The 56,490-nt window shown below is 70.6% G+C and carries 50 protein-coding genes (2 of these 50 only partly in view); 24 read left to right on the forward strand and 26 right to left on the reverse strand.

Translation table 11 applies throughout. The features are described 5' to 3' along the window. Positions 1-456, forward strand: the 3' end of a protein-coding gene (locus ABUW04_RS15230) for an MBL fold metallo-hydrolase (RefSeq protein ID WP_380565120.1). Its footprint begins 711 nt before the window's first position; 456 of the gene's 1,167 nt are visible here — the last part of the coding sequence; its start codon lies beyond the left edge, outside the window; it ends in the stop codon at positions 454-456. 48 nt (positions 457-504) lie between these two features. After that, entirely contained in the window at positions 505-996 is a 492-nt protein-coding gene (locus tag ABUW04_RS15235) for an SRPBCC family protein (protein WP_380565121.1), read from the forward strand. On the opposite strand, the gene ABUW04_RS15240 is transcribed toward ABUW04_RS15235, so the two are convergent. Beyond that, positions 993-2,234 (reverse strand): acyl-CoA dehydrogenase family protein, encoded by a 1,242-nt coding sequence (locus ABUW04_RS15240; RefSeq protein ID WP_030259559.1) that lies wholly within the window; start codon positions 2,232-2,234, stop codon positions 993-995. The two genes, ABUW04_RS15235 and ABUW04_RS15240, sit on opposite strands and share 4 nt — an antisense overlap. A 115-nt stretch (positions 2,235-2,349) precedes the next feature. Here ABUW04_RS15240 and ABUW04_RS15245 point away from each other — a divergent pair, with 115 nt between their 5' ends. Next, positions 2,350-2,952, forward strand: a complete 603-nt coding sequence (locus ABUW04_RS15245) for a TetR family transcriptional regulator (RefSeq protein WP_030259557.1) — start codon at positions 2,350-2,352, stop codon at positions 2,950-2,952. A 67-nt stretch (positions 2,953-3,019) separates the two neighbouring features. On the opposite strand, the gene def is transcribed toward ABUW04_RS15245, so the two are convergent. Next, positions 3,020-3,571 (reverse strand): peptide deformylase, encoded by a 552-nt coding sequence (gene def, locus ABUW04_RS15250; protein ID WP_380565123.1) that lies wholly within the window; start codon positions 3,569-3,571, stop codon positions 3,020-3,022. Positions 3,572-3,662: 91 nt separating this feature from the next. On the opposite strand from def, the gene ABUW04_RS15255 reads away from it, so the two are divergent. The 5 genes from ABUW04_RS15255 (at position 3,663) to ABUW04_RS15275 (ending at position 9,170) form a co-directional block, all read left to right on the forward strand. After that, on the forward strand, positions 3,663-4,919 hold the full coding sequence (locus tag ABUW04_RS15255) for a MurT ligase domain-containing protein (protein WP_030259553.1): 1,257 nt from the start codon (positions 3,663-3,665) through the stop codon (positions 4,917-4,919). Between the two features lie 19 nt (positions 4,920-4,938). Next, positions 4,939-5,670 carry a type 1 glutamine amidotransferase gene (locus tag ABUW04_RS15260; protein ID WP_030259550.1) on the forward strand — a complete coding sequence of 244 codons (732 nt, stop codon included), beginning with the start codon at positions 4,939-4,941 and terminating at the stop codon, positions 5,668-5,670. 336 nt (positions 5,671-6,006) lie between these two features. Further along, positions 6,007-7,032 (forward strand): 6-phosphofructokinase, encoded by a 1,026-nt coding sequence (locus ABUW04_RS15265; protein WP_030259547.1) that lies wholly within the window; start codon positions 6,007-6,009, stop codon positions 7,030-7,032. Between the two features lie 71 nt (positions 7,033-7,103). Continuing rightward, the gene (locus ABUW04_RS15270; protein ID WP_380565125.1) at positions 7,104-8,105 is read left to right on the forward strand and encodes a 2-hydroxyacid dehydrogenase; all 1,002 of its coding nucleotides are present in this window, start codon (positions 7,104-7,106) and stop codon (positions 8,103-8,105) included. A gap of 105 nt (positions 8,106-8,210) precedes the next feature. Beyond that, positions 8,211-9,170 (forward strand): cytochrome c oxidase assembly protein, encoded by a 960-nt coding sequence (locus ABUW04_RS15275; RefSeq protein WP_380565126.1) that lies wholly within the window; start codon positions 8,211-8,213, stop codon positions 9,168-9,170. Here ABUW04_RS15275 and ABUW04_RS15280 read toward each other — a convergent pair. Next, positions 9,137-9,883, reverse strand: coding sequence for a TetR/AcrR family transcriptional regulator (locus ABUW04_RS15280; protein ID WP_051726003.1), 747 nt, complete (start codon positions 9,881-9,883; stop codon positions 9,137-9,139). The two genes, ABUW04_RS15275 and ABUW04_RS15280, sit on opposite strands and share 34 nt — an antisense overlap. Positions 9,884-10,034: 151 nt before the next feature. Between ABUW04_RS15280 and ABUW04_RS15285 the strand changes: the two genes are divergently transcribed. Continuing rightward, positions 10,035-11,519: an MFS transporter gene (locus ABUW04_RS15285; protein WP_380565127.1), complete on the forward strand. Its 1,485-nt coding sequence runs from the start codon at positions 10,035-10,037 to the stop codon at positions 11,517-11,519. 94 nt (positions 11,520-11,613) lie between these two features. Here the strand turns inward: ABUW04_RS15285 and ABUW04_RS15290 are convergent, their stop codons facing one another. Next, positions 11,614-12,420, reverse strand: a complete 807-nt coding sequence (locus ABUW04_RS15290) for an HAD family acid phosphatase (RefSeq protein WP_380565128.1) — start codon at positions 12,418-12,420, stop codon at positions 11,614-11,616. Between the two features lie 303 nt (positions 12,421-12,723). On the opposite strand from ABUW04_RS15290, the gene ABUW04_RS15295 reads away from it, so the two are divergent. Next, positions 12,724-14,091: a histidine-type phosphatase gene (locus ABUW04_RS15295; RefSeq protein ID WP_380565130.1), complete on the forward strand. Its 1,368-nt coding sequence runs from the start codon at positions 12,724-12,726 to the stop codon at positions 14,089-14,091. A gap of 34 nt (positions 14,092-14,125) precedes the next feature. Next, the gene (locus tag ABUW04_RS15300; RefSeq protein ID WP_380565132.1) at positions 14,126-15,310 is read left to right on the forward strand and encodes a LacI family DNA-binding transcriptional regulator; all 1,185 of its coding nucleotides are present in this window, start codon (positions 14,126-14,128) and stop codon (positions 15,308-15,310) included. Positions 15,311-15,353: 43 nt separating this feature from the next. Here the strand turns inward: ABUW04_RS15300 and ABUW04_RS15305 are convergent, their stop codons facing one another. Together ABUW04_RS15305 and ABUW04_RS15310 are read right to left on the reverse strand one after the other, a co-directional pair. Next, positions 15,354-16,853: a carbohydrate-binding protein gene (locus tag ABUW04_RS15305; RefSeq protein ID WP_380565133.1), complete on the reverse strand. Its 1,500-nt coding sequence runs from the start codon at positions 16,851-16,853 to the stop codon at positions 15,354-15,356. A 195-nt stretch (positions 16,854-17,048) separates the two neighbouring features. Further along, positions 17,049-17,378 (reverse strand): STAS domain-containing protein, encoded by a 330-nt coding sequence (locus tag ABUW04_RS15310; protein ID WP_051726002.1) that lies wholly within the window; start codon positions 17,376-17,378, stop codon positions 17,049-17,051. Between the two features lie 322 nt (positions 17,379-17,700). Between ABUW04_RS15310 and ABUW04_RS15315 the strand changes: the two genes are divergently transcribed. The 3 genes from ABUW04_RS15315 to ABUW04_RS15325 all read left to right on the forward strand — a co-directional run bounded on the left by ABUW04_RS15315 (position 17,701) and on the right by ABUW04_RS15325 (position 20,231). Further along, entirely contained in the window at positions 17,701-18,342 is a 642-nt protein-coding gene (locus ABUW04_RS15315; RefSeq protein ID WP_380565135.1) for a VanZ family protein, read from the forward strand. A gap of 37 nt (positions 18,343-18,379) precedes the next feature. Beyond that, entirely contained in the window at positions 18,380-19,321 is a 942-nt protein-coding gene (locus ABUW04_RS15320; RefSeq protein ID WP_380565136.1) for a S66 peptidase family protein, read from the forward strand. A 61-nt stretch (positions 19,322-19,382) separates the two neighbouring features. Then, complete coding sequence (locus tag ABUW04_RS15325) at positions 19,383-20,231, forward strand: TIGR02452 family protein (protein ID WP_380565138.1); 849 nt, start codon at positions 19,383-19,385, stop codon at positions 20,229-20,231. On the opposite strand, the gene ABUW04_RS15330 is transcribed toward ABUW04_RS15325, so the two are convergent. Further along, entirely contained in the window at positions 20,215-20,664 is a 450-nt protein-coding gene (locus tag ABUW04_RS15330) for a DUF5994 family protein (protein WP_380565140.1), read from the reverse strand. The genes ABUW04_RS15325 and ABUW04_RS15330 overlap by 17 nt on opposite strands. A gap of 222 nt (positions 20,665-20,886) precedes the next feature. Between ABUW04_RS15330 and ABUW04_RS15335 the strand changes: the two genes are divergently transcribed. Together ABUW04_RS15335 and ABUW04_RS15340 are read left to right on the forward strand one after the other, a co-directional pair. Then, positions 20,887-22,440, forward strand: coding sequence for a carboxylesterase/lipase family protein (locus ABUW04_RS15335; protein WP_380565142.1), 1,554 nt, complete (start codon positions 20,887-20,889; stop codon positions 22,438-22,440). A gap of 68 nt (positions 22,441-22,508) precedes the next feature. After that, a complete protein-coding gene (locus ABUW04_RS15340; RefSeq protein WP_380565144.1) occupies positions 22,509-22,931 on the forward strand; it encodes a polyketide cyclase in 423 nt (140 codons plus the stop codon). A gap of 147 nt (positions 22,932-23,078) precedes the next feature. Here ABUW04_RS15340 and ABUW04_RS15345 read toward each other — a convergent pair whose 3' ends face one another. From ABUW04_RS15345 to ABUW04_RS15360, 4 genes are all read right to left on the reverse strand, one after another. Continuing rightward, on the reverse strand, positions 23,079-24,188 hold the full coding sequence (locus ABUW04_RS15345; protein WP_380565146.1) for a Gfo/Idh/MocA family protein: 1,110 nt from the start codon (positions 24,186-24,188) through the stop codon (positions 23,079-23,081). Further along, positions 24,185-24,940: a sugar phosphate isomerase/epimerase family protein gene (locus ABUW04_RS15350; RefSeq protein WP_380565148.1), complete on the reverse strand. Its 756-nt coding sequence runs from the start codon at positions 24,938-24,940 to the stop codon at positions 24,185-24,187. Before ABUW04_RS15350 ends, ABUW04_RS15345 begins: the two co-directional genes overlap by 4 nt. Positions 24,941-25,063: 123 nt before the next feature. Next, positions 25,064-25,984: a sugar phosphate isomerase/epimerase family protein gene (locus ABUW04_RS15355; RefSeq protein WP_380565149.1), complete on the reverse strand. Its 921-nt coding sequence runs from the start codon at positions 25,982-25,984 to the stop codon at positions 25,064-25,066. Beyond that, positions 25,981-27,126: a Gfo/Idh/MocA family protein gene (locus tag ABUW04_RS15360; RefSeq protein ID WP_380565151.1), complete on the reverse strand. Its 1,146-nt coding sequence runs from the start codon at positions 27,124-27,126 to the stop codon at positions 25,981-25,983. Before ABUW04_RS15360 ends, ABUW04_RS15355 begins: the two co-directional genes overlap by 4 nt. Positions 27,127-27,250: 124 nt before the next feature. On the opposite strand from ABUW04_RS15360, the gene ABUW04_RS15365 reads away from it, so the two are divergent. The 3 genes from ABUW04_RS15365 (at position 27,251) to ABUW04_RS15375 (ending at position 32,239) form a co-directional block, all read left to right on the forward strand. Next, a complete protein-coding gene (locus ABUW04_RS15365) occupies positions 27,251-28,429 on the forward strand; it encodes an ROK family transcriptional regulator (RefSeq protein ID WP_051726000.1) in 1,179 nt (392 codons plus the stop codon). Between the two features lie 43 nt (positions 28,430-28,472). Further along, positions 28,473-30,218: a serine/threonine-protein kinase gene (locus ABUW04_RS15370; RefSeq protein ID WP_380565153.1), complete on the forward strand. Its 1,746-nt coding sequence runs from the start codon at positions 28,473-28,475 to the stop codon at positions 30,216-30,218. 281 nt (positions 30,219-30,499) lie between these two features. After that, a complete protein-coding gene (locus tag ABUW04_RS15375) occupies positions 30,500-32,239 on the forward strand; it encodes a cholesterol oxidase substrate-binding domain-containing protein (RefSeq protein ID WP_380565154.1) in 1,740 nt (579 codons plus the stop codon). Positions 32,240-32,252: 13 nt separating this feature from the next. On the opposite strand, the gene ABUW04_RS15380 is transcribed toward ABUW04_RS15375, so the two are convergent. Both ABUW04_RS15380 and ABUW04_RS15385 read right to left on the reverse strand, forming a co-directional pair. Then, a complete protein-coding gene (locus ABUW04_RS15380) occupies positions 32,253-32,705 on the reverse strand; it encodes a nitroreductase family deazaflavin-dependent oxidoreductase (protein WP_380565155.1) in 453 nt (150 codons plus the stop codon). Positions 32,706-32,770: 65 nt separating this feature from the next. Beyond that, positions 32,771-33,325, reverse strand: coding sequence for a GNAT family N-acetyltransferase (locus tag ABUW04_RS15385; RefSeq protein WP_380565157.1), 555 nt, complete (start codon positions 33,323-33,325; stop codon positions 32,771-32,773). Positions 33,326-33,463: 138 nt separating this feature from the next. On the opposite strand from ABUW04_RS15385, the gene ABUW04_RS15390 reads away from it, so the two are divergent. Further along, complete coding sequence (locus ABUW04_RS15390) at positions 33,464-34,108, forward strand: HAD family hydrolase (RefSeq protein WP_380565159.1); 645 nt, start codon at positions 33,464-33,466, stop codon at positions 34,106-34,108. A gap of 107 nt (positions 34,109-34,215) precedes the next feature. Beyond that, on the forward strand, positions 34,216-35,163 hold the full coding sequence (locus tag ABUW04_RS15395; RefSeq protein WP_380565161.1) for a threonine/serine dehydratase: 948 nt from the start codon (positions 34,216-34,218) through the stop codon (positions 35,161-35,163). Between the two features lie 56 nt (positions 35,164-35,219). Here the strand turns inward: ABUW04_RS15395 and ABUW04_RS15400 are convergent, their stop codons facing one another. Beyond that, the gene (locus tag ABUW04_RS15400; protein WP_380565163.1) at positions 35,220-35,678 is read right to left on the reverse strand and encodes a GNAT family N-acetyltransferase; all 459 of its coding nucleotides are present in this window, start codon (positions 35,676-35,678) and stop codon (positions 35,220-35,222) included. A gap of 167 nt (positions 35,679-35,845) precedes the next feature. Here ABUW04_RS15400 and ABUW04_RS15405 point away from each other — a divergent pair, with 167 nt between their 5' ends. After that, positions 35,846-36,229: an MmcQ/YjbR family DNA-binding protein gene (locus ABUW04_RS15405; protein WP_380565164.1), complete on the forward strand. Its 384-nt coding sequence runs from the start codon at positions 35,846-35,848 to the stop codon at positions 36,227-36,229. Here ABUW04_RS15405 and ABUW04_RS15410 read toward each other — a convergent pair. The 6 genes from ABUW04_RS15410 to paaA all read right to left on the reverse strand — a co-directional run bounded on the left by ABUW04_RS15410 (position 36,226) and on the right by paaA (position 40,826). Further along, positions 36,226-36,930, reverse strand: a complete 705-nt coding sequence (locus ABUW04_RS15410; RefSeq protein WP_380565166.1) for a hypothetical protein — start codon at positions 36,928-36,930, stop codon at positions 36,226-36,228. The genes ABUW04_RS15405 and ABUW04_RS15410 overlap by 4 nt on opposite strands. A gap of 80 nt (positions 36,931-37,010) precedes the next feature. Continuing rightward, on the reverse strand, positions 37,011-38,159 hold the full coding sequence (gene paaE, locus ABUW04_RS15415) for a 1,2-phenylacetyl-CoA epoxidase subunit PaaE (protein ID WP_380565168.1): 1,149 nt from the start codon (positions 38,157-38,159) through the stop codon (positions 37,011-37,013). Continuing rightward, positions 38,159-38,686 (reverse strand): 1,2-phenylacetyl-CoA epoxidase subunit PaaD, encoded by a 528-nt coding sequence (gene paaD / locus ABUW04_RS15420; RefSeq protein ID WP_380565169.1) that lies wholly within the window; start codon positions 38,684-38,686, stop codon positions 38,159-38,161. Before paaD ends, paaE begins: the two co-directional genes overlap by 1 nt. Next, positions 38,680-39,513, reverse strand: a complete 834-nt coding sequence (gene paaC / locus ABUW04_RS15425) for a 1,2-phenylacetyl-CoA epoxidase subunit PaaC (protein ID WP_380565171.1) — start codon at positions 39,511-39,513, stop codon at positions 38,680-38,682. The genes paaD and paaC overlap by 7 nt, the downstream gene beginning before the upstream one ends. A gap of 24 nt (positions 39,514-39,537) precedes the next feature. Continuing rightward, the gene (gene paaB / locus ABUW04_RS15430) at positions 39,538-39,840 is read right to left on the reverse strand and encodes a 1,2-phenylacetyl-CoA epoxidase subunit PaaB (protein WP_051725995.1); all 303 of its coding nucleotides are present in this window, start codon (positions 39,838-39,840) and stop codon (positions 39,538-39,540) included. After that, the gene (gene paaA, locus ABUW04_RS15435; RefSeq protein WP_380565173.1) at positions 39,828-40,826 is read right to left on the reverse strand and encodes a 1,2-phenylacetyl-CoA epoxidase subunit PaaA; all 999 of its coding nucleotides are present in this window, start codon (positions 40,824-40,826) and stop codon (positions 39,828-39,830) included. The genes paaB and paaA overlap by 13 nt, the downstream gene beginning before the upstream one ends. 128 nt (positions 40,827-40,954) lie before the next feature. On the opposite strand from paaA, the gene paaI reads away from it, so the two are divergent. Together paaI and paaK are read left to right on the forward strand one after the other, a co-directional pair. Beyond that, complete coding sequence (gene paaI / locus ABUW04_RS15440; RefSeq protein ID WP_030259461.1) at positions 40,955-41,422, forward strand: hydroxyphenylacetyl-CoA thioesterase PaaI; 468 nt, start codon at positions 40,955-40,957, stop codon at positions 41,420-41,422. Next, complete coding sequence (paaK, locus tag ABUW04_RS15445) at positions 41,419-42,747, forward strand: phenylacetate--CoA ligase PaaK (protein ID WP_380565175.1); 1,329 nt, start codon at positions 41,419-41,421, stop codon at positions 42,745-42,747. Before paaI ends, paaK begins: the two co-directional genes overlap by 4 nt. 44 nt (positions 42,748-42,791) lie before the next feature. Here paaK and ABUW04_RS15450 read toward each other — a convergent pair whose 3' ends face one another. From ABUW04_RS15450 to ABUW04_RS15475, 6 genes are all read right to left on the reverse strand, one after another. Further along, positions 42,792-43,268, reverse strand: a complete 477-nt coding sequence (locus ABUW04_RS15450; RefSeq protein WP_380565177.1) for a hypothetical protein — start codon at positions 43,266-43,268, stop codon at positions 42,792-42,794. Between the two features lie 877 nt (positions 43,269-44,145). Then, positions 44,146-50,673: an RHS repeat-associated core domain-containing protein gene (locus ABUW04_RS15455; protein WP_380565179.1), complete on the reverse strand. Its 6,528-nt coding sequence runs from the start codon at positions 50,671-50,673 to the stop codon at positions 44,146-44,148. A 303-nt stretch (positions 50,674-50,976) separates the two neighbouring features. Continuing rightward, positions 50,977-51,705 carry a hypothetical protein gene (locus ABUW04_RS15460; protein ID WP_380565181.1) on the reverse strand — a complete coding sequence of 243 codons (729 nt, stop codon included), beginning with the start codon at positions 51,703-51,705 and terminating at the stop codon, positions 50,977-50,979. A 140-nt stretch (positions 51,706-51,845) separates the two neighbouring features. Then, complete coding sequence (locus ABUW04_RS15465) at positions 51,846-54,791, reverse strand: hypothetical protein (RefSeq protein WP_380565182.1); 2,946 nt, start codon at positions 54,789-54,791, stop codon at positions 51,846-51,848. Positions 54,792-54,970: 179 nt separating this feature from the next. After that, positions 54,971-55,483 carry a DUF2690 domain-containing protein gene (locus tag ABUW04_RS15470; protein ID WP_030259443.1) on the reverse strand — a complete coding sequence of 171 codons (513 nt, stop codon included), beginning with the start codon at positions 55,481-55,483 and terminating at the stop codon, positions 54,971-54,973. Between the two features lie 411 nt (positions 55,484-55,894). Further along, positions 55,895-56,490 carry the end of a serine hydrolase domain-containing protein gene (locus ABUW04_RS15475; protein ID WP_380565184.1) on the reverse strand. It continues 790 nt past the right edge of the window, so only the last 596 of its 1,386 coding nucleotides appear in the window; its start codon lies off the right edge, out of view; the stop codon is at positions 55,895-55,897.

Below are 56,490 nucleotides of genomic sequence, written 5' to 3' on the forward strand. Positions count from 1 at the left end.
GGCGAGCACCGGGTCTTCCACAGCGGTGACACCGGCTACTTCCCCGGCTTCGCCGCGATCGGGGCCCAGTACGGCCCCTTCGACGCCACCATGGTCCAGGTCGGCGCCTACAGCGAGTTCTGGCCCGAGGTCCACATGACCCCGGAGGAGGGCGTCCGCGCCCACGGCGACCTGACCGGCGAGAGCGGCTCGGTGCTGCTGCCGATCCACTGGTGCACCTTCGACCTGGCGCCGCACGCCTGGGAGGAGCCGGTCGAGCGCACCCTCGCGGCCGCCGCGCCGCTGGGGCACACGGTGGCCACCCCGCGCCCCGGCGAGCCCTTCGAGCCGGCCGCGGGCACCGTGTTCCGCCCCTGGTGGCGCGCGGTCGCCGCGCCGCTGGACGGGGCCGGGGCGGAGACCGGGACCAGCCGCACCTCGACCGGCTCCGCGGAGCCCGAAGGCGTCCCGGCCTGAGACGGCGTCAGCCAGGGGGTCTCGTCACCGAAGGAGTCAGGTCAGCCCATGAGCGCATCCGAGTTCGTCTACCAGATCTACATCCGGACCACGCCGGCCCACCTCTACCAGGCACTGACCGACGCCGAGGCGGCCCAGCAGTACTTCGGCGGCTGGGGGCCGAAGTCCGACTGGCAGGTCGGCTCCCCGGTGCTCTGGAAGATGGGTCCCGACGGGGACTACCAGGACCTGGACCAGCACGTCATCGCCGCCGAACCCGGCCGCACACTCGCCTACAGCTGGCACCGGGTGCTGCCGATGCACCGTGAACTCTTCGCCTCGGAGCAGGAGTTCGAGGCGGCCCACACCGAGAAGTCACAGGTCCGCTTCGACATCGAACCGGCCGAGGTCCCCGCGCTCGGCGTCCGGCTGACGCTGACCCACGACGGCTTCGACACCCCGGAGAGCACCATGCTGGCGGGGATCAGCAGTGGCTGGGTGATGATCCTCTCCTCGCTCAAGACCATGCTGGAGGACGCCGAACGCAGCTCCCGCGACTAGCGGATCGGCAGCCCCGACAGGGTCCGCGCGATGACCAGGCGCTGGATCTCGCTGGTGCCCTCGAAGATGGTGAAGATGGCGCTGTCGCGGTGCATCCGCTCGACCGGGTACTCGCGGGTGAATCCGTTGCCGCCGAGGATCTGGATGGCCTGGGCGGTGACCCACTTGGCCGTCTCGCCCGCGTAGAGCTTGGACATCGAGCCCTCGGCCGAGGTGAACGGCTTGTTGTTGCTCGCCATCCAGGAGGCGCGCCAGACCAGCAGCCGGGCGGCGTCGATACGGGTGCGCATGTCGGCGAGGGCGAAGGCGATGCCCTGGTTGTCGATGATCGGACGGCCGAACTGCTCACGGGTCTTGGCGTAGTCCAGCGCCACCTCGTAGGCGGCCCTGGCCACGCCCACGGCCTGGGCGCCGACGGCCGGGCGGGAGGCCTCGAAGGTGGCCATCGCGGCGTTCTTCACCTTCTCGGTGCGCTCGCCGCGGGCCGCGGCGGCGGCGCGTTCGCGAGCCCGGGCCAGCCGCTCGTCCAGCTTGTCCTTGCCGCCGAGCAGGCAGTCGCCGGGGATCCGGACGTTGTCCAGCACCACCTCGGCGGTGTGCGAGGCGCGGATGCCGTGCTTCTTGAACTTCTGACCCTGGCTCAGCCCGGGGGTGTTCGGCGGGACCACGAACGATGCCTGGCCGCGGGCGCCCAGCGCGGGGTCGACCGAGGCGACCACGACGTGGACGTGGGCGATGCCGCCGTTGGTGGCCCAGGTCTTGGTGCCGTTGAGCACCCACTCGTCCTTGGCCTCGTCGTAGACCGCGCGGGTGCGCATCGCCGCGACGTCCGAGCCGGCGTCCGGCTCGGAGGAGCAGAACGCGGCGACCTTGACGTCGTCCGGGGTGCCGAACATCTGCGGGGCCCACAGCCCGACCTGCTCCGGCGTCCCGTTGGCGACCACGCCGATCGCGGCCAGGCCGCTGCCTACCAGGGACAGGCCTATGCCGGCGTCGCCCCAGAACAGTTCCTCCATGGCGATCGGGATGCCGAGGCCGGTGGGGTCGAAGGACTGGGTGGCGAAGAAGTCCAGCGAGTAGATGCCGACCTTGGCGGCCTCCTGGATGACCGGCCAGGGCGTCTCCTCGCGCTCGTCCCACTCGGCGGCGGCCGGACGGATCACATCGGCGGCGAAGCCGTGCAGCCAGTCGCGGACGGCGATCTGGTCGTCGTTCAGGTCGAGGGTGAAGTTGGACATGATGCGTTGCTCCCGGGCAGGTCGGGCGTGGTTTTCATACGTTTTGGGCCGAGCTGGTGTTACCTTCGGTAACTGACTGCCCAGTCTGTTACCGACGAGTAAGGAATGTCAAGGAATGCCGACCGCCGACCGCCGCAGCGAACTCCTGGACGCCGCCGACCGCGTGGTGCGCCGGGACGGGCCCCGGGCCAGCATGAACACCATCGCCGCGGAGGCCGGGATCACCAAGCCGATCCTGTACCGGCACTTCGGCGACAAGAACGGGCTCTACCGGGCCCTGGCCGAGCGGCACACCGCGGGGCTGCTGGAGGCGGTGCGGGCGGCACTGGCGCTACCGCTGGAGCGGCGGGACCGGGTCGAGGCGGTCATCGACACCTACCTCGCGGCGATCGAGGCACGGCCGCAGGTGTACCGCTTCCTGGTGCACCCCGACCCGGCGGCGGACGGGCTGTCGCCGGCCGGACCGCTGGCGCCGGCGCTGCGGATGATCGCGGACGAGCTGACCCTGGCGGTGCGGGAGCAGGTGGATCTCGGGCCGGACAGCGGGGTGCTGGCCGCGGCGTGGGGGCAGGCGATCACCGGGATGGTGCTGGCGGGGGGTGACTGGTGGCTGGAGACCCGGCCGTTTCCGCGGGAGCGGATGGTGCAGACCTTGGCGGACCTGTTGTGGGGGCGGCTCGCTGCGGCGGGTGAACGTCCGACGGCGGGGAGCCACTGAATACGTTTGTGACGGTTTGTTCAGTTCTCTACCCAGGGGCGTGGTTCTCGCGCAGTTCCCCGCGCCCCTAAAGACTGTGGTACCAGTCGGCGCGGTTGGTTTCGCGTTGGGCGCGGAGCCGGCGCAGGCCGGTGAGGCGGTCCAGGAAGACGGTGCCGTCGAGGTGGTCGGTCTCGTGTTGGAGGCAGCGGGCGAAGAAGCCGGTGCCCTCGAGTTCGAGGTCCGCGCCGGTGAGGTCCTGACCCTGGACCAGGGCGCGGTCCCAGCGCGGGGTCCCGGCCCGCAGGCCGGGGAGCGAGAGGCAGCCCTCCTCGCCGCGGACCTCCACGCCGTCGGCCTCGACCAGGACCGGGTTGACCAGGTGTCCCAGATGGCGGACATCGTCGTCGTCCGGGCAGTCGAAGACGAACACCCGCAGACCCACCCCGATCTGATTGGCCGCCAGGCCCACACCGTCCGCCGCGTACATGGTGGCGAAGAGGTCTTCGACCAGCCGTTCGAGCTGGTCGTCGAAGGTGGTGACGGTGGCACAGGGGGTGCGCAGCACCGGCTCGGCCCAGGGAATGACGGGGTGCACGGTGCCGTTGCTGCCGGGGATGCGGGGACGCGTTCGAGCCATGAGCAGGAGCCTAGGCGTGATGCTGCTGCTTGGCGGAATCGGCCTTGCCGGTAGGCTGAGCGCGTCTGTACACAGGAGGAGAGCGACCACGATGCCAGCGAACCCCGAGCCGGCCGGGCCCTCGGCCACGCTGCCCCCGCGCGCCAAGCTCGCCGTGACGGCGGGCAAGGTCGCCGCTGCGGTCTCGCGTACGGCCGGACGCGGCAGCGGTTCCGTGATCGGTGGGAAGGTCGCCCTGCGGCTCGACCCCGACCTGCTGCGCAGCCTGGCCGAGAACCTGGACGTGGTGCTGGTCTCCGCCACCAACGGCAAGACCACCACGACCCGGCTGATCGCCGAGGCGCTGAAGGCGGCCGGGCCCGTGGTGTCCAACGCGCTGGGCGCCAACATGCCGGCCGGGATCACCTCGGCGCTGGCCGACGGCAGCGACGCCCGCTTCGGTGTGATCGAGGTCGACGAGAAGTACCTGGTCGGCGTCGCCAAGGACACCGCCCCCAAGGCGATCGCACTGCTCAACCTGTCCCGGGACCAGCTGGACCGGTCCTCGGAGACCCGGATGCTCGCGGAGCGGTGGCGCGAGGGCCTGCAGGGCAGCGAGGCCGTGATCATCGCCAACGCCGACGACCCGCTGGTCACCTGGGCGGCGTCCTCCTGCCGCAAGGTGGTCTGGGTGGCCGCCGGGCAGGCCTACCGCGAGGACGCCTGGTCCTGCCCGAGCTGCGGCGGCGTGATGCAGCGGCCGGGCGAGGACTGGTTCTGCCCGTCCTGCGGCTTCCGCCGCCCGCAGCCGCACTGGGCGCTGCAGGGCGAGCACGTGGTCGACCCGCAGGGGCAGGGCTGGCTGATCCAGCTGCAGCTGCCGGGCCGGGCCAACCTCTCCAACGCGACCAGCTCCGCCGCGGTGGCCGCGGTCTTCGGGGTGCACCCGCAGATCGCGCTGCAGCGGATGCAGGCGGTCCAGGCGGTGGCCGGGCGCTACGAGTCGGTGCAGTTCGGCGGCCGCGAGGTGCGGCTGCTGCTGGCGAAGAACCCGGCCGGCTGGCTGGAGACCTTCACCCTGATCGACCAGCCGCCCGCGCCGGTGGTGCTCTCGGTGAACGCGCTGTCGGCCGACGGCACCGACACCTCCTGGCTGTGGGACGTCGACTACGAGCGGCTGGTCGGCCACCCGGTGTTCGTGATGGGTCAGCGCAAGCTGGACCTGGCGGTCCGGCTGGAGGTCGCCGGGGTGCACTTCCAGGTGGTCGAGACGCTGGCGCAGGCCGTCGCCGCGGCGCCGCCCGGACGCATCGAGGCCATCGCCAACTACACCGCGTTCCAGCAGCTGCGCCGCGACGTGCGCGGCTGACGAAGAGGAATCGACTGCCATGAGCGAGAGCGCACTGCGCCTGGTCTGGGTCTACCCGGACCTGCTGAGCACCTACGGCGACCGCGGCAACGTCCTGGTCGTGGAGCGGCGGGCCCGCCAGCGCGGCTTGGAGGTCGCCCGGATCGACGTGCGGTCCGACCAGCCGATCCCGACCAGCGGGGACATCTACCTGCTGGGCGGCGGCGAGGACCGTCCGCAGCGGCTGGCCGGTGAGCGGCTCCGGGCCGACCCGGGGCTGGGCCGGGCGGTGGAGAACGGCGCGATCGTGCTGGGCGTCTGCGCCGGCTACCAGATCATGGGCCACGAGTTCATCGACGACATGGGCCAGCGCACCCCGGGCCTCGGCCTGCTGGACGTGTGGAGCACCCGCGGCGAGGGCGCCCGCAATGTCGGCGACATCCTGGCCGAGCCCGACCCCCGGCTCGGTCTGCCCACCCTGACCGGTTTCGAGAACCACCAGGGCGTCACCCACCTGGGCCAAGGGGTCTCCCCGCTGGCCCGGGTCACCGTCGGCGGCGGCAACGGCACCGGCGACGGAACCGAGGGAGCCTGGCGGGACACCGTCTTCGGCACCTACCTGCACGGTCCGATCCTCGCCCGCAACCCGGGCGTGGCGGATCTGCTGATCAAGCTGGCGCTGGACGTCAGCGCCCTGCCGCCGGCCGACAACACCTGGTACGAAGCGCTGCGCGCCGAGCGCATCGCGGCCGTCCAGCAGCCGGCCCAGTAGCAGGGGAAGCGAAGAGTCCGGCGATTCCGCAGTCGCCGGTGCAGCAGCAGCTGCGTGCCGCCCGTCAGGGTGCAGGGCCGCACCCGTCAGGGGCGTGCGGCGCGCAGAGCAGGACCCTCCCCGCGCGGGACGGCGAAGGAGCCGACCCGCGTCCGCTCCAGCCTGGCCGGAGGCTGGTGGGCGGTATCATCTCGATGGGGTAAATAGTCCGATTTGCCACACCTTCATACAGGTGAAACGTTCACGTTGATCCCGCGTGGGCCGACCCCTGTACGGTGGCGGGTTGTCGGGCGCTGAAGTCCGGTCGTTCCGGTTCTGCTCGGGAGTTGTAAAGCGATGCGTATTGGTGTGCTGACCAGCGGCGGAGACTGCCCCGGTCTGAACGCCGTGATCCGCTCCGTGGTCCACCGCGGCGTGGTCGACCACGGCGACGAGATCATCGGCTTCGAGGACGGCTGGAAGGGCCTGCTGGAGGGCCAGCACCGCGAGCTGACCCTGGACTCCGTCAGCGGCATCCTGGCCCAGGGCGGGACCATCCTCGGCTCGACCCGGGTGCAGCCCAGCCATCTGCGCGACGGCGTCGCCCGGGCGAAGGCCTACTGCGAGGAGATCGGCCTCGACGGCATCATCCCGATCGGCGGCGAGGGCACCCTCAAGGCGGCCCGGCTGCTGTCCGACGGCGGGCTGCCGATCGTGGGCGTGCCCAAGACCATCGACAACGACATCGCCTGCACCGATGTCACCTTCGGCTTCGACACCGCGGTCTCGGTGGCCACCGAGGCGCTGGACCGGCTGAAGACCACCGCCGAGTCGCACCAGCGGGTCATGGTGGTGGAGCTGATGGGCCGCCACACCGGCTGGATCGCGCTGCACGCGGGGATGGCGGCGGGCGCGCACGCCATCATCGTGCCCGAGCGCCCCTTCAACATCGACCGGGTCACCGCGGTGGTGCGCGAGCGCTTCGAGCGCGGCAAGAAGTTCGCCATCGTGGTCTGCGCCGAGGGCGCCAAGCCGGAGCCGGGCACCATGCACTGGGAGGAGGGCAGCGTGGACATCTACGGCCACGAGCGCTTCACCGGTGTCGCCACCCAGCTGTCCATGGAGCTGGAGCACCGGCTGGGCAAGGAGGCCAAGCCGGTGATCCTCGGCCACGTCCAGCGCGGCGGCACCCCCACCGCCTACGACCGGGTGCTGGCCACCCGCTTCGGCTGGCACGCCGTCGAGGCCGTGCACAAGGGCGCCTTCGGGCACATCACCGCGCTGCAGGGGACCCAGATCAACCTGGTGCCGCTGGCGGAGGCGGTCGCCGACCTGAAGACCGTCCCGGCGGAGCGCTACGCCGAGGCCGAGACCGTCATCTGACGCACCGCCGCACCGCCTCGAGGGCCCCCGTCCGGAATGCCGGACGGGGGCCCTCCGCTTAGCGTGGCCCCATGGAGATCCTTGCCTACGGCGTGCAGGCCGACGAGAAGCCGCTGATCGAGAAGGCCTTCGCGGGCCGCCACCCGGTGCACTGCCTGGAGGTCTTCCTCAACGCCGACACCGCCCCGCTGGCGGCCGGCCACGAGGTGATCAGCACCAGCGTCAACGCCAGCCTGGACGCCTCAGCACTGCGGATCCTGGCCGCCGGCGGGACCAGGATGATCGCCCAGCGGTCCACCGGCTTCAACAACATCGACCTGGCCGTCGCCGCCGACCTGGGCCTGACCGTCGCCAGAGTCTCCTACTACTCCCCCTACTCGGTCGCCGAGTTCGCCTGGACCCTGGCCATGGCGGTGAACCGGCGGATCACCCGGGCGGCGCTGCGGACCCGGGAGTTCGACTTCCGACTGGACGGCCTGATGGGCCGGGACATCCACGGGATGACCGTCGGCGTGATCGGCACCGGCAAGATCGGCGAGTGCTTCAGCCGGATCGCCCACGGCTTCGGCACCACCCTGCTGGGCTGGGACATCGCCAAGAACCCGGCCTGCGTCGAGCTGGGCATGGACTACGTCCCGATGGAGCAGCTGCTGGCCCGCTCCGACCTGATCAGCCTGCACGTCCCGCTGCTGCCGGACACCCACCACCTGATCGACGACAGCGCGCTGGCCCGGATGAAGCCCGACGCACTGCTGATCAACTCCAGCCGCGGCGGGCTGGTCGACACCGCCGCCCTGGTCGAGTCGCTGCGCTCGGGCCACCTCGGCGGGGTGGGGCTGGACGTGTACGAGGAGGAGACCGGGCTGTTCTTCTTCGACCGCTCGCTGGAGGTGGTCACCGACGACACCCTGGCCCGGCTGATGACCTTCCCCCAGGTCCTGGTCACCTCGCACCAGGCCTACTTCACCCGGACGGCGGTCTCCCAGATCATCGACACCACGCTGGCCAACGTCGAGGACTTCCTGGCCGGGCGCACCAGCGAGAACACCCTGATCCCGCGCGCTGAGGGTTAGTCAGCACGGGGGGCGGGTCCGAGGGACAAAAGGGACAGTCCTACCCTGGTCGGGTAGCACAGCGGCTTGCGGTTGTGCGCCACGACCAGGAAAGCAGGACAGCAGATGGGCGACATGCCGGGAATGCCGGGCATGGGGCACGACCTCCCGCCGCTGACCCTCGGCCGGGCACTGGCCCTCGACCCGTCCGCGGACTGGCCCTTCGTGGTCGGCTGCGCGCTGATGCTGGGTCTGTACCTGGCCGGGGTGGTGCGGTTGCGCCGCCGCGGCGACAGCTGGCCGCTGGGCCGCACCATCGCCTGGGTGCTGGGCACGCTCACCGTCGCCTTGGTCACCTGCACCCGGCTGGACGCCTACGGGATGCAGCTGCTGAGCGCGCACATGCTGCAGCACATGGTGCTCTCCATGCTGTCGCCGATCATCCTGCTGCTGGGCGCGCCGATCACGCTGGCGCTGCGGGCGCTGCCCGCGGCCAAGGGGCCGCTCTCGCCGCGCGACCTGCTGGTGTCGCTGCTGCACTCGCGCTACGTGAAGGTGGTCTCGCACCCGGCCTTCACCATCCCGCTGTTCATCGCCAGCCTCTACGGGCTCTACTTCACCCCGCTGTTCGACTTCCTGATGCGCTCCCAGGCCGGGCACACCCTGATGATGGTCCACTTCCTGGGCGTGGGGCTGCTGTTCTTCTGGCCGATCATGGGCGTCGACCCGGGGCCGCACCGCCCCGGGCACCTGATGCGGATGCTGGAGCTCTTCATCGGCATGCCGTTCCACGCCTTCTTCGGCGTGGCCGTGATGATGGCCTCCGGGCTGATGGTGACCTCGTACGCGCACCCGATGGCCTCGCTGCACGTGGACCCGCTCACCGACCAGCACCTGGCCGGCGGGCTCGCCTGGGCGTTCAGCGAGATCCCGACCTTCATCGTGCTGATCGCGCTGACCTTCCAGTGGGCCAAGTCGGAGGAGCGGGTCTCGCGCCGCAAGGACCGCACCGCGGACCGCGACGGCGACGCCGAGCTGAACGCCTACAACGCCTACCTGGCCTCGCTGGAGCGGCGCTCGGCCTGACGCTCGGCCTGAGCGGCCATCCCGGAGAGGATGACGTCCAGGCCGAAGTCGAACCGCTCGTCGCCCACGCTCCGGGTCAGCTCGGGGATCATCGAGAGCAGCTCCGGATAGCGATCCCGGGGCAGTGAGGCGAAGTAGGTCCGGATGCTGTCCATGTACTCCTCCTCGTGGGAGGGGCGGGTCTCCGACGCGGCGCGCTGGCTCTGCTCGAAGGCGGAGGAGACCACGTACAGCGCCAGCAGGTCGACCCCGTAGGCGACCACCTGGTCGGGCAGGCCGCCGGCCCGCAGCAGGGCGACCAGCGTCTCGGCCGCGTCGAGCTGGTGCGGCAGCGTGGGGATGTTGGCGACCAGGTTGGCCTTGGACAGGTCGCTGTGCGCGAGCATGTTGTTCTTGGACTGCCGCAGGAAGTCCTTGACCTGCTGCTGCCACTGCGCCGGGTCGGGCTCCGGGTGCACCAGGTCCGCGGCGACCCGGTCCAGCAGCAGCTCCACCAGCTGCTCCTTGCCGCCGACGTGCGCGTAGAGCGAGGCCGGCCCGGTGTTCAGCTCCTGGGCGATGCGCCGCATGCTCAGCGCGTCCAGGCCCTCGGCGTCGACGATGCCGAGGGCGACCTCGACGATCGCCTCCCGGCTGAGCGAGCGGCGCCTGGTGGCGCGCTGGTCCACGTCCTCCCAGACGCCCGGCCGGCCGTGCCTCGCACCTGCGGTCATCCGGAACTCCTCACCTGCACGCTGATCGGTTGTCTCTCGCCCTGAGCTTAGTTGACACGAACGGTGTTCGCTAGTAGAACGGTGTTCGCCAAAGGAACACTGTTCGTCCAATCGAACGGTGTTCGCGCCACTGTCTCGTCCAGGGGGACCCATGACCGCCGACTCGTCCACCAGCACCGGCACCACCGCACCGGCCGAACCCGAACCCGAACCCGGTCCGCTGCCACCCGGCTACCGCTGGCGCTGGTGGATCCTCGGCACCGTCCTGGTCGCCGAGGTGATGGACCTGCTCGACACCACCATCGTCAGCATCGCCTCCCCCGCCATCCAGCGGGACTTCGGCGGCGGCACCTCCCAGATCCAGTGGATCAGCGCCGCCTACACCCTCACCTTCGCGGTGCTGCTGATCACCGGCGCCAGGCTCGGCGACCTGGTCGGCCGCAAGCGGATGTTCCTGATCGGGACCGCCGGCTTCACCTTCTTCTCCGCGCTGTGCGCGGTGGCCTCCGGCTCCGGGATGCTGATCGGCTCACGGGCCGCGCAGGGCGCCTTCGCGGCGATGATGATCCCTCAGGGGCTCGGCATCATGCGCGAGGTGTTCCCGCCCAAGGAGGTCGGCGGCGCCTTCGCCGCCTTCGGCCCGGTGATGGGGCTGTCCTCAGTGATCGGCCCGATCCTCGGCGGCTTCCTGGTCACCGCCGACCTGCTGGGCACCGGCTGGCGGATGATCTTCCTGATCAACATCCCGCTGGGGATCGCCGCCCTGGTCCTGGGCTCCCGGATGTTCCCGAGGAACACCCGCACCCCCGGCGCGACCCGGCTGGACCTGCCCGGCGTGCTCCTGCTCAGCGCGGCCTTCCTGCTGCTGGTCTACCCGCTGGTGCAGGGCCGCGACCTGGGCTGGCCAGCCTGGACCTACCTCTCTATGGCCGCCTCGGTGCCGCTGCTCGCGGTCTTCGCCCTCTACCAGCGCCGGGTCCGGGCCGGCGGCGGCTCACCGCTGGTCGAGCCCGGCCTGTTCCGCAACCGCGCCTTCACCTCGGCGCTCGGCGTGGGCATCTTCTTCTTCGCCGCGATGTCCGGACTGATGCTCACGCTGACCCTGGCGATGCAGCTCGGCCAGGGCTGGACCGCGATGCACGCCGGAGCCACGATGATCCCGCTCTCGCTCGGCATCGCCGTCGGGGCCGGGCTGTCCGGGGCGGTGCTCGGGCCCCGGTACGGGCGCCGGGTGCTGCACGCCGGCATGGCCGTGATGACGGTCGGCGTGCTCGGCCTGTGGGCCTCGTACGCCCACTGGGGCCTGCAGATCAGCAGTTGGGACCTGATCGCCGGGCTCGCGGTCACCGGTCTGGGCATGGGGCTGCTGATGGCGCCGTTCTTTGACATCGCCCTGGCCGGGGTCACCGACCAGCAGGCGGGTTCGGCCGCCGGCGTCCTCAACGCCGTGCAGCAGCTGGGCGGTTCGATCGGCGTCGCGGCGCTGGGCACCGGCTTCTTCAGCTGGGCCGCGAGCAGCGGCTTCGTCCACGCCACCGGCTGGACCCTCGGCCTGACCGCGGCGGGACTGGTGGTCTCGGCGGCGCTCGGCTTCGGACTGCCCAGGATGGCCCGGCCGGAGCCGGCCGGGCACTGACCGGCGCCCCGCCTGCAACGGACGGCGCCGCCCGGGTCCACCAGGACCGGGGCGGCGCCTTCGTCCGTGCTCAGAGCATCAGGGCGTCAGAGCATCAGGGCAGGTAGTACATCGGGTTGGGGATCTTGTAGGTCTGGTCCGAGGAGCCACCGGAGAGGTCGCTGTACTGGTCCCCGAAGTTGGCCACGATGTCGTAGCCCAGGCTCTCGATGTAGGCCCGGGTCTGCGACTTGTACTGGATCGTGGTGCAGGCCGGGGTCCCGCCGGTCGCGGTGGAGCAGCCGGAGATGTACGACGGCGTCGTGACCTTGTTCTTGAGGAAGAAGTTCGACGTGGTCGCGGCCGGGAAGCCGACGGCGGCGAGGTTGGCGGCGGAGGCGTCCCGCTGCGTCTCGGGGCGGCCGGTGATGTAGAAGACCTTGTAGCCCTGCTTCTCCGCCCAGGTCGCCAGGGTGTTCATGCCGAAGACGGCTGGCATGGTCTTGGTGGCGATGTAGTTGGCGTTGCTGGTGGCGTTGTAGACGAAGGTCGTCTCGATCTCGTAGTTGTACGTCGACAGCGAGGTGTCGTCGACGTCCAGGACGATGGCCTTCTTGCCGGAGCGGTCGTGCTTGATCTTGTCGGCGAGGTACTTCTCGGCCTTGGCCTCGATGCCGCCGACCTGGATCGCGTAGTTGCTGGACGGGGAGGCCCAGTGCTCGCCGTTGGCGTCCACGGTGTCGCCGTAGTACGCCTCGATGTTCGCGACCTCGGTGGTCATGTTGGTGATCTGCTTGTCGGTCCTCGGCGCCGAGGTGTCGGCGATGGCGAACCCGCCGCCGGCGACGACCGCTCCGCCCACCACACCGACCGCGAGGGTCACCAGGGTCTTCGAGTGTCTGTTCAACACGCTTGCGCGCATGTAGGGCCGCTCCTTCTGCCGCTGTTGAGGTGGAAGTGACGGTAGGGGCCGCAAGGGGGCTGGTCAAGGGGTGTCTATGCGCATCGTCTACGCGCGATGAATCGTTAACCGGACGGAAATTGACGGATCATCGTCGAACCTCCGGTTCGGCCCTGGTCAGCGTGGTGTGTTCATCTCCGGATCACCTGGGCCACGGCCGCGCGACAGTCCGGGTTCGGCAACGGCTGTGAGGGTGCGGGGGGTTCCGGCCGTCCGGCCAGGCTCCGGTTCACCCCGCCTCCCCGCTCCGAAGGACCGCTCCCCATGAAGCGCAGCGTCGCCTGCAGCACCGCACTCGCCGTGACCCTGGCCGTCGCCGCCGTCACCCTCGGCGCAGGCAGCGCCTCGGCCCAGGGCCTGGGCACGGGCCACGCCGCGCCGTCCCGGCAGCACAACTACACCACCAAGACGCCGTACGCCCCGCAGGAGAGCCTGAGCCGCTACCAGTCCGCACCGCGTGGCTTCACCCCGGTCTTCACCGAGAACGTGGCCCGGCACGGCTCGCGGGCGATGACCGACAGCAGCGACGGGGACGCGGTGCTGGCGGTGCTCGCGAGCGCGCAGGCCCAGGGCGCGCTGACCCGGCTCGGCGCCCGGCTGGCGCCGCAGGTGCAGTCGCTGCTCGCCGGCGCCTCCGCGATCGGCTACGGCAACCTCTCCGGACGGGGCGTGCAGGAGCAGCAGCAGACCGCACTGCGGATGGAGCAGCGGCTCCCCTCGCTGTTCGCCACCATCGTCGCCGAGAAGGAGCCGATCGAGGTCGAGACCTCGGGCGTGGCCCGCGCCATCGCCAGCGCCAATGCCTTCACCAGCGGCCTGACCAGCGGCGATCCCGCGCTGGCCGGCCTGATCCAGGCACCGGTCACCAACAAGGACCTGCTGTACTTCCACAAGCAGCCGCAGAACGCCGACTACCAGGCCTACCTGGCGAGCGACCCGGAACTGGCCGCGGTGATCGCCGAGATCGACGGCGAGCCCGGCACCGCCAGGGCCGCCGCCGACGTCGTCTCACGGCTGTTCAGCAAGGACTTCGCGGCCGCGATGTCCGCCGACGACCGGACCTCCTTCTCCCGTTCGCTGTACGAGCTCTACAGCGCCGCACCCGACCTGGCGGTGGAGGCCCCGGGCGTCGACCTCGACGCCTTCCTGCCCGCCGCGGACGCCGACTGGTTCGCCTACCTCGACGACGCCGAGGAGTTCTACCAGAAGGGCCCGGCCTTCCAGGGGCGCACCATCACCTACGACATGGCGAACGTCCTGCTGGACGACCTGTTCACGCAGGTCGAGGACAAGGCCGACGGCAGCAGCGACAAGGGCGCGGTGCTGCGCTTCACCCACGCCGAGGAGATCGAGCCGCTGGCCGTGCTGCTGGGCCTGCCCGGCAGCACCAAGGCCGCGTCGGCGACCCTGGAGCACCCCTACAGCTACGGCGACAACCCCTGGCGCGGCGCGACCGTCGCCCCGATGGCGGCGAACGTGCAGTGGGACCTGTACCGCAAGGGCAGCCAGTACCTGGTCCGGATGCTCTACAACGAGAAGGAGACGGCGTTCAAGCCGTCCTGCAAGCCGGTGGCCAGGGGCAGCTACTTCTACGACCTGAACGAGCTGGAGAGCTGTTTCGATCGCGGCTGACCGGGGCCGGGGCCCGATGGCCGATGATGTCCGTATGACGCAGTCGGAGGAAGAGCACGGCCTGGCCGGAGACCTGAGCGGGAGTTCACGCGAGAGCGGGCCGGCCGCGGAACCCGCCGGGGAGGCCGGCGGGGAGGCTGGTGGCGAGGCGGCCGGGGTCCGGCGCGGGGGCACCGGGGCTGCCTGGCGGCCGACGCTGCAGGAGGTCGCCGCGCTGGCCGGGGTCTCGCGTGCGACGGCGTCCCGGGTGGTCAACGGCGGGGCGGGGGTGCGGGACGCGGTCCAGGCCAAGGTGCGCCGGGCCGTGGACGAGCTCGGCTACGTGCCCAACCCGGCGGCGCGGGCGCTGATGACACGGCGTCAGGACGCGGTGGCGGTGGTGGTCGCGGAGCCGGAGAGCCGGGTCTTCTCCGACCCGTTCTTCGCCCGGCAGCTGCGCGGCATCGGCCGGGAGCTGTCGGCCTCGGGGGTGCAGCTGGTGCTGCTGCTGGTGACCGAGGCGGGCGACTACGCGCAGGTGGGACGCTATCTGGCGGCGGGTCATGTGGACGGGGCGCTGATCTTCTCGGTGCACAACGACGACCCGCTGCCGGCGATCGTCGACGGCCTGGGGCTGCCCACCGTCTACGGCGGCCGACCGGGCTGGGAGCCCACCGGCGCGGCACCGCTGTACGTCGACACCGACAACCGGGGCGGGGCCAGGGCCGCGGTCCGGCATCTGCGGGAGCGCGGGCGGCGCCGGATCGCGGTGATCACCGGACCGCTGGACCAGGCCTCGTCGCTGGACCGGCTCTCCGGCTACCGCGACGTCCTGCCGCAGGACGATCCGGCGCTGGTCGCCGAGGGCGACTTCACCGCCGAGGGCGGGCAGCGGGCGATGGCGGAGCTGCTGGACCGCAACGGCGGCGCGGACGCCCCGGACGCGGTGTTCGCCTGCTCCGACCTGATGGCGGCGGGGGCGATGGCCGTCCTCGCGGAACGCGGGCTGCGCGTTCCGGAGGACGTCGCCGTGGTCGGCTTCGACGACGGCGACACCGCGGCGCAGTGGGCCTCGCCGCCGCTGACGACGGTGCGTCAGGACATCGAGGGGATGGGCCGGTTGATGGCCAGACTGCTGCTGACCCGGCTGCAGCTGACCTTCGACGGGAACGCGGAGGCGGCGGCCGGGCTGGTGCCGGTGGTGACCCCCTCGGAGCTGGTCGTCCGCGCCTCCAGCTGAGGAGGCGGGGCCCCGGGGGGTCACCACCGGTGGGTGCCGGGTGCTACTGGGTCGGGAAACTGACGTAGTGCAGGCTCACGTACGGCGGGTTGCCCGAGGCGCCGGAGACAAACTCCAGGTAGACGTCATGGGTGCCGGTGGTGTTGGTGATGTTGGCCGGGACCGTGGTCCAGCTGGACCAGCCGCCGGTGTTCGCCACCGCGAAACTGCCGATCGGGGCGTTGGACGGACTGTCGAGGACCACTTCGACCAGCCCGCTGACGCCGCCCGCGGCACCGGATGCGACCCGGGCGTGGAACTGGCTGGACCCGGTGCCGAAGTTGATGCCCGAGTACTTCAGCCAGGAGCCGTTGTTGAGTTGGGCCACCTGGTTGCCGTCGACGCCGGTGGGGTTGGTGTCCCCGGTCGCGGCCTGGACGGTGGCCGTCCCCTGGTGGGCGCTGAAGCAGTCGGCGGAGATGTTGGAGACGGCGGTGGTGGTGCAGCTGGTGCCGCCGCCCGAGCCGCCGGTCGCGGTGGCGGTGGGCGTGGGGGTCGGCGTGGGCGTCGGGGTCGGTGTCGAGGTGGTGCTGCCGGCGGCCTTCTCGTAGGCGGCGAACCAGTCGACGCTCATGCCCGCGCCGGAGCTGGTGGCCGCCGAGGGCGAGGTGCAGCCGCAGATGGCGTTGGGGTAGGCGCCGCCGATGGCCACGTTGAAGATGGCGAAGAAGCCGTGGTCGACCGCCGCCTGCCAGGTGGCGACCGGGACCTGGCTCTCGTTGACCGTGAAGGTCTGGGTGCCGTCCAGGTAGAAGCGCAGCTGCTCGGCCGAGGTGTTGGTGCGGTCCAGGATCACCGAGTAGGTGTGGTAGCCGGTCTGGCAGCCCGAGCAGGCCTGCAGCCCGCTGCCGATGCCGGTGGTCTCGTTGCAGGGACCGCCGGGGTCGACCCCGCAGTGGAAGGTGGTGGAGTGCTCGCTGAGGGCGTTGACGTCCTCCATGATGTCCAGCTCGCCCACGCTGGGCCAGTTGGTCGCGCCGACCGGACGGGCAGCCGCGCCGAGCGCCCAGAAGGCGGGCCAGTAGCCGCTGCCGGAGGCCGGGTTGGGCTGCTCCAGGCTGGCGCTGAGCTCCAGCTCACCGCCGGCCGGGGCGGCGAAGTCGGTGCGCTGGGTCTCGACCCGGCCCGAGGTCCAGTTGCCGGAGGCGTCCCGGACCGGCTTGATGACCAGGTGCCCCGCGCCGTCCTGGTAGACGTTGGTGGTCGAGCTGGTCGCCGTCTCGACCTCGCCGGTGCCCCAGTTCCCGGCGCCGCCGGGGTAGCTGGTGCCGGTGTCGTAGAGCCAGTTCGCCGTGTTGAGACCGGTTCCGGCGGCCCCGTTGAAGTCGTCGCTGAAGGCCGTGGTCCAACCGGCGGGCGCGGACGGGACGGTGGCGGAGGCGCTGCCGGAGCCGGCGGTGAGCGCGAGCACCCCCGCCAGCGGCAGGGCGAGGGCGGTGAGCAGCGCCGCCGTGCGGCGGCGCAACGGCACGCGATGAGGGCGCGGAAGGGTGGTTCTGCGCATGGGGAACCCTCCAGGCTTAGGGAAGTGAACGCTGAACGGTGCTTCTTCCTTCGGTTCAGTGAATTGAGAGCGCTTCCAATTCGCTGATGGACGGTTCCGGAACGCGTAACGCAGTGTCAGCCTGAAGCTGATGGGTCGTCAATACGCTGTGCAGCGTTCACTTGTCGAAGACATGGCGACTGGAAGACGTGGCGACTAGTCGGGCGGGCGGGTGAGCAGTTCGTCCAGCCCGGCCGCGTCCAGCACCTTCTGCAGGGTCGACCGCACCTGGATCAGGTACAGCGGCACCTCGCGCAGCGCGGCCATCCGGTGCGAGGCCAGCAGCGCGCTGAGCCCTCCGGCGTCGCAGAACCGGACCAGGGCGACGTCCAGCTCGATGCGCCGCACCGCCTGGTCCCGCAGCAGGGCGGCGACCGCCCGCTCCAGCATCGGAGTGGCGTCGAGGTCCACCTCGCCTGCCAGAAGCAGCTGCGCCGTACTGCGCCCGTCCAGGACGAGGACGGTCAGCCGGGAATCCCCACGCACCAGCCCACCTCCCCCAACGGAATGGATCCTCACTGTAGTTGGCGAACGGGCCGGGTGAATATGCCGTCAGCACTTGTAACACTTATGGGTGACGAAGGTCTCCCCCGGCCCGGGATCAGCGGGATGACGACGGCCACGGCCGACATGAAGGTGACCGCTACGGGTAGACGCACCCGCGGGGCGTAGCGTCACCGAGGAACCAAGAGGAGGCCGGTCAATGGGTCGCACGGTCGCGGCGGTGGGGAACGTGACTTCGGGGGGCAGGAGCGGGGACAAGGGCGGGGGCGGGGGCAGAGGCCGTGTCCGGCGGGTGGCGTCCGCGATGCCCGGGCGGGACCTGTTCCGTCGGCGGAGCGCGGCGCTCCCGAAGAAGCAGCCGAGCACCCCGGCGGCCGCGAAGGCGCCCCGTCCCCGTCCCCGTCCCCTCCCCCGCGCCCGGAAGGCCCGGAGCCTGGGGGCGCGGCTGCTGCGGGCGGTCGTCGGCACCGTGGCGCTGCTCGGCCTCGCGGTGTGCGGCGCGGTGATCGTCAAGCTGACGCTCACGCCCTCCCCGGCGTCGGTGGGCATCGCCCACACCAATCTGCACCCGGGTACGTCGATCCGGCTCTACCTGGACCAGCCGTCGGTCCGCCAGGCGCTGCTGCAGATCGGCGGCAACATCCTCATCGGCGTCCCCTTCGGCCTGCTGCTGCCGGTGATCTCGCCGCGCACCCGCGGCCTGCTCCGGACGGTGCTGATCTGCTCGTTCGTGGTGCTGCTGCTGGAGCTCGGACAGCACTTCTTCGTCGAGGGGCGCTCCTTCGACATCGACGACGTGATCCTCGCCGCGGTCGGTGCGGTGATCGGCTACCTGCCGCTTGGGCGGAAGCTCTCGCTGCGGATGCACCCGGACCACCGGCACTGGTGGCAGCGCCGGTGGGACGCGATGCGCAGGCGTTCCGGCACCGCGCGCAGGGTACGGTGACGTTTTCGCCGCGATCACCGCACCGGGAGCTGAAGCCGTGTCCGAGGTCCAACCCCTGCAGCGTCCGCGCCGGCTCACCGCCGGGGACCGGGTCGCCGTCGTCGCACCGTCCGGCGGTCTGGTCCCGGAGCGGCTGGAGCGCGGGGTGTCGATCCTGGAGTCCTGGGGGCTGCTGGTCGAGGTGATGCCGAGCGTGCTGGCCGGCCACCCGGAGCTGCCCTACCTCGCCGCCCCGGACGCCGGCCGCGCCGCCGACCTGGAGAAGGCCTGGCTGGACCCGGGGGTCGCCGCCGTGGTCTGCGCACGCGGCGGCTACGGTGCGCAGCGGATCGTCGACCAGCTCGACTGGTCCGCGATGGCGGCCCAGGCCGAGCCCAAGGTCTTCGTCGGCTACAGCGATGTGACGGCGCTTCACGAGGCGTTCGCCGTCCGGCTCGGGCTGTCCACGCTGTATGGGCCGATGGCCGCCGCAGCGGTGTTCGGGGCCGACCCGGCCACCGCCGAGGGGCTGCGCCGGACCCTGTTCGAACCGGAGACGGTGCAGCTGCTCACCTCCCCCACCGCCGAATGCCTGCTGCCCGGCCGGGCCACCGGCGTCACCGCCGGCGGCTGCCTCACCCTGCTGGCCGCCGACCGGGGCACCCCCTTCGCGCGGCCGGGCTTCGAAGGCGCGATCCTGCTGCTGGAGGACGTGGACGAGGACCTCTACGCGCTGGACCGGCTGCTCACCCAACTGCTGCGCTCCGGCGCCCTGGCAGGGGTGGCCGGCATCGCGCTGGGATCGTGGCAGGACTGCCGCCCCTCCCCCGACCGGATCCGGCAGCTGATGCTGGAACGGCTGGGCCCGCTGGGCATCCCGGTGATCTGGGAACTGGGCTTCGGCCACAGCCCCACCAGCCTGACCGTCCCACTGGGCATCCCCGCCGTGCTGGACGCCGACGCCGGCACGCTGCGACTGGAACTGCCCGCGCTGCGCTGAGCCCCGGGTCGGCCGAAATCGGCTTTCCCAGCTGCCACACCGTCACCTAGCGTGGGCCGACGTGAGCAGCAGACTCCGTCAGTACGCGACGGTCAACGAGGAGATCGCAGCAGCCGGGCAGTACCGGGCAGCCGACGGTCGGACGGTTCCGGTGGGCCCGGCCCTGGCAGCCGCGGCCGAGCGGACCCGGTGCTACTCCCCCGAGGAGCCACTTGACGTTCCGGAGCATGCGGACGGCGGCGGGCCCCGGATCGAGGTGACCGCCGAGGGGAGCCTGGCCGCGGCGCAGCGGCTGTTCCGGGCGGGACCGGGCGAGATCGCGGTGCTGAACTTCGCCTCCGCGCGCAACCCCGGCGGCGGGTACCTGCGCGGGGCCAAGGCCCAGGAGGAGGACCTGTGCCGGCATGCGCTGCTGTACCACTGCCTGCTGCGGGCCCCGGAGTACTACGCGGCGCACCGGGCCTCCGACGACCTGCTCTACAGCGACCGGGTGATCTGGTCGCCCGCCGTCCCGGTGATCCGCGACGAGGACGGCGCGCTGCTGGCCGAGCCGTTCCCGGTCTCCTTCCTGACCTCTCCTGCGCCCAACGCCGGCCAGGTGCTGCGGCGCAGCCCCGGTGCCGGCGCGGAGATCCGGGCGGTGCTGCGCCGGCGGGCAGCACGGGTCCTCGCGGTCGCCGCGCACCACCGGGTGCGGCGGCTGGTGCTCGGCGCCTGGGGCTGCGGGGTGTTCGCCAACGACCCGGCGGAGGTCGCCACTGCCTTCCGCGATCTGCTGGTCCCCGGCGCGGAGCTCCGGTCGGCCTTCGACGAGGTGGTCTTCGCCGTCCGGGACCGCGCCTCGCCGTCCGCCAACCGTGAGGCGTTCCGCGAGGCGTTCGCCGATGCTCAGGTCACCCCGCTGCGGTGAGGAGGGCGTCAGCGCCGGCGGGGTTGTGCACATCGGTGGCTGCCGCCATCAGCAGGGCCGCGCGGGCGGGGTCGCACTCGGGCGGGATGACCAGGAGGTTCCAGCGGCCCACCTGGTAGGAGAAGAGGGACAGGTCGGCCTGCTCCTGCTCGGTGTCGAACCAGCCCAGGCGCACGATCCGCCTGCCGACCGGGACCCTGGAGGGCAGGTCGGGCCACATGCCCTCGTGCACGGTCACCCGGGTGATCCGTCCCCATACCCGGTCCAGGACCTCGACCAGCGGCGGGAGCTCCTGGGCCATGTCCCTGGACCGGGGCCACCAGGCGCCGTCCACCCGGCCTCGGATCCGACTTGTCGGCTTGAGTTCGAGCCGCACGCCCTGGGACAGCGGCAGGACCGGGTCGGCTTCGGGGGAAATGCTGATGGTGGTCACGTCGCGGACCTGTCCCCGGGCCGACGAGCGCCCGGTGTCGTCGCTCGCCGGAGACGACGCCACCCAGCCGGCAACGCGCGAAAAGCCCTCGGTAACCCAACAGTAGCGCGCCGCGCCGGATAAATGGCTGGCGTGCACCGGGAGGCGGCGGGATGATCCACGGGTCCGGGGGGACGGCGGCTCCTGCGATCGACCTCCAGGTGCCCGTACAGGGAGTGCGTCATGAGCGATGCCGCGTCCGAGCGGTCCGGATCCCGGCCCGAGGTCCGCTCGGCGGCCGGGACTCTGCGCGGCAGCCGGGAGGGTGGTGTCGCAGTCTTCCGCGGTATCCCCTTCGCCGAACCGCCGGTCGGACCGCTGCGTTTCGCCGCGCCCCGGCCGGTGCGGGGCTGGGACGGGGTACGCGAGGCAGTGTCGTTCGGGCCACCGCCCCCGCAGGGCGGTGCCTTCGGCATGGACGCGATGTCGCGGGACGCAGCGGACTGCGACTGGCTGACCGTCAACGTCTGGTCGCCGGATCCGGGCCCGGGCGCGGGGCTGCCGGTTCTGGTGTGGATCCACGGCGGCGCCTACACCATCGGAACGTCCGGACTTCCCGAGTACGACGGCGGGCGTCTGGCCGGCGAGGGCGACGTGGTCGTGGTGACCTTCAACTATCGGGTGGGTCTGGAGGGCTTCGGGTACTTCGAGGGCGCGCCCGCCAACCGTGGCCTGCTCGACCAGGTCGCCGCTCTGGAGTGGGTCCGGGACAACATCCGGGCCTTCGGCGGCGACCCGGACAACGTCACCGTCTTCGGAGAGTCGGCGGGCGGCGGATCGGTCGCGGCACTGCTCGCCATGCCGGGCGCGTCCGGGCTCTTCGGCCGGGCCGTCGCCCAGAGCGTGCAGGGCACCTTCTTCGCACCGGAGCTCGCCGCCGACATCGCCGCCGCGTGCAGCGCGGAGCTGGGGCTGCGGCCCACCGCGGCCGAGCTGTCCGGGGTGGACCCGTCCCGGCTGTCCGCCGCAGGTGACGCGGTGGGCGCCAAGTCGGCCCAGTGGGCAAGTCGTTGGGGTCCGATCGCGCACCGGGCGATCCTCTTCTCACCGGTTGTCGGCGGCGCGGAGCTGCCGGCCACCCCCTGGCAGGCCCTGGCCGACGGTGCCGGCCGGGACATCGCGCTGCTCGTCGGTCACACCCGGGACGAGCAGCGGCTGTTCACCGCGCTCGAAGGGCTGCTCGGCCAGGTGACGGAGGATCAGGCTGCCACCGCCCTGCGCGTCTTCGCCCCCGGCAGCGACGGCGCGCAGCGGTACCGGGACGGCTGTCCGGATGCCGGCCCTGAGCAGCTGTACGAGCTGGTCAACTCCGACTGGGCGTTCCGCATGCCGAGCCTCCGCCTCGCGGAGGAGCAGTCCGCCTCCGGCGGCCGGGTCCATGTGTACGAGCTCGCCTGGCCCGCCCCGGGCATGGGCGGCGTCATGGGTGCCTGCCACGGTCTGGACGTGCCGCTGGTCTTCGGCAATCTGGACCGCGGCCATCCTGCCGCGCTGATCGGGGCGGGCCCGCCTGCCGAGGCGGAGTCGCTGTCGGCCCGCATGCGCGCCGCCTGGGCGGCGTTCGCCGCGCACGGAGACCCCGGCTGGCCCGGGTACGACACCGGGCAGCGGCTGGTTCAGGTCTTCGACGCCGAGCCGGTGGTCACCGCCTACCCGGAGGAGACCTCCCGCCTGATCTGGCAGGACCACACCATCCCGGTCCTGCCGCTGCTCGGCCCTGCCGGGGCGAGTGACTGAAGCTCCGTCAGGGACCGTGCGGCCGCTATAGCCTGTGCGCACAGACACCGACCACGGGGAGACCGCAGATGTGGACGTACGAGCACAGCGTGGAGACCGGCGCCGAGAACCGCGCGGCGATCTGGCGGCTGTGGGCCGATGTGGCGAACTGGGGCTCCTGGAACGCGGAGATCGAGAAGGTCGAGCTGCAGGGGCCGTTCGCGGCGGGGTCGACCATCATCATGACGCCGCCCGGTGACGAGCCGATCGAGATGCGGATCGCGGCGACGGAGGAGAACCAGTCCTTCGTCGACGAGGCGCACTTCGGCGACAACGTCTTCCGCACCAACCACACGATCGAGCCGATCGACGCCCAGCGCATCCGCGTCGTCTACAGCATGGAGATCGTCGGCCCGGACGCGGACGAGCTCGGCCCCGAGATGGGTCCGGGCATCACCGCGGACTGGCCCGACACCATGGCAGCGCTGGTCGCTCAAGCCGAACGGGGGTAGCCCGGGGGATGTCGGCTGCGGACCGTAGATGGTTGACCGCGCAGTTCCCCGCGCCCCCAGCTGATTGCAACTGAGCCAGTTGCAGACCCCAAGGGGCGCGGGGAACTGCGCGACAAACCCACTACGGTCCGCAGCCGACGTCCGTCCTCAGCCCAGCGTGGCCTCAAGAGGGGACCAGCTCTCCGCCAAAGGTTCGGGCGCCTCGCAGCGGGAGCTGACGCCGCGGAAGGCGCCTGCGGCCGCGGATTCGGTGACCGCGGACATGGTCTCCAGGACGTGCTGGGCCAGTTCGCCGGAGGCGCGGTGCGGGTCGCCCGTGCGCAGGGCGCGGGCCATGTCCAGGACGCCGATGCCGCGTCCCGCGGTGGTCCCGCTGACCGGCAGCTCGCGCCAGTCCTCGTCGGCGCCGCCGCGCACCCGCAGCACCCCGTCGAAGGTGTTGGGGTCGGGGATCTCCAGGGTCCCCTCGGTCCCGGTGACCTCGAACTGGATCCGGGGCAGCGCCGAGTCGAAGCTGAAGGTGGTCGCCGCGGTCGCACCGCGCTCGAAGTCCAGCAGCGCCGTGACGTGGGTGGGCACCTCGACCGCAAAGCCGGTGCCGGCCCTCGGGCCCGAGCCGATGACCCGTTCGGCCCGGCCCTGCCTGGCCGTCGCGGCGACCTGGGCCACCGGTCCCAGCAGCGCGGTCAGCGCGGTCAGGTAGTAGGGCCCCAGGTCGAACAGCGGACCCGCGCCGTACTGGAACAGGAACTCGGGGCTGGGGTGCCAGCGCTCGGGACCGAAGTTCATCACCGCGGTGTTGGCGGCGACCGGGGTGCCGATGGCACCGGCCGCGATGGCCCGCAGCGCGCTCTGCAGACCGGCGCCGAGGAAGGTGTCGGGAGCGCTCCCGACGCGCAGGCCGCGAGTCGCCGCCTCCGCGAGCAGCTTCTCCCCCTCGACCGGGTCCAGGGCGAGCGGCTTCTCGCCGTAGACGTGCTTGCCGGCCTCCAGCGCGGCCCGGGCCACCGCCGCATGGGCGGCCGGGATGGTCAGGTTGACGACCAGTTCGACCTCGGGACGGGCCAGCACCGAGTCCAGGTCGCCGGAGAACGGGACGCCGTACTCCTCGGCGGCCGTCCTGGCCCGCTCGGTGTCCAGGTCGGCGATACCGACGACCTGGACGTCCGGGAAGGTGGTGAGGTTCTTCAGGTACTGGGTGCTGATCACGCCCGCGCCGACCAGGGCGACGCCGACGGGTCCGGAGCGGGCGGTCATGCCTGGGCCTCCAGGGCGGAGAGGTAGCGGCGGCTGTCGGCGATGGCGTCGATGATGTCGGTGGCGCAGTTGTCGAGTTCGACGATGCGCCAGGCGTCGGCCGGGGCGGCGGCCAGGATCGCGGGCACCGGCATGGCACCGGCGCCGACCGCGGTGTGCGGCTCGCCCTTGACGATCGGACCGTCCTTGACGTGCAGCGCCTTCACCCGGTCGCCGAGACCTCCGAGGACCAGCGGGACGTCGGCGCCGCCGACGGCGGCCCAGTAGGTGTCGACCTCCAGGAAGACCCGCGGGTCGAGCAGGTCGGCCAGCTCCTCCAGCGCGTGACGGCCGTTCACCTGGGGCTCGAACTCCCACCAGTGGTTGTGGTAGCCGAGCTGCAGGCCGTGGCCGGCGGCGCGCTCAGCGAGCGCGTTGAGGGTGTCCGCGGCCCGGGTCAGGCCCTCGGTGCCGGTGAACTCCTCCTCGGCGATACCGGCCGGGACGATGACCATGCCGGTGCCGAGCACCGCGGCCGCGTCGAACACGGCGTCGGCCTCGGTGTCGGTGCCGAGCAGGTCCATGGCGTGGACGCTGGAGACGGACAGGCCGAGGTCGTCGGCGACCTTGCGGAAGCCGATCGGGTCGTCGGTGGGCCGGAACGGCTCCACCGCGCCGAACCCGGCCTCGGCGATCCGGCGCAGCACGCCGTCGCGGTCGTCGGAGATCAGCTCGCGGACGGAGTAGAGCTGGACGGAGAGGGGGTGGGTCATCTCTGGTGCGCTCCTCGGGACACAGTGAAGGAAGGGAGGTGGAACCGCTCGGATCCGGGCAATGAGTTCACGTGCAGGGGTTCAGCTGCAGGGGTTCAGCTGCAGGTGGTCGGCCGCGCAGGGTCAGGCGACGATCAGCGGGCGCAGGGTGCGGTGGGCGACGATCAGGCCCTGCTTGACCTTCTCCTCGGTGCCGCCCCAGACCGGGTCCTCGTGCTCGACCGAGAGCGTCCCGGTGAAGCCGCCCTCGTAGAGGGTGTCGACCACGGCACGCCAGTCGACGTCGCCGAGACCGGGGACGCGGTAGCGCCACCAGCCGACGTCCCAGGGGTTGTCGCGCTCCAGGGTCTTGCCGAAGAAGCCGTAGCGGGTGCGGGCCCGCGGGTCCAGCTGGGCGTCCTTGGCCTGGGCGTGCGGGATCCGGTCGACGTAGGGGCGCAGCGCCTCGACCGGGTCGATGCCGAGCCACATCAGGTGGGAGGGGTCGTAGTTGAGGTAGAAGCCGAGCGAGAACATCCACTCCCACAGCTCCGGGGAGTAGGCGAGGTTGCCCGGGTAGCCGTCCGGGTGCCAGCCCTCCATCACGCAGTTCTCGATGATGAGCTTGACGCCGCGTTCGGTGGCGTAGTCGACCAGCGGCGGCAGCACCTTGTCGCCGACGGCGATGTTCTCCTTGACGGAGCGTCCGGGGTCGCGGCCGATGAAGGTGCCCACGTAGGGGACGCCGAGCAGGGCGGCGGCGTCAATGTTGCGGCGCAGGTGCTCGGCGATCTCGGCGCGGCGGCGCTCGTCGGGGTGCAGGTTGTTCTCGTAGTAGGCGAAGGCGGAGATCTCCACGCCGTGCTGGTCGAACAGTGCCCTGACCCGCTCGGCGCCGTCCTGGTCCAGGGCGGCGACGTCGAGGTGGCTGGCTTCGAAGTCCCGCGACCCGGTGGACGGCCAGGTGGCCACCTCCAGCGCGTCGTAGTCGTGGGCGGCGGCCCAGGGGACGATCTGCTCCAGGGTGAGCTGGGGCAGGCAGGCGGTCAGGAATCCCAGTTTCATGCGGGTACCTCGGTCCAGGAGCGGGTGTGGGCGGAGTCGAGGACGGCGTCGGTGAGCGCCGCGGTGCGGGCGGCGTCCGCGAAGCCGGGGTGGCGGACCTCGCCGCCGCGGACCGCGTCGTGCACGTCGCGGACGAAGGCGGCGAAGCAGTCCTGGTAGCCGAGCGGGTGCCCGGGCGGCACGGTGGACAGCCGGGCCGCGTCCGGGGCCAGCAGGGCCGCGTCGCGGCTGAGCACCTCGGTGCTCGCGCGGCGGCCGAGCAGCAGTGTCTCCGGGTTCTCCTGGTCGAAGGTGACGCTGGCGTCGGCCGCGTCGACCTCCAGCCAGAGCCGGTTCTTGCGGCCCGGCGAGACCTGGGAGACCAGCAGCGAGCCGGTGGCGCCCCGGTCGGTGCGGAACAGCAGGTGGGCGGCGTCTTCGGTAGTCACAGCCTCGGTGGTGGCGGCCTGCCGGTCTCCCGCACCGCCGGCGGCCGGTGCGCTGAAGGTGCCGCTCATGGCGGCGCTGCGCTCGCCGTGGACGGTCGCGGTGGAGGCGACCAGTTCGGTGATGCGGTGCCCGGTGATCCACTCGGCCAGGTCGCACCAGTGCGAGCCGATGTCGGCGAAGGCCCTGGAGGGTCCTCCGACGACCGGGTCGACCCGCCAGTTGCTGTCGGCCGGGTCGGCCAGCCAGTCCTGGAGGTAGTGGCCGTGCAGCAGGTGCACCGCGCCCAGCGCCCCTGACCGCACCCGGGCCCTGGCCTCGGCGGCCATCGGGTGGTAGCGGTAGACGAACGGCACCGCTGCCACCACGCCCTGCTCGGCAGCGAGCCGGGTCAGTTCGGCGGCCTGCGCCGCCGAGGTGGCCAGCGGCTTCTCGCAGACCACGTGCTTGCCGGCCCGCAGGGCGAGTTCGGCCAGCGGGTGGTGCAGTCCGTTGGGCGTGCAGATGTGCACGATGTCGACCTCGTCGCTGACGACCAGGTCCTCGGAGGTGTCATAGGCGCGCTCAGCGCCCAGTTCGGCGGCGGCGGCCTTGCCGCGTTCCGGGGTGGAGGCGGAGACCCCGACCAGTCGGGCCCCCGCCCGTCGGACGGCGTCCGCGTGGACCCGGGCGACCATGCCTGCTCCGGCGATGGCGACCCGGAGTTGACCGTGCATCACAGCGCGGCTCCTTTCCGATACGTCAGAACCGTAATCCCGCTGGTATCCGCTTGACAATGACGTGATTTACGCTAACTTCTGGCATAAATATCGGGCCGAGCATGCGGTGCGGGTGGGACGGATGAGCACGATCGACGCACGGCAGTACGCGGTGCTGAGCGAGGTGGCCCGGCTGGTCGCCTCCGGCGCCGCCGGGACCAGGAGCGCCCTGGCCACCGCCACCGGCATGTCCAGGGCCACGGTGTCGCAGCGGGTGGACACCCTGATCGGGGCCGGGCTGCTGCTGGACGGCGAGCCGGCGGGCGCGGCCCGCGGCCGCCCCCCGCTGACGCTCCGGCTCAACCCGCTGACCGGTGCGGTCGTCGCGGTCGACCTGGGCGCCACCCACTGCCGGGTGCTGCTCACCGACCTCGGCGGCGCCCCGCTGGCCGAGACCGCCGCCAGCATCGGCATCGGCGAGGGTCCGGTGCCGATCCTGACCCGGGTCGACACCCTGTTGCGGGCCCTGCTGGAGCAGTGCGGCCGGAAGACCTCCGATGTCCGGGCGATCAGCCTGGGCGTACCGGGACCGGTCGACTTCGCCACCGGCACCCCGGTCCGGCCGCCGATCATGCCGGGCTGGGACGGCTATCCCATCCCCTCCTTCTTCGCCGACGGCTACGACGCGCCGGTGCTGGTGGACAACGACGTCAATCTGATGGCGCTCGGCGAGTACGCGCACCGCGAGGCGGTCCGGCACCTGCTCTACGTCAAGGTCGGCACCGGCATCGGCTGCGGCATCGTCTCCGGCGGCGAGTTGCACCGCGGCGCCTCCGGGGCCGCCGGCGACATCGGCCACGTCCGGGTCCCCGGCCATGAGGACGTGCCCTGCCACTGCGGCAACACCGGCTGCATCGAGGCGGTGGCCTCCGGCGGCGCGCTGGTCGCGGCGCTGCGCGAGGCCGGCTGCGACGTGCTCACCACCCGTGACGTGGTCCGGCTCAGCAGCGAGGGCAACGCCCTGGCCCGGCGTCAGGTCCGGCTGGCCGGACAGCGGCTGGGCGAGGTGCTGGCCACCGCGGTGAGCTTCCACAACCCCGACCTGATCGTCCTCGGCGGCAGCCTGGCCGAGCTGCACGAGGACCTGCTCGCGGAGATCCGCGGCGTGGTCTACCGGCGGGCGCTGCCGCTGGCCACCCGCAGCCTGGCCATCGAGACCTCGCTGCTGGCCGGACGCGCCGGGGTCGAGGGCGCCGGCCGGCTGGCCCTGCGCCATCTGCTCTCCCCCACCGGCCTGGCCCGGCTGCTCGGCGACGGCTGACCGGAGGCGGTTGCCGCACCGCCGATGCGCGATGATGTCCGCCATGGGGAGTACGGACGGGGCTTCGGACGCACACACCGGCGGGCACACCGGCGGGCAGGCGGACGGACACGCGGGCGGGCACACCGGCGGGCAGGTCGGCGAGGGCCGGCTGGTGGCGGGCCGCTACCGGCTGCTGTCCCGGCTCGGCCGCGGCGGCATGGGCACGGTGTGGCGGGCCCTGGACGATGTGCTGGACCGTCAGGTCGCGGTCAAGGAGGTGCACCTGCGCACCGACCACTCCCCGGAGGAGCGCGAGCAGCAGCGGGCCCGCACGCTGCGCGAGGCCCGCGCCGTGGCCCAGTTGCGCCATCCCTCGGTGGTCGGCATCCACGACGTGGTGGAGCAGGACGGCGAGCCGTGCATCGTGATGGAGCTGGTCGACGGCGACTCGCTGGGCGCCCGGCTCGCCGCCGAGGGTCCGCTGCCGCCGCGCGAGGCGGCCAGGATCGGCCTCGCCGTGCTCTCCGCACTGGAGGCCGTCCACGCCAAGGGCGTGCTGCACCGGGACGTCAAACCCGACAACGTCCTGCTGGAGCGCGGGACCGGGCGGATCGTGCTGACCGACTTCGGCATAGCCCGGGTCGAAGGCAGCTCCACCCTCACCGAGCAGGGCGCCTTCCTGGGCTCGCCGGAGTTCACCGCGCCGGAGCGCACCGAGGGAGGTTCCGCCGGTCCCGAGTCGGACCTGTGGTCGGTGGGCGTGCTGCTGTGCACGATGTTGGAGGGCCGCTCGCCGTTCCGTCGCGACTCCATGTCAGGCGTGCTGTACGCGGTGCTGTACGAGGAGATCCTGCTGCCGGCCAGCGTCGAGCCGCTGGCCCCGGTGGTCGCCGGACTGCTTGAGCGCGATCCGGCCCGGCGGCTGGGCTCGGCCGAGGCGGTGCGGCTGCTGCGGCTGTTCCTGGAACGCGGGGCCATGGTCGCCTCGCCGACCGCGGCGACCCTCGGGGCCGGGCCCCGGGGGCTGCCCGCCAGGCGACCGGAACGCGCCGCGACCACAGTGGTCGAGGTCGGGGCCGTCGCCGGGCCGGTGGCCGACGATCCGCCCGGGAGGCAGCGCAGTGGCCACCGGCGCACCGGGGTGCTGCTGGCCGCCGGCGGCGTGCTGGTGGCCGCGGCCACCGCGGCGACCGTGGTGCTGGCCTCGACCGGCACGCCGAGCGGGGTCGCAGCGCCGGTGACACCCATCGTGTCCACCTCCGCGTCCTCCGCGTCCTCTGCGGCGTCCGGCGCACACGCCTCCGCCCGCCCGACGCCCAGCGAAGGATCCACTGGCTCCACCGCCGCCAACGCCGTTCCGGCCGGCTTCACCCTGCGCAAGGACCCCTCCGGCCTCTTCTCCCTCGCCGTCCCGGACGGCTGGAAGCGCAGCACCGACGACTCCGGCCGGATCTTCTACATCTCCCCCGACCGGGCCTACCGCATCGGCGTGCACCCCACCCCCGTCCCGACCGAGGGCGTGCTGGCCAGCATCAAGCAGCAGGACGCCGACGGCCCCACCACCAACCCCGGCTTCCGCAACAGCAGCGTCACGTCCACCTCGTTCCACGGGACCAACAAGGCCGCCTTCTGGCAGTGGAGTTGGGACGGCTACTCGGACGACGCCTTCGGCGCCCGCGACGTGAAGGACCTCTGCTGGATCGAGAAGGGCCGCGCCTTCGACTTCTGGGTATCCGCCCCGAGCAGCAGAAGCGTCCAGGGAACCACCTACTTCGCCACCGTCTCCCAGACGTTCCAAGTTAACTGACGGGTAATCAGATCTGACGCACCGTCATTGACTTCTCGCGGTCAGGGACGGATCCTCTCCCCACCGCACCCGCCGCGGCCGTCCGACCGGTACCCGGGACCACCGGACCGGACCGCCGCCCGCAGTGCGCCACCACCACGGTTCCACGGAGTGCCCGCACCGCCTCCGTGCTGGACGCGCGCCCGCGCGCCCCCAGCGCTCCGCACAGCGCCCCCACGCTGATTCCGCATGCCCTCCACCGCCCCGCCGGGCATGCCCAACCTCTCCGCGGAGGTTTCGTCATGGGTACATCCGATCAGCCGAGCCGCCTGTCCCGCCGCACCTTTCTCGGCGCCGCCGGCGCCACCGCCGCACTGTCCAGCCTCACCTGGACACCAGCGTTCAGGGTCACCCCCGCCGAGGCGGACACCGCGGCCCCGCCCTCGTTCCCCAGCGGCATCAGCGTCTACCAGCAGGCATGGAGCAACTGGTCCGGCGAGATCGTCCTCAGCCCGCAGTGGACCTGCGCGCCGGCCACCCCCGCCGACGTGGTCACCCTCGCCAACTGGGCCCACGCCCAGGGCTGGAAGATCCGCGCCAAGGGCATGGGCCACGGCTGGTCCCCGCTGCTGGAGCCCAGCGGCGCCACCGGGAACATCCTGCTGGTCGACACCACCCAGCACCTCACCGCGGTCACCGTCAACAGCGGCAGCCCCGCCAGCGTCACCGCCCAGGCCGGCATCTCCATGCTCAACCTGCTCACCGCGCTGGAGAACTCGGGCTACGGACTGATCCACACCCCGGCCCCCGGCGACCTCAGCCTGGGCGGCGTACTGGCCATCGACGGCCACGGCAGCGCCGTCCCGGCCACCGGGGAGACCCTGACCACCGGGCACACCTTCGGCTCCGTCAGCAACCTGGTCACCTCGCTCACCGCGGTGGTCTGGGACTCCACCCAGAGCGCCTACGTCCTCAAGACCTTCCAGCGCAGCGACCCCGACATCGCCGCGTTCCTGGTCCACCTCGGCCGGGCCTTCGTCACCGAGGCCACCCTGCGGGTCGGCGCCAACGTCCGGCTGCGCTGCCAGTCCACCTACACCACCAACGTCGGAACCCTGTTCGCCCCGCCCGCCTCGGCCGGGTCCAGCTCCTTCGCCTCGCTGGTGAACAAGAGCGGGCGGGTGGAGACCATCTGGTTCCCCTTCACCACCGTGCCCTGGCTCAAGGTCTGGACGGTGACCCCCAGCAAGCCGCTGTTCTCCAAGGAGAACGACAGCCCGTTCCCGTTCACCTTCGCCGACTCCGTCAGCACCCAGGAGTCCACCCTGATCGCCGACATCGTCGGCGGCGACGTCTCGGTCACGCCGACCTTCGAGAACCTGGAGATGAGCATCGTCGGCTCCGGGCTGATCGTCACCGGCACCTGGGACATCTGGGGCTGGGCCAAGAACTCCCAGCTCTACGTCAGGCCGACCACGCTGCAGGTCACCGCGAACGGCTACGCCATCCTCTGCGCCCGGGCCGACGTCCAGCGCGTGGTCAGCGAGTTCTACACCTACCTCAACAACGCCCTGACCACCTATCAGAACCAGGGCCAGTACCCGATGAACGGCCCCTGGGAGGTCCGGGTCACCGGCCTGGACAACGCGGCCGACTGCGGGGTCTCCGGGGCGGTGCAGCCGCTGCTCAGCGCGCTGCGCCCGCGGCCGGACCAGCCGGCCTGGGACACCGCGGTGTGGATGGACCTGCTGACCATCCCCGGCACCCCGCAGTCCCAGCAGTTCTACCGGGAGACCGAGCAGTGGGTGCTCTCCAACTACACCGGCAGCTACGCGGCGGTCCGCCCCGAGTGGTCCAAGGGCTGGGCCTACTCGGGCACCGCCGCCTGGGCCGACCCGACCATCCTCGGCACCACCGTCCCGGCCGCCTACCGCACCGGTCAGCCGTCCGGCAGCAACTGGGACACCGCGCTGTCGATCCTCGACAAGTACGACCCCAGCCGGATCTACAGCAACACCTTCCTGGACGGCCTGCTGCCCTGACCCGGCCCGGTCCTCAGCGGCCGTCCCCGCTCCCGCGCACCGGTGTCGGCACCACGGGTGTCAGCACCATGACCGGGAGCGGACGGCCGGCCCTGGCCTGGTGCCGGTCGTAGCCGGAGTAGACCCGGAGCAGCAGCGGCCACAGCCGGGCCCGCTCCTCGCCCACGGCCTCGTGGGCGGTGACGCGGACCCGGGTGCGGCGGTACTGGACCTCGGCCTGCCCGGCGGCCAGCAGGTTGTAGTACCAGCCCGGCCTGCGCGGGGCGCCGTTGTCGGAGGCGACCACGACATAGCGCCCCGCGTCCCGCAGGAACACCAGCCCGCTCACCCGGCGCTCGCCGGTCCTGCGGCCGACCGTGGTCAGCAGCAGGATCGGCTGCCCGAACCACCAGGCGCCGAGGACCCCGCCGGTGGCCCGGTAGACGGTGTTGCAGGCGGCCAGTACGGGCCTGGTCAGCAGCCGCACGCTGGTCGTCCTTCCGTCGGCGCGGTGGCCCGGGCGGGCCCGACCAGTATCACCGACCGGGGGGCTCAACCACCCGAACGCGCCACCAGCGAGGCGTCGGACCAGGCCATCCGCAGCGCCTTGGGGGACCCGTTCAGCCGGCCCGGCACGCCCCCGGGGGAAGGCACCGGCGCCGCCTCGACGCAGCTGCCGCCGTAGGCACGGTAGAACTGCTGGGCGGCCTTGTTCTGCTCCAGCACCCACAGGTACACGGCCCTGCCCCCGGCGCGCTCGCCGGCCGCCTCCGCCGCGCGCACCAGCAGCGCACCGCCCACCCCGGTGCGCCGCCGAGCGTTCGTCACATGCAGGTTGTCGACCAGGCTGCCCCAGACGTCGTCGGCGTCGAAGACGACATGGACGAAGCCCAGCAGCCCCGCGTCGTCCTCGGCCAGGACGGTCGCGGCCGCGGCCGGGGCGGCCAGGCGCGACGACCACACGGCCCGGCGGTTGGCGACCACATCACCGTCCAGGAACGCGTCGGCGTAGGCGCCGCGGTAGTGCCGGCGCCAACTGTCGGCGTGCAGCTGCGCCACCGCCTCGGCGTCCTCGGCAACCGCGGCCCGGAATCGCAACGACGTCATATGCCCTTCCCCCTCAGTCCCATGAGCGACGGCCTCGACGAACACCGGGCGTCGCGGCACACTCGTCCGATGACCACTCAGGCCACATCCCCATCCTCCCCCTCCCCCCGGTCCCCCCGGAGCGACCCTCCCCGCGCCGTGCTGCTGGACTCCGGCGGGGTGCTGATGCAGCCGAAGGGCGGGCGCTGGAATCCGCGCGCGGACTTCGAGCGGACCGTGCTCGACCGGGCTCCGGGCATCACGCCCGAGCAGTTCGCCCGCGCCATAGCAGCGGGTGACCGCTTCATGGACCAGGCACCGACCACGCCCGACACCGACGACTACCACCGCGTCATCCTGGGCGCCCTCGGGGTGGACGCCGCCGCCGAGTTGCTGGCCACCCTGGTCCGGCCGGTGCCGCCGGCCACCGTTCTGGAGACCTTTCCCGAGGTCGCCGACGTGCTGCGGGAACTGCGCGGCCGCGGGGTCCGGCTGGCGGTGGTCTCCGACGCCTGGCCGAACCTGCCGGAGCTCCACGCCGCCCTGGGCCTCGGCGACTTCTTCGAGGTGTACGCGATCTCCGCGGTGCTCGGCTGCCGCAAGCCGGACCCGCTGATGTACCGGCATGCCAGCGAGGGGCTCGGGCTGGCACCGGACGAGTGCCTGTTCGTGGACGACGACCCGGAGCTGGTGCGGGCGGCGATCGACCTGGGCTACCGGGGTCTGGCGATGTGCCGGGACGGGGCCGCGAGCGACGGCGTCGCCTCGATCACCTCGCTGACGGGGCTGCTGGAGCTGGTGTGACCCGGGGCGAGAGGGTGGCGGCAGCCGGCGGCGGGCGGTCAGCGGCGGTGGGCCGGGGCAGGCTACGGTACAAAACAGCCGTCCGTCAGCGCCCGTAGGGGGATGCCATGCAGAGCCAGCTCGCGTACACCGACGTCAAGGCCGCCGCCGACCGGATCGCCGGGCGGGTCAGGCCGGTCGCGGTGGTGGCCATGGACGAGTTCGACGACGGCCCGTTCGAGGTGTCGCTCGCGCTGGAGTACATGCAGCACACCGGGAGCTTCAAGGCCCGTGGCGCGCAGAACTTCGTGCTGGCGCACCGCGAGGCGGGCACCCTGCCGGACGCCGGGATCACCATCGCCTCGGGCGGCAACGCCGGGCTCGCCTGCGCCTGGGCGGCGGGCCAGCAGGGCGTCCCGGCGACGGTGTTCCTGCCGGCGAACGCGCCGACGGTGAAGGTGGAGCGGCTGCGCGGCTACGGCGCGGACGTGCGGCTGGTCGGTCTGGAGTACGCGCAGGCCCTGCAGGCCTGCGAGGAGTTCACGGTCCGCACCGGCGCACTCGCCTCGCACGCCTACGACCACCCGCTGATCGCGGCCGGCGCCGGCACCCTGCTGGACGAGATCCTGGCGCAGGACCCCCGGCTGGACACGGTCATGGTGGTGGCCGGCGGCGGGGGCCTGTTCGCCGGCGTCGCCACGGCCGCCCGGCACCACGGCGTCCGCACCGTCGTGGTGGAGCCGGAGAACTGCCGCGCGCTGAACGCCGCCCTGGCGGCCGGACGGCCGGTCGACAGCCCGGTGGACTCCATCGCCTCGGACTCGCTGGGCGCCCGCCGCGTCACCGCGCTGGCCGTCGCCGCCGCGCAGTACGAGGGCGCCCGCAGCGTCCTGGTCAGCGACGAGGAGATCATCGCCGCCCGCCGAGCGCTCTGGCAGGGCCGCCGGGTGGCCGTCGAACACGGCACCGCCGCCGCCCTGGCCGCACTCACCACCGGGGCCTACACCCCGGCGCAGGGCGAGCGGGTCTGCGTGGTGCTGTGCGGGGCCAACACATCGCTGACCGACCTGGGATAGCCGGTCCGGCCACGCCGTCGAGCGCGCACAAGCGGGCCGCTGCCGAGCGAACGGTGTCAGCGAGGCTGATAGTTGAGGGTGCCCAGGGGCCACTGCGCGGACAGCCAGGCGGAGACGGCCGCATACAGAGGTGCGTCCAACTCGGCCCTGTCCGCCCGGACCCAGGAGCGCACGTCGGTGACGTGGACGTCGCTGCGGGAAGGGTAGATGTAGACGCACCCGATGACCTCGCCGCCGACGGTCTCGATGACGGAGTAGGTGAATCCTCGGCGCTGGACGAAGTCGACCGCATGGCGCTCCAGGTCGGCGAGGTTGGCCTCCAAGGCCATCCCGTTCGCCGGCGGCCATCCCGAGTTCTGGAAGCCCGGCGTTGAACGGATGTGCTCGATGCTGTTGGTCCAGGCGGCATGGTCGGCGACGTTGTGCTGGGGTCCCAGAGGTTCCAGGCGGAACTGCGGGGTGATCAGCTCCGTGGGGACGACGAAGTCGTCCGGAACGAGCGCATGGTCAGTCATGGGGCTGAGGCTACGGGGCCGGGCTCACAGCCGGCACCTGGATTGATACGCCGCTCGCACGCCGGGGCGGCGCGGGTTGTCGGCCCCGACTGTCTGACGGGTCATCAATGAATCCTGCACGGTTCGTCACGATGCGGGATGTCAGCCCCGCGGCACAGAATGTCCGCATGACACCCGAGACTCTCCAGGCCTTCTGCCTCGGCCTCAACGGCGCCGTCGAGACCTTCCCGTTCAGCGAGGGGCTGTCGGTCTTCAAGGTCGGCGGCAAGGTCTTCGCCCTGACCGCGCTGGGCGACGAGCCGCTGAAGGTGAGCCTGAAGTGCGATCCCGAACTGGCGGTGCAGCTGCGCGAGCAGCACCCCTGCATCGTGCCCGGATGGCACCTCAACAAGCGGCACTGGAACACCGTCACCGTCGACGGATCGCTGCCGGACGCCCTGCTGCGGGAGCTGGTCGAGGACTCCTACGACCTGATCGTCACCCAGCTCCCGCGCAAGCAGCAGCTGCTGCTCGACTGGCCCGGGGCGCGCCGCACTCCGGACGCCCCTTAGGCGCCGCCCACGGGGGCGCCCACGGACAGGGTGTACGGGATGCTGCCCAGCAGGTGGGCGATGCGGATGTACAGCGCCTTGGCCCCGACGCCCTCCCGGCTGCTGGTGAAGCGGACCCCGGAGGCGTCGGTCGCCGGGGACGCGCTGTAGATCGGGAAGCCGGCCAGTTCGCCCCTGGCGTCCAGCGCGGCCATCACCTTGTGCACCGCGCCGTCCAGGGTGCGCTGGGAGTACGGGCACAGGTAGAGGTCGAGCCGGGACAGGTCGATGCCGGGGGCGGCGCGCTCGGCGGCCAGGGCTAGGGCATGGCCGCGGGCCAGGTCGGTGACGCAGAGGGCGACCCGCCCGGCCGGGAAGTCGGTGATCTGCGAGCCGTAGGCGTCCGCGAAGCCGGCCCGGCCCTGGGCCCCCACGGCCTGGCTCAGGGCCTCCGCCTGCGGGGTGTTCATCGGTGTTCCCGAGACCGCGGTGGGCGCCGGGGCGCCCTGCCACTGGTCGGCGGTGGGGCACGGCTTGGCGCCTGCGGGGCGCATGGCACCGGAGGTCGGCGCGGCGATCGACACCGCGCTGTGCCCCGAGCCTGACCCGGCCTGGGAGGCGGCCCGGCCGGTGCCGGCCGAGGCGCAGCCCGCGGTCAGCAGACCGACCAGGGTGCCGGTGAGCAGAGTGCCGGTGAGCAGGGTGGTGGACGGACGGCGCATGCGGGACCCCCGTGCTGTGCTGGACCGCACCACCGCGGTGCGTCGCCCATCTGACGTACGCTCACGCCCACCGGTTCCGCTCAGCTGTCGTAGTCGACCGTCAGGGTGTCCGAGACCGGGTAGGACTGGCAGGTCAGCACGTATCCGGCGGCCACCTCGGCCGGTTCCAGGGCGAAGTTGCGGCGCATCTCGGCCTCGCCGTCGACCAGCAGGGCCCGGCAGGTGCCGCAGACGCCGCCCTTGCAGGCGAACGGGAGGTCGGGGCGGGCCCGCTGGGCGCCGTCGAGGATGCTCCGGTCGCGCGGCAGGGCGGCGGTGGTGCTGCGTCCGTCCAGGACCACGGTGGCGGTGGAGACCGGGCCCTCGGGCACGGCGTCGTCGTGGTGCAGCGGGGCGACCGGCTCCTCCTCGGCGTAGAAGAGCTCGCGGTGCAGCCGGTCGGCGGACACGCCCAGGCCGGTGAGCAGGTCGCGGGCCGCCTCGACCATGCCGATCGGGCCGCAGAGCCACCAGTGGTCCACCGAGCCCACCTCGACCAGCGCGTCCAGCAGCGCGGCCAGCCGTTCCGGGTCGAGCCGGCCGGACAGCAGCTCGGCCTCGCGCGGCTCCCGGGAGAGGACGTGGGCGAGCTGGAAGCGGTCCGGGTGACGGTCCTTCAGGTCGGCCAGGTCGTCGGCGAACATCACCGTGTCGCTGCGCCGGTTGCCGTAGAGCAGGGTGACGGTGGAGACCGGGTCGGCGGCGAGCACCGCGGAGGCGATCGACACCATCGGGGTGATCCCGGAGCCCGCCGCGACCAGGACGTGGCGGCCCGGGGTGGTCAGGTCCGGGGTGAACGCCCCGGTGGGCTCCATCACCTCGACGGCGTCGCCCGGGCGCACCTCGTTGACCAGCCAGGACGAGAAGATCCCGGCGGGTACGGTGCGGACCCCGATCCGGGGCGCGCCGCCGGCCAGCGAGCAGATCGAGTAGGAGCGGCGCTCGTCGCGCCCGTCCACGGTGCGGCGCAGGGTCAGCGACTGCCCCGGGGCGAAGGCGAAGGCGTCCGTGAGGTCGTCCGGGACGGCGAAGGTGACGGCGACGGCGTCCTCGCAGAGCGGCTCGACCGAGGCGACCCGCAGGGTGTGGAAGGCCGGGCGGCGGCGCGCCGGGGCGGCGGGCTCCGTCCCGGCGGAGGTGACCGGGGGTGTGGCCGAGGGCGTTGCGGCTGCCGTGGCGGGGGCCGACATCAGATCTCCTTGAGGTGCTCGAACGGCTCGCGACAGGCGCGGCAGCGCCACAGAGCCTTGCAGGCGGTGCCGGAGAAGCGCGAGGTCTCCTCGGTGTCGGCGGACCCACAGCGGGGGCAGGACAGCGTGGGCCGGCGCGCGGACAGCACCAGCGGTACCGGTCCGGACGCCGGGCGGGGTGCGCTGCCGGGTGGGGCAATGCCGTGCTCGGCGAGGGTGCGACGGGCCGCCGGGGTGATCCAGTCGGTGGTCCACGGCGGGTCCAGCACGGTACGGATGCCGACCCGGGCGAAACCGGCCGCGCGCAGCCGGCGGTCGACCTCGGCCCGCATCTCGGCCATGGCCGGGCAGCCGGAGTAGGTGGGGGTGAGCACCGCGGTGACCGCGCCGTCGGGGGCGACCTCGACGTCGCGCAGCACCCCGAGGTCGGCCAGGGTGAGCATCGGCAGCTCGGGGTCGGGGACGCCGCCGGCCACCCGGCGGGCCAGTTCCAGGTCCGCCCCCAGGTCCGCGGTGGCGGTCACCATGTCGCCCCCGGGTTCGCCCTGGCCACGCTCTGCAGCTCGGCGAGCAGCGGGGCGAGGTGCTCGGTGTGCTCGCCGTCGCGTCCGGAGCCCGGGAGCCCGGCAGCCCCCGGCAGAATCAGCCCAGCGCTGTCGGCGACCTGCCGCAGCACGGCCTCGACCTGGCCGCGGACGTCCTCGGCGGCGTACAGCTCGTCCAGGTACGGCGCCACCGCGTCCAGGGCCTGCTGCATCCGGCGGTGCGACTCCTCGGTGCCGTCGCCCAGCCGTACGGTCCACTCGGCGGCGTAGAGGCGGTGGTAGGCCAGTTCCTTGATCCCCTTGGCGGCGACGGCGGCCAGCACCGGGTCGGCGGCCGTGGTCAGCCCCTCGAACACGGCCAGCCGCCAGGTCGAGAGCACCAGCAGCCGGGCCACGCAGTGGGCGAAGTCGCCGTTGGGCAGCTCGGCCAGGCGCACATTGCGGAAGGCGTCGGCGTCGCGGAGGTAGGCGAAGTCGTCCTCGCTGCGGCCGCTGCCGTCGGCCTGGCCGGCCCTGGTGTAGAGCAGCCGGGTCTGGCCGAGCAGGTCCAGGCCGATGTTGGCCAGCGCCAGCTCCTCCTCCAGCTCCGGCGCCCTGGTGCACCACTGCGCCAGCCGCTGGGCCAGCACCAGCGCGTCGTCGCCCAGGGCCAGGCAGCGCGCGGCCAGTGCCGGACCGTCGACACCGGGCGGCAGCGCGGTGTCGGTGCCGTGCAGCGGGTCCTCGAAGCCGGTGCCGAAGGCCCAGTGGGCCTCGTCGCCCTCGTGGGCCTCGGCCAGGCCGAGGTAGGCGTTGTCGTCGTCGCTCACGTGGCGCTCCTAGAAGTGACGGCCCTAGATGTGCGGGACGTCGGCGGGGATGTCGTAGAAGGTGGGGTGCCGGTACACCTTGTCGCCGCTGGGGGCGAAGAAGGGGTCCTTCTCGTCCGGGGTGGAGGCGGTGATCTCCGAGCTGCGGACCACCCAGATGCTCACGCCCTCGTTGCGCCGGGTGTAGAGGTCCCGGGCGTGGGTGAGCGCCATCCGGTCGTCGGCGGCGTGCAGCGAGCCGACGTGGACGTGGTTGAGGCCGCGCTTGCCGCGCACGAAGACCTCGTAGAGGGGCCAGTCGGCCTGCACGTTGTTCATCTGGGGCATGCCACGCTCCTGCTCGTCGCTGCTTCTTCTCGTCGCTCAGCCTGCTTGGCCGCGTGGGCGGCGGCGGCCTCGCGGACCCAGGCGCCCTCCTCGTGGGCCGCCCGGCGCCGGGAGACCCGCTCGGCGTTGCGCGGGCCGTCGCCGGAGATCACCCGCTGCAGTTCGGTCCAGTCCGGGGTGCCGAAGTCATGGCTGCCGCGCTCCTCGTTCCAGCGCAGCTCCGGGTCGGGCAGGGTCACCCCCAGCCGCTCGGCCTGAGGGACCGTCATGTCCACGAAGCGCTGCCGCAGTTCGTCGTTGGAGTGGCGCTTGATCTTCCAGGCGGTGGACTGCGCCGAGTTGGGCGAGTCGCCGTCCGGCGGCCCGAACATCATCAGCGAGGGCCACCACCAGCGGTCCACCGCGTCCTGCACCATGGCCCGCTGGCCCTCGGTGCCGCGCATCATGGTCAGCAGCAGTTCGTAGCCCTGGCGCTGGTGGAAGGACTCCTCCTTGCAGACCCGCACCATGGCCCGTGCGTAGGGGCCGTAGGAGCTGCGGCACAGCGGCACCTGGTTGCAGATGGCGGCGCCGTCCACGAACCAGCCGATGACGCCGACGTCGGCGAAGGTGTCGGCCGGGTAGTTGAAGATCGACGAGTACTTCTGCCGCCCTTCGATCAGCCGCCGGGTGAGATCGGCGCGGTCCGCGCCCAGGGTCTCGGCCGCCGAGTAGAGGTAGAGGCCGTGCCCGGCCTCGTCCTGCACCTTGGCGAAGAGGATCGCCTTGCGGCGCAGCGAGGGCGCCCGGGTGATCCAGTCGCCCTCTGGCTGCATGCCGATGATCTCGGAATGGGCGTGCTGGGCGATCTGCCGCACCAGGGTCCGCCGGTAGCCCTCCGGCATCCAGTCCCGTGGCTCGACGCGGTGGTCGCGGGCGATGGTGTCGTCGAAGTGCTGCTGGAGCGGATCTGGCGGTGCTGCGGGTTCCGCTGCTGCTGTCGTCATCGGTTTTCCCACCCTCCGGGAGTGCACGGGGCCCGCGTCGTCCCTTGACAGCCGATTACGCGGCTGGATTACTTGACCTCACCACCACGCTAACCGAATGTTCGGTCGGGAGACAAGAAGGAGCCGAAATGCCACCCACCAGGTCGGCCCCGCCAGGCCCGGCCCAGCGGATGTTCGCCGCCGACGCGGCCTCGCTGGGCGTCGGCATCGAGCTGCTGGAAGCCGGCGAGGGCGCAGCGGTGCTGCGGATGGCGGTCACCCCCGCCATGGTCAACGGGCACGGCACGGCCCACGGCGGCTACCTCTTCCTGCTGGCCGACACCGCCTTCGCCTGCGCCTGCAACAGTCACGGCCCGGTGACCGTGGCCGCGGGCGGCGACATCGACTTCGTCGCCCCGGCCCACCAGGGCGACGTGCTCGAGGCCACCGCACAGGAACGGGCCCGTTTCGGTCGGAGCGGGATCTACGACGTCACAGTCCGGCGCGGCGACGAGCTGATCGCGGAGTTCCGCGGGCGCAGCCGCACCCTGCGCGGCGGCACCCTGCCCAGCCGCACCGAAGCAGCCGGCACCGAAGCAGAGCGGAGCAATCCATGAACAGCCGTCCCGACCGCCACCTGGGCGAGCCGCTGCCCGAGGAGCTGCTGGACGCGGGTGAGCGGCTGACCGGCCCCGAACTGCGGGACCTGCAGCTGCGGCGGCTGCGGCAGACCCTGCAGCTCGCCTACAACGAGGTCGAGCTGTACCGGAAGAAGTTCGACGACGCCGGGGTCAGCCCCTTCGACTGCCGCTCCCTGGCCGACCTGGCCCGCTTCCCCTTCACCACCAAGGCCGACCTGCGCGACACCTACCCGTTCGGCATGTTCGCCGTCCCGATGGACCAGGTGCGCCGGATCCACGCGTCCAGCGGCACCACCGGGAACCCCACCGTGGTCGGCTACACCGAGAACGACCTGTCGATGTGGGCCGACATGGTCGCCCGCTCGATCCGCGCGGCCGGCGGCCGCCCGGGCGACAAGGTGCACATCTCCTACGGCTACGGCCTGTTCACCGGCGGTCTGGGCGCCCACTACGGCGCCGAGCGGGCCGGCTGCACGGTGATCCCGGCGTCGGGCGGGATGACGGCACGTCAGGTGCAGATCATCCAGGACTTCCGCCCCGAGATCATCATGGTCACCCCCTCCTACATGCTCACCCTGCTGGACGAGTTCGAACGGCAGGGCATCGACCCGCGCAGCACCTCGCTGCGCATCGGCATCTTCGGCGCCGAGCCCTGGACCGAGGAGATGCGCCGGGAGATCGAGCAGCGGCTGGACCTGCACGCGGTGGACATCTACGGCCTGTCCGAGGTGATCGGCCCCGGGGTGGCGCAGGAGTGCGTGGACACCAAGGACGGCCTGCACATCTGGGAGGACCACTTCTACCCGGAGGTGGTGGACCCGCTCACCGACGAGGTGATGGCTGAGGGCGCCGGCGGCGAGCTGGTGTTCACCTCGCTCACCAAGGAGGCGCTCCCGATCGTCCGCTACCGCACCCGCGACCTGACCCGGCTGCTGCCGGGCACCGCGCGGCCGGCGTTCCGGCGGATGGAGAAGGTCACCGGCCGCAGCGACGACATGATCATCCTGCGCGGCGTCAATGTCTTCCCCAGCCAGATCGAGGAGATCGTGCTGCGGACCCCGGGCGTGGCCCCGCACTTCCAGGTCCGGCTGACCCGGCAGGGCCGGCTGGACCGGATGACCGTCCGCGCCGAGGCCAGGCCGGACACCTCCGCCGACACCCGCGCCGCCGCCGCGGCCGCCATCGCCCGGGCAGTCAAGGACGGCGTGGGCGTGACCGTCGAGGTCGAGATCACCGACCCGGACACCCTGGAGCGCTCGGTCGGCAAGATCCGCCGCATCGTCGACCAGCGCGGGGCGTAACCGGCCGAGAGCGACCTGATGAGGATGCACCCGCAGCACCGGGCTCATCCGCGCGTGGTGGTCGACAGGCAATCGGCACAGGAGGTGGTCGACAGGTCGGACGCTGTCTTTCCGTTCACCCGGATGAGCCGGAGGCGGTAGCAGATCTCGTCGTTCTCCCGGGTGTCTCCGAAGAGGAAGTCGGGCCGGGCGTACACCGCATCGCCGGCGAAGACGGCCTGGGCGCTGTCGGCCGCGGCGGTCACGACGTCGATGTCGTAGAGAGTCAGTGCGCCGGTACCCCAGCGAGCACGGCCTCCGCGCACCAGGACACCACGGTCGAACTCCGACGCCAGTTCCGCAGCGTAGTTCTCAGCCTGCCCCTGGACGGCGGTGTGCGCGGCAGTCCGGTTGTGGTCCTGCTGGTCGGCCTGAAGCTTCAGGCCGACCAGCAACGAGACCACGAGAACGAGCACGAGCACCGCCGGGGCGACCACCAGGACGTGCAGCGGCCTGACGCCTCGGCCGCTCATCCGTGCCATCGAATCCGAGGACGGGATAGCCGAGGGAGGTGAACGTGAGCTACATGATCAGAATGCGCTCCGACCTGGCAGTTTCCGCCGATCCACCACACGCTCGTTCATCCTTGCCCGGGATCTGACTTCACTTCGAAGAGAGCCAGCTGGCAGGCCCGCAGTCTCGCGCCGCAGTCCAGGCTGCTATGGGCCCACCAGATGTATGCGGTCACGACGAGCGCCATAAGCCGACACAGTTCAGGAGGCGCGTTCCGGTTGCTTGCCTGTGTCGTCAAGCATGTCGCGCATGACTGCGTCGAAGCGGACAGTCCCAGGGGTTGCTTGCCTAGTCATCTCTGTGAGGAGACGTCTACGGTCTGCGGGCCGTACCAAAGTCAGGGCGACGTGCGTCGTACGCCCTTCGGGGTCGACCAGTACGAGCGTCTTGGCAGTGCGCCACCCCCCGGGGCCATCGATAGCTGACACCGAGATCAAGTCCTCGACCTCGATCGTGACCGTTCTGAGTCCTCGGCGAACTTTCACGTATCCGCCTTTGATGCTCACCGAAATCAACCGGCACAGAAGCACAGTCAAGAGGAGAACAACCAGGGCCGAGCCCCACAGGATCCGGGAGGATGTAGCGTCCTGAGAGGTGGCGGCGCGAAGGACGAGGTACGTCACGATTGGCAGTCCAAGTACGGACAGGTACCGAAAACTCGGATGAACACTTACATGGCCTACAGAGGCACTCATCAGAAACCTTCGTTCTGCTTCTGTCGCGTCCGAGAAAAATTTATGCCGGCGTAGTGGATGGCAGCCCGGAAGCCCGCTCTGCCTCGGTTGTCGCGAGGCGGAGCGGGCCTGTGAGTGGCAATAGATCACCTGGTGAGTGGCCGACTAGGAGTCAGCCGCCGCAGATCTTGCGCCAGGCCTCGAGGGTCTTGTCGATTTTCACGCCCCTGGATCCGGTGATGACTGCTTTGGTCAGTTTTGCTGCGGTGCCGGCGGCGACGGTGTCTCCGAAGAGGTACAACGAGGACTCGGTGCAGCTCCAGCCTGAACCGTAGTTGCATGCGTCGACCGTGAGCGCGGCCTGGGTGATCGTCTGGATACCAAGGCTGATGGTAGCCACCGTCCCGGCGACGGCCGCGCAGGGTTCGAGGCCGCTGACGAAGCAGGCGGCGCCGACGAGTGTCGCGGCGCCGGTGACGGCTGTCGAGATCGAGTTGATTTCGTTGATCACTGCCACGTGCTTGTGGACGAAGCCCACGACGCTGCCCCAGATGGACATCCCTGTGGGGTCGGTAAAGGTGAGGGGATTGTCACCCCCGTAGTAGTACGGGCTGAGCGTCTGCTGCACGGCGGGGTCAACGGTGAGGAACTGGGCGGTGACGGAGTCGTAGTAGCGGGCCTGAAGATAGATCAGCCCTGTCTCGGAGTCGGTGTAGCCGCCGCCGTAGAGGAGCGGTGTCTGGTCGGTGCCCGTCCGGCTGAGCATGTTGCCGTAGGCATCGTAGGCGTATGTGGCGCCTATGGATCCGTCGGTGTCCAGGAGTGCTCTGGTGGAGCCGGTTGCGTCGCTGAAGTACCACTGGCTTGCGGTGGCAGCGATTTGCTCGATCGGTGCGCCGCTGGGTCCGTACAGATAGCTGGCGGTGCCGTCGCTCAAGAGACTGGGAGTGGTGCCGGCGCTCCAGGTGTAGGTCGTTACGGCAGCATCGATCTGCTTGCTTGCGCGAAGCCCGTCTCCGTTGTAAGTGTACGAGGCGGTTCCCCCAGGGCCGACGGCGTCGGTGAGCTGATCCGCCGAGTTGTAGCTGTAGGAGGCCGATGTTCCGCTGGAGGGAGTGGTTGCGGTGCGGTCGCCGTCGGCGTTGTAGGTGTAGGTCGTTGCACCGGTAGGCGGTGTGGTGCAGCCACTGGAACTGGTCGCCGTGCCGGGCAGACTCCAGCACAACTGGCCGGCTTGGTTGAACGCCTGTGCATTTCCGGCATCGGTGGTGGGGTTGCCTGCGGTGTCGTAGGCATAGGGCGTACTCGTGCTTCCGGTGGTGGAGGTTTTCAGCTGTGCGTCTGCGGTGTAGGTGTAGGTCTGTGCAGTCCCCGCAAGCCCGCTGGGGGTGAGGCTGGTTACCTGTCCGGCGTTGTCCCGGGTGTAGGAGAGAGACGCCAGGGCAGTGGTCCCTTGGGCGACGCTGGTGCTCTGCATGGCATCGGCGTCGTCGTAACCCGTGGTGACGGTGTCACCGTTGGGGTACGTCGTGGACGTGGGATTGCCGTCGGCGTCGTACGCGAATGTGGTGGTCTTGCCATTCCAGTCCTCGGCGCTTGCGAGCCGGTCGGCCTTGTCGAAGGTCTGTGTGACGATCTGGGACTGGGTTCCCGGGTAGGAGATGGTGAGTGCGTCACCCTCGCCGTCGTAGGTGTAGCTCACACTGGCTCCGGCACCATTGGTCTGGCTGGCGACGTCCCCGAAAGTGTCGTAGCTCCAGGTCGAGGTGCCAGTCCCGTCGGTCATCGAGGTGCGGCGGCCGTCTGCGTCGTAGGCGATGTTGCTGACGTCGGGTGTGCTGCTGTCGGAGTAGCTGATCGCGGTGACTTGATTATCTGGATCATACGTATAGGTGGTGGTCTGACTGGAGGGGTTGGTAACACTCAGCCGGTTGCCGTCAGCGTCGTAGGTAGCCTTCGTCGTGCGGGCGTCAGGGGCTGTGACGGTGGTTTGCCGTCCCTGGGCGTCGTAGACGTAAGACGTTTTGTCGCCAGCGCCGTCGATGGTGTCAGCGACGGTCCCGTCCTTGTTGTAGCCGGTGTACGCGACCGTTTGGTCGGGCGCGCCAACGGAGGTCTGCTCGTTGGCCGCGTCGTATCCGTACGTGGTGGTCTGGTTGTTCCCGTCTGTGCTGGAGGTCTCGTTGCCGTTGGCGTCGTAGGTGGCGCCTGTGGCGTGGCCCAGCGGGTCGGTGGTTTTGGTGAGGTTTCCGAAGGCGTCGTACTGGTAGGTGGTGCAGCCCTTGGCCGGCGGCGTGCAACCGGGGGAGGTGCCGGCCGCCACGCCGTCAGGGGCGATGGCGGAGGTGAGCTGACCGGTCCCGGTGTTGTATGCGAACTTCGTCTGATCCCCGGCAGCATCGGTCGCGCTGGACTTGTCGCCGTAAGCGTCGTACGTGGCCCTGGCGGTGTTGCCGTCGGCGTCCACCGAGCGACTGACATCCGCCGGGTGCGCGGCATCGTCGTAGTAGTAGCTGACGGTGCGGCTGGCCGGGGTAGCGGTGTTGCTGTCCAGGTGTTCGGCGGACTGGTCACTGGACTGAACGGTGGTGCTGGTGAGCAGGCCGTAGCTCAAGGTGCCGTCATTGGTGCCGGAGGCCGTGGCGATGTGGCCGGCCTGGTCGTAGCTGTTGGTGGTGATTACACCGAGCGGGTCCACGGTGCGGATCAGGTCGTTGTCGGTGTCGTAGCTGTAGTTGGTCGTGTAGCCCTGGGCGTCGCTTGCTGAGATCTTGTTGCCGTTGTCGTCGTAGGCGAAGGTCTTCAGGTTGCCGTTGGGGTCCGTGATCGTGGTGATGCCGAGTGTCATGGGGTCGTAGGTGTAGCTGGTGGTACTGGGTGCGGCGGAGCCGTATCCCTTCGTTTCGGAGACCAGGAGGTTGTCCTGGTAGGTGTCCAGGGTGCTGTTGCCGGCAGCGTCGGTGACTTCGGTCTGACCGGTGGCCAGACCGCCGTCGGGGCCGTAGGTGAAAGTGGTCGCGCGGCCCAACTGGTCGGTCTGGGTGACGACCCGCTCGGAGCTGTCGTAGGCCATCGACATGGCAGGTGTGGGGCTGGCGGTGGTGTCGCCGTAGTACTTGGGCTCGCGCACTCCGGTGACCAGGTGCGTGCCGGCCTGGTAGGTGTAGACGGTGTGGTCGTCGTCCTTGAGGGTGGGGGTGCGAGTGGTGCCGACACCGTAGACGTCGGTGAGGTTGCCTTCGCTGTCGTAGCCGTAGCTGACCTCGCGGCCCGCGGAGTCGGTGACGCTGGTGATGTGGCCGTTGCTCCATCCCAGAGTGAACGTGCGCCCGGCCGGGTCGGTGATCGTATTCAGCTGGCCGCTGCTGTTGTAGGAGAGGTTCGTCGCGTAGGGCGTGCTCGCCTTGGAACCTGCGAGGTCGGTCTCGGACAGGAGGCGCCCGGTGGAGACATCGAAGGTGAAGATGTCCTTCCCGAGGCGTGTGTACGTGTAGATGGTGCCGCTCTCGGTCAGCGTCGCGTCGTACCGGGGCGCTGAGGGCGCAAAAGTGCCCGACGTGTCGTCGAAGGTGACCTGGGAGCCGTCCTCCTGGGTGACAGTGACATTACCGCTGGTGGAGTCGGTGGCAGCGGTCAGGCCGTAGGAAAAAGTCCAGCCGTAGCCGAATGGTCCGTTGACGGCGAGGGTGCCGTTGGGGCCGTTCGGGTCTGCGATCGCAGAGGCGTAGCTGCGCGTGAACGTGAGCGGCATGCCTCGACCGGGAACGGTCAGGTCGGTGTAGTCGTCACCGAAGTATCCCGTCGCGGTGTCGATCGGGTCACCGGCGGTGCGCTGGGCGCAGCCGCAGGCGATGAAGGCGGGATTGGATCCCCTGGGGGCGTCCTGGATTCCGGGGGGTCCGCCGATGGGGTGGCCGGGCGTGCCGCCTTCGGGGGTGAACGCGATGGCGTCGTAGCCGACGTCGTAACCGCCCGGGGTCATCGAGCTCTTGTTGGCGAGTTGGACGCTGGCGCCCGGGGCCATGGCGAAGGTGCCGATGGTGACCCACTGCTCGGACTCCCAGTCCTGGTTGACACGGATCTTCCAGGGGCTGGCGTTGCCGCCGGGGTTGATCTGGTAGACCACGTCGGTGGCGCGGGCGCCGGTGGCGGGGAAGTGAAGTTTGATCTTGTAGTACTGGGTGCTGGGCAGGTTCGGGGTCCAGGTTCCGGTGTTCATCACCGCTGCCTCGGAGCCGTCCTGGGTGTGGGTGAACATCATGTAGCCGACGAAGCCGGCCCCCAGTTGATGGGTGTCGATCGCGCCGGTGGGATCACCTGCGGCGTCGGTGCCGTAGGTCATGGTGAAGGAGCCGTTGTTGGACCAGTTCTCGCCCGAGCAGCCGACGATGTTCAGCGGGGTGCTGCCGGTGGCCAGGCCGACCTGGGCGGCCACGATGATCGGTGCTCCGCTGGAGGTGCTGGGCAGCACACTGCTGTCGACATTGCACGTGGGCGGGTGCGGGTCGCTGGAGGAGGGTTCGGTGGATCCGGAGCCGTAGGCGTAACTGCTGGTGGCACAGGTCGTCGAACAGTCGGAGACCCAGGTGGCGGGCAGGCTCCACCAGCACTCGGAGTCGCTCAGTCCGCAGGTGCCCGCGGTGCCGCCGGCGTTGGGGGTGCAGTCGTTGTTGGTGCCGCAGAAAGTTGCGAAGGAGGGGATGTTGAGCCAGTTGCTGCCGCCCTGGTAGGTAGGGGTGGCGTAGGCCTTGACGCCTGAGCGCAGCAGCGGGGTGCCCATCCAGCCAAGGACGCGTTCCTGGTAGGGCCAGTTGCCCGGGTGGGCGGCGTCGCCGTAGGTGTAGGCGAGGTAGGGCTGCCGGTTCGGTGGGTAGTTGGGGTTGGCCGGGTTGTTGGACCAGCCCAGGCCCCAGGTGCCGTCCGCGCCGGTGCAGGTGGCGCTGGGTGTGCAGCCGGTGGTGTTGCCGTAAGCGGCGGTGGGCTGGATTCCCGAGTTGTAGGCCCAGATGGCGAAGTACCAGTTCTCCAGGTACTTCGGGTCGCCGCCGTTGGCCGTGATCCCGGCGGCGTAGAGCTGGTTCCAGGTCCGCTCGAGGATCTGCAGCGCTGCGGCGATGTTCTCCTCGTAGTCCACGGCGATTTTCATCTGCCCGTGGGCGGAGTACTGGGTGTCGGTACTGGCCATGCCGTTGGTGACCTGGCCGATGCCGTAGCCGCAGTCGGCCGCCGAGTAGTTGATCGAGTCGATCGATCCGGCTGTGCCGTAGTAGTTGCCGATGAGAGGGTTGCCGGCGATGCCGGGCAGAGCGTGCCAGGAAGCTTCGTCCCAGTTGCTCTCCTGAGCGAGAATCGCCTCCATCACCGAGCGCGGAACCGCGGTGGTGCTACTGGTCGACGGATGGGACAGGGCTACCTGGGCGAAATCGCTGTTCGCCGCGTAGGAGACCAGGCCCATGTTGTCGAAGTTGGCCGGGCGCGCGACCGAGGATCCGGTGAGCAGGTTCTGCTCGGCCATCTGCACGGCCCAGTCGACCTGGGTGTTGCTGGGCTGCATCGACTGCAGAGTCGGAGAGTTACGCGGCACCGAGCACGTGGGCGTCTGGGTACTGGAGGCTTGCACAACAGCAGCCTGGGCCGAGGACTGGGTGAAGTATGCGGCCTGCGTGGCCGGGTGACTGCCGTTGGTGGCCGACGTGGAGGTCGTGCCGAGCGACCCGGCTGCCACGGAGCTGCCGGACGCCGGGACGCCGGGTGGCACGGTGGTGGAGGCGGTCCCGGTCACCGGGGCCGTGGTGGCAGCCTGGGTGCGCTTGACCAGTTTGCGGCTGGCTGTCACGAGCACGGTCGGGTCGCTGCTGGTGCCGCTCTGGTGGTCGCCGAAGACAGCATCGCCGTCCAGGGAGGCGTAGGCCGGGTCGGTCAGACCCGAGGTGTCCACCGAGCGCAGGGATGTGCCCTTGGACAGACTCTTGGCGCCGACGACGGTGTTGTGGCCGCCATGTCCCTGGAAGATCGCCAACTGGGTGGCGGTACCTGTGCCCAGGGAACTGACCTTGCCGTTCACCTCGTGCGCGATGGTGGCCGTGGAGCCCGTCTTGGTCATAGTCAGGAAGTCCACGCCGCCGTCCGTCGAGGGACGCAGATCGAACGCCGTTCCCCCGGCGGCGGCGAGCTTGACCGGCTTCACCGCAGAGGTGCCGCTCTGCGGCACGGTCACCAGTTGGGTGCCCTGGACTCCCACCACTCCATGCGCGGTGGGAACCGCAGAAGTGACCTGACCGGCCACGGTGGTCGTATGCAGGACCGTGCCCGTGGCCAGATCGGCTGTCACCACCTCGCTGGTCTGCTCGTCGGTGCCCAGGTAGAGACTGAAAGCAGCCTGATCACCAGTGCCACAGCCGGGAGAGAAGTACTCCAGCCCGACCCCGGTAGCGATCGGTCGGACCTTGCCGGTCTGCAGGTCCACCGAGTAAGCGAACGCCCCGTGGTCGCGGGCCGCGTTGGTGTTCACCGCGGAGGAGGGAAGCACGGCGACCGCCTCGTAGCGGCCGTCGCCGGAGGTGCACTGGTATCCGGTCCATGACGAGTCGTCAAGGTTGCCCGGCCGCAGGACGGCTATCTCCTGCCAGGTGAAGCCGGTCTTCTCCCGGGCGACCTGAATGTGATAGCCGTTCCCGTCACCGAAGGCGTTGACGGCCAAGTCCCCAGAAGCGCCAGCGTCTGATCCGAAGTCCGTGACGGGGTTGGTTGAGATTCCAGCCTGACTTGCCTTCGCATGGGTGGCCGCCCAGGCGGGCGGCACCCCGATCCCACCGATGATCACACCAGTGATCGCCGCCAGCGCGGTCCACCGTCTCACCACTCACCCCTTGTCCGTTGACACACATGCCTCCGAGCGGCGGCATGCTGCCCGGATGACCATCCGTACTTGATGCGTTCCCGTCAAAACCCTAAGCTCTCCTGGGAATATCCTTGATATTCCCTGGGATGCATACAGCGAGGTCTAATTGGCAGGCGAATTAATATCGCCGCGAATGTTCAGGACCTCCTGTCCGACACCTTTCAGAAAGCTGAATGTGTCGGACCCGATCTTGCGATATGGAGCTGAGTAGCTGGCTGCCGCGCCCACCAATAGCGGCGTCATCAGCTGCCTTTCTTCCTGGATGTATGCGACGACCTGCGCCGAGGACACACCTGTCAGCTGCGTCCGGGCGCAGTCGTCCATGAACTGTGTCGCTGTAGCAGAGTCACCCTGGCTGTAGCCGCAACCAATGGCGGTCACGGCCTGCTGCTTGTTGCGGTACACAAAGACGAAGAGGTGGCTCTTGCCCTTCACGCTGTTGCCGCCGAGCGCGGTGTACATGTCCGATCGGCTTCCATCGTCAGGAGTTGATTTCAGCGTGATGTCCCAGGTCTTGAGCTCGTGCTCCGAGAAGGAGCTGAAGTCGAAATTCGTCGACAGTGCTCGCATCGAGCCCTTGTCGGGGGCGAGCTCAGCGCTGGGTACCGGTCCGGTGGGATCGGCAATGACCGTCCAGGTTGGCGTGGGCGTGGCACTTCCCGCATCGGGGTCCGCCGCCCCGGCGGTCGCGGGCATGCTGCCGGAGGTGGTGGCAGCCGCAGCCGGCCCGCGGGTTGCGCTGGGCGGTGTCGCACCCGAGCAGGCCGCGGTGAGCAGCACCGTTGCCAGCGGCAGGGTGCAGGCCAGGGATTTGGTCAGAGTGTCGCGCATAGTCTCCGGTCCAGATATGACGGGGTCTGAGGGGCGGAGCGGGAGCGCGGTGGCGGAGGAGCTCCCTCCGCCACCGCGCTGCATGCCGTTCAACGCCCCGGATCACCGCAGCTGAGCTGCGGTTCGGGTCAGTTGTCTGCCTACGGGCACCAACTGCCCGAGGTGGCCGGGGAGAAGGCGACCGCGTCGAAGGCGATGTCCGAGGTTCCGGTGGCCCCGCTGACGAGGTTGCTGAGCAGCAGTCGGGCTCCGGGCCACAGGTAGGCGGTGCCGAGGTCCACCCACTCGTCCTGGCCGCTGTTCACCTGACTCTTGGTGCAGCCCACGCTGGGCTCGGCGCCGGTTGACGAGACGCCCTCCTTGAGCAGGTAGTAGACGCTGCTGGCGGTGTTTCCGTGCGAGGGCAGATGGATGTGGATGTCGAACTGCTCACCTGCTGCAGGAATGGCGCTCGGGTCGGGCGCCCACTGTGCGGTGACCTTGTGCGCGTAGTCGTTCAGCGGGTAGGTGTGGGTGAAGTAGATGTGGCCCATCCACCCTGCCCCCAGTTGGTGCAGGTCGATCTGTGCCGTGAGCGGGTTCTCCAGGGTGAGTCCGCTTTCCGTGATCTCCGTCCCGGCGAAGCTGTCGCCCAGGCGAAGTGAGAATTTGCCGCTGGACTCGCTACCGGGGCAGCCGAAGACGTTCTTGCTGCTGTCCTCCTCGGTGCCGATGACGAAGGTGCCCGTGGAACCGGAAGGGAAGGAGCAGTCAGGTGCGGCGTACTGACTGTTGATCGCTGGTTCGGCGGAGCCGAGCGGGTAGGCCAGGTGCTCCGTGGCGGCCTGCGTGCTCTCGTCCCCCGAGATCCATGAGACGGGCTGATTCCACCAGCAGGTGCTGTCGGTCGCCGGGCACGGGCTGCCACTCGTGGTGGAGGGGTCGCAGTCGTTGACCGCGGTGGAGCAGAACAGCCGGTAGTTCGTCGGCAGGTTGAGGAAGCATGCCGTGTCGGTGCTGCTTGCGAGCACGGTGCACTCGCTGGTGGCGTAGGTCGCATCCGTGTACGAGGTAGCGGATCCATAGGTGACCTGGGGATTCTCCGCCCAGCCGAGGACCCTCTCCTGATAGGGCCAGTCCCCCGGGTGCGCTGCGTCGCCGGTGTCGTAGCGCATGAACGGTTCGCGGGCAGCGTCGTAGGCCGGATTGGCCGGGTTGTTGGCCCAGCCCAGGCCGACATGGCCGTCGTTCTGGGTCGGGTCGGTGTAGACCCCGCTGTTGTAGCCCCAGATCGCGTAGTACCAGTTCTCGATGTACTGCGCGCTGCCGTCGTTCACCGTCATCGGCGTGGAGAGGCCCTGCAGTTCATTCCAGGTCTGGCCGAGGATCTGTACGCCGGCTGCGATGTTCGCCGCGTAGTCGGTGGCCACTGCAGAGGCCTGAGCCTCTGTCATCGGCGACCCGGAACTGCTCGACATCCCATCGGTGACCTGAGCGATACCGTAGCCGCAGTCGGTACCTGTGTAGTTCGGCAGGGACGAGATGCTGTCGCCGTTGCCGTAGTAGTCGGAGACCAGCGGGTTGCCCGCGTCACCGGGGACCGCATGCCAGGAGGCCTGCTTGAGGTTGGACTCCTGGGCCAGGATAGCCAGCATGACCTGGGCCGGGATGGTCCCGCCACCGGTGAGGGCTGCTGCGGGGAACATGCTCTCCGGCGAGTAGGACGACTCGCCGTTGCTGTCGTAGTTCGCCGGCCGGGTGATAGTGAGGTCGGCGTGCACAGCCTGGTCGACCGCCCACTCCACCATGTTCTCGCTGGGCTGCAGCACCTGCTTGGTCGCGCTGTTTCGTGCCACCAGGCAGGTGGGCACGGTATCGCAGGAGGGCGGGGTAACCAGGGCGACCGGATAACTCGCATCATATCCGCTGCTCACACCGGAGTCGCAGGTGGTCGCCGCCAGAGCTGTCACCGCAGCTGACGTGACCGACTCAGTCGTACCCGAGGTACTGACGGTGTAGGAGGACTTCACCGCCGTGGTGCCACTCGCAGTGCCCGAGGCGGTTCCCGAAGTGCTGCTCTGCCCGAAGGTCTGGGTGACCGGGCCCGACGCCTGGAACTCCGCATGGGAGACAGTGCCTGTGCGGGCGGACCGAACGGCGGCCTCTGTCGTGGGCTGGTCCCAGCCACTGCCGCTGGGGGCGCTTGTCGAGTCGGCGGAGGTGATCGACTCGGCCACCGCATCCCCCTGGAAGGACACCGCGTCGGGCTGCTCTGCCGCCGGGACGGAACGCAGCCCAGGGGCGGCTTTGACATTGAGTGACGTCGCGTCCCCGACCAAAGTGTTGTGCCCGCCGAGTCCGCTGAACAGGCCGATATTGGTGCTCTGGGCGGTGCCGAGTGCGACCAGCCCGCTGCCGTTCCACCGCTGGAGCACCGAACGGCTACCGTCCACGCTGAGCAGTTGCAGCCCATGTGCCGAGTCCGCCGCCAGGGCGTAGGGCTGACCCTGCGGACGCGCCAGTGTGCTCAGCGTTCCGTTCGCGTTCATCCGGACGAGGTCACCGTGGGCGACCCCGTACACGCCGGCGGCGGTCGGCACCGGCGTCGTGAACTGCGCCTTGACCAGGGTGCTGCTGACGAGCCGTCCGGTGGAGGCGTCGGCCACCATCACCTGGGTCTGGCTGTCGTCCACCGTGTTCCGGGTGAACACCACCTGGTCCCCGGTGCCGCAGCTCGGGGTGAAGTAGTCGAGGGCCATCCCCGACGCGACCTGGGTGACCTTGCCCGTGGCAACGTTGACCACAGCCGCGAAAGCCCCCGCCGCACGCTGGGCGGGACTGTTCGCCGCGGTGGAGGGCGCATACACCGCCGCGACGTAGCGCCCGTCACCGGTCGTACAGGTGTACCCGGTCCATGAAGCCGCGTCCACACCCGGAACCGTCAGCGTTGCCAGCGTGCTCCAAGCGAAGGCCTTGCTCTCCATCGCCTCCAGGATGTGAAAGCCCTGCGAGTCCCCCAAGCCGGTCAGCAGCTCATCGGTCGAGGACTTCCAGCCCGTGCCCAGGTCCGCGGCGGGATCCGTGAAGGCACCCGAGTTCCCAGTCACCGCACCCGAATCGGGCGTCGCCTGGGCTGTCGGCCCCGACAGCAGCAGCGCCGCGAGCGCGACGAGTCCAGTGGTGACCGCAGTCCACCTACGTGGTCGCCCTCGACGGCGCGGATGCAACAGCCCTGGCATCTTGTCTTCCTCGTCGAAAGGGCCTGCGGAGTTGAGGTGACGCCGTGTCAGTGCCATGCCGTGCACCAGCCAAGGATGTTGACCGCCGTGCCGCCGTCCGGTTGCGGATCCTCGGACTCTGCTGGTTCGTTCTGCGGCAGTCCGCACGCCTTCACGGACTGGTTCCACTGCGTCATGCCCGTCTCGGTCACGTAGTTGTTGCTCTGCATCGACCCGGTGTCAGCGCTGCCAAGGACCTGCTGGTCCACCTGCTCCAGACCCCCGCCGTTGGGCACCGTGACCAGCTCCGCAACGCCGAAATATGCCTCGACCGTGTCCGTGAATATGGCCCACACGGTCTGACATGCGCTGGAGTAGTACATCTGCAAGGTGCTCCCGCCCGAGGACTCGGAAGAGTCCTCGATCAGCAGCTCATCGGCGGAACAGCCCGTGGCCTCCGCGTTCTTTCCCTCACAGGACCCCGCACTACAGCTCGGCGCATCGGCCCGGGCCGCCGTCGCACCCGGGATTCCGACCAGGGCGCACAAGGCCACCAGCGCCATGATGACCAGCAACCGCATCGGCGCCGATCTTATGAACTCCCTTTGAGAGAACACCTTTCACTCCCCTACTGGTACTCACACTTCTCAGTGCTGGCAAGGCCGAAACCGTCGAACCATTAGGCATGCCACAGCAGATCCATTGGAAATTCAGTGCAAGAACTTCGATCTGGATACGAGCAAGAAATCCATGATCGTTCGCACCCAGGTATATCGAGTCCATGCCAATACTTGCAAGGACCCCCAGGGAACTCCCCACCGACTCCCAGGCAAGGTTCAGCTCGCCGGAGAATGTCCTGAATTCTTCTATGAATGCGTACAAATGACACTTGGTCAGTTGATCGGGGTGAGGCCGGTCGAGAGGAGCGGAGCAGCGCGAAGGGCCCTCGACCGTTACACGAGGACCCTTCGTGGAACCGAGCGGAACAGGGTTCAGTCGGAGGCGGCCGGGGCGCGCTTGAAGAGGCGGCCGGCCAGGTCGACGCCGGTGACGGTGCCGGCGGTGTCGCGGGTGCAGTAGCCGCGCTGGCCCTTCAGGGCGCCGCTGGTGACGATGTACTCGTCGGTGTCGCCGGGCAGCAGGCCGAGGTCGAACGGCGGGTAGTCGGCCGGGAGTTCGGTGTCGGAGGCGGCACGGATCTCGGGCTTGATCATGACCTCCAGGGTCAGTGCGGTCCCGTCGGAGGCGATGACCAGCGACATGGCGTCGTTCTCGTAGTCGCCGACGATCTGCCGAGCCTGCTCCTCGTCGTAGGGCAGCGAGACCGGGTCGCGGTCGGCCACGCCGAGGTAGGACTCCAGCGCCCAGCGGACGATCTCCTGATTGAAGGGGATGCCGTCCGGGCCGGCGTTGGACAGCACCACCACCGCGAAGTCCCGCTCGGGCACCATCAGCAGCTCGGCGAACTGGCCGTTGGCCGACCCGCCGTGGCCGACGGTGCGCACCCCGTCGACGTCGCGCAGGAACCAGCACAGGCCGATGGCGTCGCCGAGGGTGCTGGCGCGCAGCTCGACCGTCGGCTGCTGCA

The organism is Streptacidiphilus jeojiensis (genome assembly GCF_042510965.1).
Lineage (GTDB): Bacteria > Actinomycetota > Actinomycetes > Streptomycetales > Streptomycetaceae > Streptacidiphilus > Streptacidiphilus jeojiensis.

Coding starts and splice junctions, on each gene's coding strand:
- ABUW04_RS15235 (WP_380565121.1), top strand. CDS start 505: ATGAGCGCATCCGAGTTCGTCTACCAGATCTACATCCGGACCACGCCG.
- ABUW04_RS15240 (WP_030259559.1), bottom strand. CDS start 2,234: ATGTCCAACTTCACCCTCGACCTGAACGACGACCAGATCGCCGTCCGC.
- ABUW04_RS15245 (WP_030259557.1), top strand. CDS start 2,350: ATGCCGACCGCCGACCGCCGCAGCGAACTCCTGGACGCCGCCGACCGC.
- def (WP_380565123.1), bottom strand. CDS start 3,571: ATGGCTCGAACGCGTCCCCGCATCCCCGGCAGCAACGGCACCGTGCAC.
- ABUW04_RS15255 (WP_030259553.1), top strand. CDS start 3,663: ATGCCAGCGAACCCCGAGCCGGCCGGGCCCTCGGCCACGCTGCCCCCG.
- ABUW04_RS15260 (WP_030259550.1), top strand. CDS start 4,939: ATGAGCGAGAGCGCACTGCGCCTGGTCTGGGTCTACCCGGACCTGCTG.
- ABUW04_RS15265 (WP_030259547.1), top strand. CDS start 6,007: ATGCGTATTGGTGTGCTGACCAGCGGCGGAGACTGCCCCGGTCTGAAC.
- ABUW04_RS15270 (WP_380565125.1), top strand. CDS start 7,104: ATGGAGATCCTTGCCTACGGCGTGCAGGCCGACGAGAAGCCGCTGATC.
- ABUW04_RS15275 (WP_380565126.1), top strand. CDS start 8,211: ATGGGCGACATGCCGGGAATGCCGGGCATGGGGCACGACCTCCCGCCG.
- ABUW04_RS15280 (WP_051726003.1), bottom strand. CDS start 9,883: ATGACCGCAGGTGCGAGGCACGGCCGGCCGGGCGTCTGGGAGGACGTG.
- ABUW04_RS15285 (WP_380565127.1), top strand. CDS start 10,035: ATGACCGCCGACTCGTCCACCAGCACCGGCACCACCGCACCGGCCGAA.
- ABUW04_RS15290 (WP_380565128.1), bottom strand. CDS start 12,420: ATGCGCGCAAGCGTGTTGAACAGACACTCGAAGACCCTGGTGACCCTC.
- ABUW04_RS15295 (WP_380565130.1), top strand. CDS start 12,724: ATGAAGCGCAGCGTCGCCTGCAGCACCGCACTCGCCGTGACCCTGGCC.
- ABUW04_RS15300 (WP_380565132.1), top strand. CDS start 14,126: ATGACGCAGTCGGAGGAAGAGCACGGCCTGGCCGGAGACCTGAGCGGG.
- ABUW04_RS15305 (WP_380565133.1), bottom strand. CDS start 16,853: ATGCGCAGAACCACCCTTCCGCGCCCTCATCGCGTGCCGTTGCGCCGC.
- ABUW04_RS15315 (WP_380565135.1), top strand. CDS start 17,701: ATGCCCGGGCGGGACCTGTTCCGTCGGCGGAGCGCGGCGCTCCCGAAG.
- ABUW04_RS15335 (WP_380565142.1), top strand. CDS start 20,887: ATGAGCGATGCCGCGTCCGAGCGGTCCGGATCCCGGCCCGAGGTCCGC.
- ABUW04_RS15340 (WP_380565144.1), top strand. CDS start 22,509: ATGTGGACGTACGAGCACAGCGTGGAGACCGGCGCCGAGAACCGCGCG.
- ABUW04_RS15345 (WP_380565146.1), bottom strand. CDS start 24,188: ATGACCGCCCGCTCCGGACCCGTCGGCGTCGCCCTGGTCGGCGCGGGC.
- ABUW04_RS15350 (WP_380565148.1), bottom strand. CDS start 24,940: ATGACCCACCCCCTCTCCGTCCAGCTCTACTCCGTCCGCGAGCTGATC.
- ABUW04_RS15355 (WP_380565149.1), bottom strand. CDS start 25,984: ATGAAACTGGGATTCCTGACCGCCTGCCTGCCCCAGCTCACCCTGGAG.
- ABUW04_RS15360 (WP_380565151.1), bottom strand. CDS start 27,126: ATGCACGGTCAACTCCGGGTCGCCATCGCCGGAGCAGGCATGGTCGCC.
- ABUW04_RS15365 (WP_051726000.1), top strand. CDS start 27,251: ATGAGCACGATCGACGCACGGCAGTACGCGGTGCTGAGCGAGGTGGCC.
- ABUW04_RS15370 (WP_380565153.1), top strand. CDS start 28,473: ATGGGGAGTACGGACGGGGCTTCGGACGCACACACCGGCGGGCACACC.
- ABUW04_RS15375 (WP_380565154.1), top strand. CDS start 30,500: ATGGGTACATCCGATCAGCCGAGCCGCCTGTCCCGCCGCACCTTTCTC.
- ABUW04_RS15385 (WP_380565157.1), bottom strand. CDS start 33,325: ATGACGTCGTTGCGATTCCGGGCCGCGGTTGCCGAGGACGCCGAGGCG.
- ABUW04_RS15395 (WP_380565161.1), top strand. CDS start 34,216: ATGCAGAGCCAGCTCGCGTACACCGACGTCAAGGCCGCCGCCGACCGG.
- ABUW04_RS15400 (WP_380565163.1), bottom strand. CDS start 35,678: ATGACTGACCATGCGCTCGTTCCGGACGACTTCGTCGTCCCCACGGAG.
- ABUW04_RS15405 (WP_380565164.1), top strand. CDS start 35,846: ATGACACCCGAGACTCTCCAGGCCTTCTGCCTCGGCCTCAACGGCGCC.
- ABUW04_RS15410 (WP_380565166.1), bottom strand. CDS start 36,930: ATGCGCCGTCCGTCCACCACCCTGCTCACCGGCACTCTGCTCACCGGC.
- paaE (WP_380565168.1), bottom strand. CDS start 38,159: ATGTCGGCCCCCGCCACGGCAGCCGCAACGCCCTCGGCCACACCCCCG.
- paaD (WP_380565169.1), bottom strand. CDS start 38,686: ATGGTGACCGCCACCGCGGACCTGGGGGCGGACCTGGAACTGGCCCGC.
- paaB (WP_051725995.1), bottom strand. CDS start 39,840: ATGCCCCAGATGAACAACGTGCAGGCCGACTGGCCCCTCTACGAGGTC.
- paaA (WP_380565173.1), bottom strand. CDS start 40,826: ATGACGACAGCAGCAGCGGAACCCGCAGCACCGCCAGATCCGCTCCAG.
- paaI (WP_030259461.1), top strand. CDS start 40,955: ATGCCACCCACCAGGTCGGCCCCGCCAGGCCCGGCCCAGCGGATGTTC.
- paaK (WP_380565175.1), top strand. CDS start 41,419: ATGAACAGCCGTCCCGACCGCCACCTGGGCGAGCCGCTGCCCGAGGAG.
- ABUW04_RS15450 (WP_380565177.1), bottom strand. CDS start 43,268: ATGGCACGGATGAGCGGCCGAGGCGTCAGGCCGCTGCACGTCCTGGTG.
- ABUW04_RS15460 (WP_380565181.1), bottom strand. CDS start 51,705: ATGCGCGACACTCTGACCAAATCCCTGGCCTGCACCCTGCCGCTGGCA.
- ABUW04_RS15470 (WP_030259443.1), bottom strand. CDS start 55,483: ATGCGGTTGCTGGTCATCATGGCGCTGGTGGCCTTGTGCGCCCTGGTC.